The following is a 40,617-nucleotide window of genomic DNA, read 5'->3' on the forward strand; positions in this document are numbered from 1 at the left end:
AACAGTCCGAAGGACTCCCCGGCGGGGACGCTGAACGAAATGCCGTCCACGGCGGCAACGTCGCCGTAGGTCTTGGTCAGGTTTTCTGCCGTGATGACGGTCGGGTGGGCATCGGTGGAAGGCTCATTGGCTGGCTGGACGGCGCCGGTTGCGCCGCCGGAGGACATGGTGGCTTTGTTGTGCACCCTCCGCAGACTAGTAGAGCCGGCAGTCAGGTGGAAGGGGACTTCCACTTCTGCGCTCTAGCTCTGCGCTTAAAGTACGACGGCGGTACCGCACCTTTGTTCAACAAGGTGCGGTACCGCCGTCGGGCGATGAAAAGGGGCTACCTGGCGGTGGCCGGGCCGCTTGCCTGCGCCGCTTGGCGTTCGGCGGCTTCCACCACGTTGGTCATCAGCAGCGCCACGGTCATGGGACCGACGCCTCCGGGGTTTGGCGAAATCCAGCCGGCAACCTCGGCAGCGGCGGGATCGATGTCGCCAAAGACCCTGCTCTTGCCCGTCTCGGGGTCGGTTTCGCGGGTGACGCCGACGTCAAGCAGGGCCGCACCAGGTTTCACGTCCGCGGCCTTAACGATGTGCTTGACGCCCGCGGCGCCCACAATCACGTCAGCCTGCCGGAGCAGTTCCGAAAGGTTCCTGGTGCCGGTGTGGGTCAGGGTCACGGTGGCATTCACAGCCCGCCGGGTGAGCAGCAGTCCGATCGAGCGGCCGATCGTGACGCCGCGGCCCACCACCACCACGTGCTTGCCGTCGAGGCTGAAGCCGTTGCGCTCCAGGAGCTCGATGACGCCGCGGGGTGTGCACGGCAGCGGCGAGGTGATCTCCCCGTTGACGTTCAGCACCAGCCGGCCAAGGTTGGTGGGGTGCAGACCGTCCGCGTCCTTGGCGGGGTCGATGCGCTCAAGGATGGCGTCGGTGTCCAGGTGCTTCGGCAGCGGCAGCTGCACGATGTACCCGTGGCAGGCGGGGTCCGCATTGAGCTCGTCAATAAGGGCCTCAACCTGTGCCTGGGTGGCGTCCGCCGGCAGCTCCCGCTGGATCGAATTCATCCCGATCTGCTCGGACTGCTTGTGCTTCATGGACACGTACAGCTGCGAAGCGGGGTCTGCACCCACGAGCACGGTTGCAATGCCGGGAGTGACACCCTTGGCCTTGAGCGCGGCCACGCGTTCGGTCAGTTCGGACTTGATGGCTGCAGCTGCTGCCTTGCCGTCCAGGATCCGTGCGGTCTTGGTCATCTCAGTCATGGATCACCACTGCTCGTGCTGCGGGTACAGCGGGAAGTCGGCGGCGAGCTTGTCCACGCGGGCCTGCAGGGACTCCACGTCCGCGCTGTTGCCGGCCTTCAGCGCGGTGGCGATGATCTCCGCCACCTCGGTGAACTCGGCCGCGCCGAAGCCGCGGGTGGCCAGCGCCGGGGTGCCGATGCGCAGGCCGGAGGTGACCATCGGCGGGCGGGGGTCGAACGGAACGGCGTTGCGGTTCACGGTGATACCCACCGAGTGCAGGAGATCCTCGGCCTGCTGGCCGTCCAGCTGCGAGTTGCGCAGGTCAACGAGGACCAGGTGGACGTCCGTGCCGCCGGTGAGGACGGAGACGCCGGCTTCGGCAACATCGGCCTGGTTGAGGCGGTCGGCGATGATCTTCGCACCCTCCAGGACGCGCTCCTGGCGCTCCTTGAACTCTTCGGTGCCGGCGATCTTGAAGGCCACGGCCTTGGCGGCGATGACGTGCATGAGCGGGCCGCCCTGCTGGCCCGGGAAGACGTTGGAGTTCAGCTTCTTGGCCCACTCCTGCTTGGCCAGGATCACGCCGGAACGGGGGCCGGCGAGGGTCTTGTGCACGGTGGAGGTGACGACGTCGGAGTGCGGCACCGGGCTGGGGTGCAGGCCGGCGGCAACCAGGCCGGCGAAATGCGCCATGTCGGTCCAGAGCAGGGCGCCGACTTCGTCGGCGATCGAGCGGAAGGCAGCAAAGTCCAGGTGGCGCGGGTAGGCGGACCAGCCGGCGATGATGACCTGCGGCTTTTCGGCGATGGCCTGCTCACGGAGCTTGTCCATGTCCACGCGGAAGTTGTCTTCCTCCACCTGGTAGGCAGCCACGTTGTAGAGCTTGCCGGAGAAGTTCAGCTTCATGCCGTGGGTCAGGTGGCCGCCGTGGGCCAGGGACAGGCCCAGGATCTTGTCGCCGGGGGTGATCATGGCGGAGAGTGCAGCGGCGTTGGCCTGGGCACCGGAGTGCGGCTGGACGTTGGCGTACTCGGCGCCGAAGAGGGCCTTGACCCTGTCGATGGCCAGCTGCTCTGCCACGTCAACGTATTCGCAGCCGCCGTAGTAGCGGCGGCCCGGGTAGCCCTCGGCGTACTTGTTGGTGAGGACGGAGCCCTGTGCTTCCATAACGGCGCGGGGGGCGAAGTTCTCGGAGGCAATCATTTCCAGGGTGCCGCGCTGGCGGCCGAGCTCCTGGTCAAGGACTGCTGCGATTTCGGGGTCAAGCTCGGCCAGCGGCTGGTTGCTGACGGCGGTGGTGGAGGTGGCTGTAGTCACGAAAGAACTCCTGGCTAGGCGTACGGGCACTGCTAAGGTCAGGCTACCGGCTGGCGCACCTTCACGCCGCACTGATGACAGCGCGTGGAAGCTGCGGGCATGGCGCTGCAGTTCTGACGCAGGTGCAGCCCCAAATCCGGCAAGACATGACCCTCGGCCCAGGCGTACGATCCGTGGTCTTCGTGATTGCCGCTCCCTGGTGGTTAAGCCACCCAACGCCAGTTGCGACCCTTCCAGCGTACCAAAACCGGGGGCTGCTGCGCGGGTAGGCTATGAGGCGTGAGTGAAGAGCAGCTGAAGCAAGCGTACGTAGTAACCCTGTCCTGCCCGGACCGCCCGGGAATCGTCCATGCGGTGGCCGGCGCCCTGCTGGTGGCGGGATGCAATATTACGGATTCGCAGCAGTACGGCAGCCCCGCCACCGGCAACTTCTTTATGCGGGTGGAGGTGACGACGGCGGCCCCCGCGTCAGGGCTCCGGGCAGCTTTGGAGCCGGTCACCGAAGCCTTTGGCATGCAGTGGAGCCTGAACGCGGTGGGACAGAAAGTCCGCACCCTGGTGATGGCCAGCACCTCCGCCCACTGCCTGAACGACCTGCTCTTCCAGCAGCGGTCCGGGACGCTCCCCATCGAGATACCGGCCATCGTCTCCAACCACCAGGACCTGGCCGGGCTGGCCGAGTTTTACGGCATCCCGTTCCATCACATCCCGGTCACCAAGGACACGAAGGTCCAGGCTGAGGACAAGCTCCGCACCATCATCGCAGAGCACGACATCGAGCTGACCGTCCTGGCCCGCTACATGCAGATCCTTTCCGACGAGCTCTGCACCGAACTCACCGGCAAGGCCATCAACATCCACCACTCGTTCCTGCCGTCCTTCAAGGGCGCCAAGCCGTACCACCAGGCCCACGCGCGCGGCGTGAAGCTGATCGGTGCCACAGCGCACTACGTGACGGCGGCACTGGACGAAGGCCCCATCATCGAGCAGGAAGTCATCCGCGTGGACCACGCCCGCACCCCGGAGCAGTTCGTCCAGATGGGCCGGGACGTGGAAGGCCGCACCCTGGTCCAGGCCGTCCAGTGGCACGCGGAGCACCGGGTGCTGCTGGACGGCAACCGGACCGTGGTCTTTAACTGACGCCCAATTTAACTCACACCCAACTGAGTAGCGCTAAGTGTCGTTTTGCGGCCCCAAAACGACACTTAGCGCTACTTAGATGGGAAGGGGCGATGTCCTAGGCTTGGCCCATGGCTCCTCTGTACCCATTCGCCGGGACCACCCCGGCCGTCCACGAATCCGTTTTTGTTGCCCCGACGGCCTCGATCATCGGCAACGCAACCCTCGCCCGGGACTCGAGCGCCTTCTACGGCGTCTCCGTCCGGGCCGATACCGCTGCCATCACTGTGGGTGAAGGCAGCAACCTGCAGGACAACGTGGTGCTGCACGCGGATCCCGGCTTCCCCTGCACGGTGGGCGAACGCGTCAGCGTGGGGCATGCCGCCGTCGTGCATGGCTGCACTGTGGAGGACGACTGCCTGATCGGGATGGGCGCCACCGTCCTCAACGGGGCGGTGATCGGCGCCGGCTCGCTGGTTGCGGCCGGCGCCGTGGTCCTGGAAGGCACGGTGGTGCCGCCCCGCTCGCTGGTGGCCGGAGTTCCGGGCAAGGTCCGCCGGGAACTTACCGAGGAGGAGTACGACGGCGTCCGGGCCAACGCCGCCCGCTACCGCGAGCTGGCCGCCGCCCACCGGGAGCTGCACGCCCCGTAGGGACAGGCCAGTCCAGGCCCGCTCCTAGTCCAGGTTTATCGGCCCGATGGCGTCCAGCAGTTCGCCCGGACCGGGGTTGCCCGGAGCGGAGGAACCGCCCAGGTGGTTCACCACGCCCCACACCGCGTTCAGCCCGGTGGTCACGGCGCCCTCCGCCCAGCCGGCAGTGAAGGAGACGTCGTCGCCGGCCAGGAAGATGCCCCGCTGCGATTCGGGCAGGGCATCCTGCTTGAAGTGCGTGAACAGCCGCTGCTGGTAGCGGTAGTGCCCCGGCAGGTTCGCCTTGAAGGCGCCCATAAAGTTGGGATCGGCCTCCCAGGACACCGTGATGGGCTGGCCCACGATGTGGCTGGCAATGTCCACTCCCGGGTAGATCTGTTCCAGGGAATGCAGCATCAGTTCCACCCGTTCGTCGGCGTCCAGGGCCAGCCACTTGAGCGCGTCGTCGTTCCAGGTGTAGGAGAGCAGGATGACGGCGGGCTGGTCCGGCCCGTTGTCCAGCAGGTAGGTGGCACGGTTGAGCCGGTCCGTGAGCGTCATGGAGAGCACCTCGTTCCCGGTGTCAGGATCGATGTCCTTCCAGAACGGCCGGTCCACCATCACGAAGGTCTTGGACGACTGCATGTAGTGCGAGCGCTCGATGGCGGTCCACAGCTCCGCGGGGAACAGCGCCTCCTCCGTGTGGATCCGGGTGGAGAGCAGCCAGGACTGGCACGTTGTGACCACTGCCGGATAGCTGGCCTCGCGCCCCCAGCGTTCGCGGATGCGCAGGTTGCCGTCCGGGTCGCGGCTGATCTTTCCCACCGCACCGCGGGGCGAACCGGAGTGCAGTGACGCCAGGGACGTTCCGTCGGGCCAGTGCACCATGCCCGACGGCGCGTGCCGCCAGAGTGCCTCGGGCAGCCGCTGCGCTCCCCCACTGATGAGCCGGTGCTGGTCATCGGCGTCCGTGTACACCACGCGGAGGATCTCCAGGATCGAGTTCGGGAAGTCCGTATCCCAGCCGCCCGTGCCGAAGCCCACCTGGCCGAAGGCCTCGCGGTGCGCAAACCCGGCCTTCTTAAAGGAGTCGCTGGCCGCGATGAAGCCGTAGAAGGTCTGCTCGTCCATCAGGGGCAGCAGTTCGTTCCACAGTTCCTTGATCCGGGCGGTATCCCTGGACCGGATGGCGTCCTGCATCTCGACAAATTTTGCGCCGTCATTCACAGCGGCTTTCCAAGCGTCCGCCACTTCCCGGAAGAACGGCGGGAGATCCCCCGGCTCTTCCGCATAGTACTTCTTGCCCGCCAGTTCGATCACGGTGCTGGACGTGGCCGGGGACAGCGGGTTGGGAAACTCCTGGGTGTCCAGTCCCAGCAGGTCGATGTAGTGGTAGAACGCCTTGCCGGACACGGGGAACCTCATGCCGCCAAGGTCGGCCACCACTCCGGGCGCCGCGGGGAACGCCGCCGTGCGGAGGCGTCCGCCGATCTGGTCCGCCTCATAGACCACCGGCCGCAGGCCCAGCTTCATGAGTTCGTACGCCGTGACCAGGCCGGAGAGCCCTGCTCCGATGACCGCCACTTCCGTTCCCAGCAGTTCGGCCGGCACGGATCCCAGCCCGTCCGGGTGGGCCAGGTAATGGTCGTAGCTGAACGGAAAATCCGGGTTCAGCATGGTGATGGGACCGGCTGCGGCGCCGCCTGCGGTGGAAGGAACAGCCGGGCCTGCGGAGGTGCTGGACGGGTCGGATGCCGGCAGTTCGGTGGCGATGGTCATGAGATTTCTGCCTTCGTCGTTTCGGGGGCTTGTGTGGTTGGAAGTTGGGGACCGGACAGCTCACGGTATTCCTCATTGCTCATGGCAGCCACCCTGGAGTTCCGGCGTCCGTAGCCGAAGTAGGCGGCCATGCCCACCAGCATCCAGACGGCGAACACCACCCAGGTGTCAGCGCCGAGGTTGGCCATCAGGTAGGCGCACATCGCGGCCCCCAGAATGGGCGTGAGCGGGAAGAGCGGCACCCGGAAGGTCCGCTCCAGCTCCGGCCGGGTGCGGCGCAGGTAGATAACGGCCACGTTGACCAGGGCGAACGCGAACAGGGTGCCAATGCTGGTGGCATCGGCGAGGGCGCCGAGGGGCACCAGCCCGGCGGTGAGCGCGACGGCGGTTCCCACCAGGAGCGTGCCTGCCACCGGAGTGCCGGTGCGGCGGGAAACACGGCCGAAGATCTTGGGGATGAGGCCGTCGCGGGACATCGACATCAGGATACGCGTCTGCCCGTAGAGGACAATCAGCACGATGCTCGCAATCGCCAGCACTGCTGCGGCAGCGAAAACCAGCACAATCCACGGCTGGCCGGTGATTTCTTCGAGAATCCGGACCAGCGCGGCATCGGTTCCATCGAACCAGCCCCAAGGGCGGGCGCCGATCGCCGCTACTGCCACCAGGACGTAAATGGTGGTGACGATCAGCATGGACAGCATGATGGCACGCGGCAGGTCCCGCTTGGGATTGCGGGCTTCCTCGCCGGCCGTGGAGGCGGCGTCGAAGCCGATGTACGAAAAGAAGACGGTGGAGGCGGCTGCCGAGACGCCGGCGGCACCCATCGGCAGCAAGGGCTCGAAGTTGCCCGCGTTGAAGGCGGTGAACGCCACGGCGCAGAAGAAGAGGAGGATGCCCACCTTGATGACGACGATCGTGGTGTTGATCCAGGCGCTCTCCTTCGCTCCGCGGACCAGGAGGATGGTGGCCAGCACCACGATCACCATAGCCGGTATGTTGACCACGCCGCCGGCGCCGGGGGGCTGTGACACCGCGTCCGGGAGAACGGAACCGAACACCGCCAGGGTCTCATTGACATACTGTCCCGCGCCCACCGCGACGGCGGCCACAGAGACGGCGTACTCCAGCACCAAGCACCAGCCGCAGACCCAGGCCATGCCTTCGCCCATGGTGGCGTAGGTGTAGGAGTAGCTTGAGCCGGCCGCAGGGACCATGCCGGCCATCTCCGCATAGGAAACGGCGGACAGCAGGGCAGCAAGGCCGGCGATGGCGAAGGAGATCCAGATGGCCGGGCCGGCAAGTGGAACGGACTCCCCCAGGATCACCAGGATTCCAGTGCCCAGTGTGGCGCCCACGGAGATCATGGTCAGCTGAAGGACACCGAAACTCCGGACCAGGCGGGGGCCGCCGCCGTTGTTTTCGGCCTCGCTGACCATCTGGGCGATCGGCTTGCGGCGCAAAAGTTGCGTGCCCAGGGCGGGACGGGCCGGGATTCCGCCTGGGGCGCCCGTTGCCGGGCCGGTAAGTGTAGGCACAGTCATCGTTGACGTCCGTTCATGTCGTTGGCTGGTTGGTCTGGTTTTCCCCTCACCCAGCGTAGGTGTGTGAGCGGCATCTCACAGTGTGCAGAATGACCTATAGTGTTCATCCATGAGACGCAATGCACCAGTCAAGGATGGCGCCCAGGATCAGCTCGACGCCGTCACGCTGGGGCAGTTCCTCGGAGCGCTTCCTCCGGAAGTTTCGGTGGTGAACGACGCCGGCGCCGCCGAGGTCCCCCTGCGCTGGGTGGAGCCCAGCGAGCTGGAGGACCCCACCCCCTACCTGATGGACGGCGAATTCGTCCTGACGGCCGGCCTGCCCTTCCGCGGCGGCGGCAGCAGCGCGGCGAAGGCGGACGAGTACGTCCGGCGGCTCGTGGCGGCCGGGGTCGCGGCCCTGGGCTTCGGCCTGGAACCGTATTACAACGCCGTACCGGACCACCTGGCGGAGGCCTGCAGCCGGCACGGGCTCACGCTGGTGGAGGTTCCGGCCAGCGTTCCCTTCGCTGCGCTGGGGCTCGAGTTTTCCAAGCTTCTCGAATCCGGCAACGCACGGGTTTTCAGGCAACTGGCGGAGACCAACCGCCACCTGATGCGGGCGGTCCTCTCCGCCCGCCCGGAACATGAACTGCTGGCGGCGCTGATCCAGCGCGTTCCCGTGTGGGCTGTGCTGGTAGGCACGGACGGAAGGGTACGCGCGCGGGCGGGCGCCGCCGCCGGACTTTCCCAGCTCCAGCCGCTGCTGAAGAAGCTCCTCGGCGGCAGCGGCCCGCGCGTGGAAACGGAAACCCTGGAAGCAGCCGGAGGGCCGGTGCTGGTGTTCGGCCACCCGCTGCGAAGCACCCGGGACGCCACCCTTGGAAGCCTGGTGCTTGGGACGGAGAGGCCCCTCACCCCGGCCCAGAACAACGTGGTTTCGTCGGTGGTGGGACTGCTGGAGCTGCTGGTCCGGCAGCGGACCAGCGGCTCCCTGGCCCCCAGCCAGCTGGCCACGGCCGTGCTGCTGCACCCGGAGAGCCTGTCCGGGAGCAACAGCCGCGAGCTGAACAGCCTCCAGGACCTGCTGGCCCAGAGCGTTTCCGGAACCAGGCCAGGACCGGTCCGCGTGGTGCAGGGCGTGCGCGCGGAACCATCCACCGCCATGGCCGATGGCCCGGTCCGGGAGCTGCTCCAATGGCGCAGGCTCTTCGACACCAAGATGGTGGAGCTGACGGACTACGGTTTCGCGGCCGTGACCCGGCTCAAGGTGGATGAAACCCTTCTGGCAGAGGTGGAACAGCTGGGCTGGCGCCTGGTGGTGGGCGAACCCACCGAGCTGCCTGGGCTGGCCGCCGCCCACCGGCGCGCCAGCGCGCTGCGCCGACGCGTGGCCACCGCCCGCAAGAGCCTCCGGGAGGAGGAGCTGACGTGGTCGGTAACCGGCCTGCTGGGAAGTGATGCCGGCGCCCTGCTGGCCGCACGGCTCCTGGCGCCGGTGCTGGAGCTGGACGCCGAGCGAAGGGCGTCGCAACTCCGTGTGCTCCGGTCCTGGCTGGGCGCGCACGGGAGCTGGGATGCCACCGCCAAGGACCTGGGACTGCACCGGAACAGCGTCCGCCGCCAGATCAACGGCGTGGCAGAGCTGCTGGGCATGGATCTTGGGCAGGCCCAGGCCCGGGCCGAGCTGTGGATTGCGCTGCAGTACGTGGATGGCGCCGGGCCGGCGGACCCTGCCTAGAGGCCCCACAGTCGGTAGAGGTCCGGGCGGCGTTCTGCCAGGTACGGCACATTCTGCCGCTCACGGGCGGCGGCGCCCGGGTCCACCTCCGCGTAGAGAAGCTGCGGTTCCCCGCCCGCCCCGGCCAGCAATCCGCCGTCGGGCCCGGCAACAACGCTGCCGCCCAGGAACCTGCAGCCATCCTCTTCCCCGGAGTGGTTCGCGTAGGCAATAGTCACCTGGCTCTCCAGCGCCCGCGCCCGCAGCAGGACCTGGGGCACGTCGTCGAAGCCGTGCGCCAGGGCGGTGGGGACCAGCAGCAGCTCCGCGCCCGCGACGGCTGCGGCGCGGACGGACTCCGGAAACTCGACGTCGTAACAGATCACCAGGGAGGTGGGGATGCCGTTGAAGTCCACGACGGCGGGCGCCTCCCGGGCGGGGCTGAACGCCGCCCGCTCGTCATCGCCGAACAGGTGCACCTTGCCATAACTGAGCAGGGTGGCGCCGCTGGCGTCCAGGAGGGTTGCGCTGATCTGCCAGTCACCCTGCCCGGTAACCCGCGGGAGGCTGTAGACCAGCCCGATGCCATTACTGCGCGCAATGCCCGCCATCCGCTCCTGGAGTTCCGGCAGCAGGGAAGGATCCAGGCCGGAACGCACCCTGCGGGGAGCATAGCCCACGGGAAAAAGCTCGGGCGTCACCAGGACGGCCGCCCCGCGGGCTGCCGCGGTCCGGGCAGCAGCGTCGATTGCGCGGCAATTCGCCTCCACGTCAAGGACCACAGAGTTTTCCTGCAGGAGTGCCAGCAGCACTGCTACCACCTTCCTTCGTTGGAGCGGCCACGGAACAGGCCTTCCTCCAGCCTAGCGATGCCCTGGCGGCGCAATCGGGGCTGTTTGCACCCCTGCGGGCGGCAGCGGGGTCAGATTGTCCTGGTTCCCTCATTCCGGACCGAAACCGCCTCTTGCGTTAACTTCTTGACTACAAGAGCCGGGATAGGGCAATCTTCTTAGCATGTCCGCAACCCCGCGCTCAACGAGGAGCAAGCAACAAAATCCGGGATCGCAGTCCGCGCTGCGCCAGCTGAACCAGCAACGGATCATCGAAACCCTGATGGGCGGACCGGCCACGCAGGCTGAACTCGCCCGCCAGACCGGCCTCTCCACCGCAACGGTGTCCAACATCGTCAAAATCATGCTGGACTCCGGCCTTGCCTCGGCAGAACCAATCACCAGCTCCGGCCGCCGCGCATTGAACGTCAGGCTCAACAGCAACGGCGCCGTCGCTGTGGGAATCGACTTCGGGCGGCGCCACCTCCGGGTGGTGCTGGCCTCCCTCAGTTACCACGTCATCGCCGAGGAATCCGTGATGCTTCCGCTCGGCCACCAGGCTGAAGAAGGCATCCGGGCCGCCGTGGCCCTGCTGGACAAACTGCTGCGGGAGAGCGGCATCGAGCGCAGCGCCGTGGTGGGTGCCGGCGTCGGAATTCCCGGCCCTATAGACCGGCGCACCGGAACCGTGGCCCAAGGCGCCATCCTCCCGGAGTGGGTGGGGATCAACATCCTTCAGTATCTTGAGGAGACGCTGCAGATCCCCGTGTTCGTTGATAACGACGCGAACCTGGGCGCCTGGTCCGAGGTCACGTGGGGACAGCATTCAGGGGTCAGCAACCTCATGTTCCTGAAGATCGGATCGGGCATCGGCGCGGGCCTGATCCTCAACGGGGCCCCCTATTACGGAAACGTCGGCATCACAGGCGAAATAGGCCATGCCACCATCCACGAGCAGGGCCTCGTGTGCCGCTGCGGCAACCGTGGATGCCTGGAGACCATTGCCTCCACCACCACCATGATCGAACTCCTCAGCCGGGGCGAGGACAGGCCCCTGACGCCCGCGGATATCGTCAAGAAGGCCCTCAACCGGGACCCCGCGACGCTCCGGGTGGTGGACGATGCCGGGCTCTCAGTCGGCCGCGCACTGGGCAACGTCGCCAACCTGATCAACCCCGAAGTCATTGTGGTGGGAGGGCCGCTCGCGGGCCTTGGCGACATCCTGCTGGACCCCATCAGGCGCGGCCTGGTGAGGCACGCCGTCCCGGTGATCGGGGAAACCACCACCCTGGCCATGTCCTCCCTGGGCGACCGCGCCGAGGCCCTCGGGGCGGCTGCTTTGGTGTTCCAGCACGCCGGGATACGGAAAACCTAGACCGTTTCGTTACCCGCCGATTGCGTTAAAGACTTGACGACAATAGGCGTGATCCAGTTTACTTTTGGATCAGACGGCCCTGCGCTTTGCCGGCCGGACAAAGAAGTCATTGCATTGGAGGGTTAGGGTTCATGACGTCCCAGACCACGCAAACGGAACCGATCATCCTTGAGATGAGGTCCATCACCAAGGAATTCCCGGGCGTTAAAGCGTTGGATAACGTGAGCCTGCGGGTCAAAGCCGCGGAGATCCACGCAATCTGCGGCGAGAACGGTGCAGGCAAGTCCACCCTGATGAAGGTCCTCTCGGGCGTCTACCCGTACGGCAGCTACGACGGCGACATCGTCTACCAGGGCCAGGTGCAGCAGTTCAAGGACATCAGGGCCAGCGAACACGCCGGCATCGTGATCATCCACCAGGAACTGGCGCTCATCCCCGAGCTGTCCATCATGGAAAACATCTTCCTGGGCAACGAGCCCACCAAGCGCGGCGTCATCAACTGGGCTGAAGCCCGGCTGCGCTCCCTGGACCTGCTGGCCAGGGTGGGCCTGCGCGAGGACCCCGATACCCCCATCAAGGAAATCGGCGTCGGCAAGCAGCAGCTGGTGGAAATCGCCAAGGCGCTGAACAAGTCCGTGAAGATCCTCATCCTGGACGAGCCCACCGCGGCTCTGAACGAATCTGATTCCCAGCACCTGCTGGACCTGATGCTCGGCCTGAAGGCCAAGGGCATCACGTCCATCATCATTTCCCACAAGCTGAACGAGATCGAACAGATCGCCGATTCCATCACCATCATCCGCGACGGCAAGTCCATCGAAACGCTGAACGTCAAGGCTGACGGCGTGGACGAGGACCGGATCATCAAGGGCATGGTGGGGCGCACGCTGGAGTCCCGTTTTCCGGACCATACGCCCAACATCGGCGAGGTGTTCTTCGAAGTCAAGGACTGGACCGTGGGCCATCCCAACGTGGCGGACCGGCTGGTGTGCAAGGACTCGAGCTTCTTCGTCCGCCGCGGGGAGATCGTCGGCTTCGCCGGGCTCATGGGCGCGGGACGCACCGAGCTGGCACGATCAGTCTTCGGCCGGTCCTACGGCCGCTTCATCGACGGCCACATCTACAAGGACGGCAAGGAGATCACCCTCAAGTCAGTGCGCCAGGCCATCGACGCCGGTTTGGGCTACGTCACCGAGGACCGCAAGTCCCTGGGACTGAACCTGCTCGATGACATCAAGACCACCACGGTGGCAGCGAACCTGCGGAAGATCAGCCACAACTCGGTGGTGGACCTGAACCAGGAATTCACTGTGGCGGAGCAGTACCGCAAGTCACTGCGCACGAAAACCCCGTCCGTGGAGGAAGGCGTGGCCAAGCTCTCCGGCGGCAACCAGCAGAAGGTGGTCCTCGCCAAGTGGATGTTCACCGACCCCGACCTGCTGATCCTGGACGAACCGACCCGCGGCATTGATGTTGGCGCCAAGTACGAGATCTACGGCATCATCCAGCAGCTTGCCAACCAGGGCAAGGGAGTCATTGTCATTTCCTCGGAACTCCCCGAGCTCCTGGGCCTGTCCGACCGCATCTACACGATTTTCGAAGGCGCCATCACAGGTGTCCTGAACAAAGACGAGGCCAGCCAGGAAAGCCTGATGAAACTGATGACCTCCGCCCGCAAAGCCGACGCCGCCTGACCCTCTGGATCATCCCAGAACCTTCCGGACACAAGGACTGACACCATGAACGCCCTCAAAAAGCTGTTTGGCGGAAACACCCGCCAATTCGGCATGATCTTCGCCCTGGTTGCACTGATCGTCTTTTTCCAGATCGCCACCGACGGCCGGACCCTCACCCCCGGCAACGTCATCAACCTCTTCAACGGCAACTCCTACATCCTGATCCTCGCCATCGGCATGGTCCTGGTGATCATCGCGGGGCACATTGACCTGTCCGTGGGCTCCATTGCAGCCTTCGTGGGGGTCACGGTTGCCCTGGCCATCCGGGACTGGGGCATCCCCTGGTATGCCGGGGTACTTCTGGGCCTGGCTCTTGGAGCGCTGATCGGCGCCTGGCAGGGCTGGTGGGTGGCCTATGTGGGGATACCCGCCTTCATTGTGACCCTCGCCGGTATGCTGCTGTTCCGCGGCTTCAACCAGTTCGTCGGCAAGTCCAACACCATCCCCGTTCCGGCCGACTTCCAGTACCTCGGTTCCGGCTACCTCCCGGAAGTGGGACCCAATACAGGCTTCAACAACCTGACCCTGCTGCTGGGCATCGCTGCCGCGGCATTTGTGGTGGTTGGCGAACTGCGGTCCCGCGCCCGGGCCAAGGCATTGGGCGCCGAGGTTCCGGAAATGTGGGTCACCGCGCTGAAGCTGGTCCTGATCTGCGGTGCCATCCTCTACGCCACGTACCTGTTCGCCACCGGCCGGCCCGGCACGTCGTTCCCGATTCCCGGCCTGATCCTGGCCGTCCTGGTGCTGATCTACGGCTTCATTTCGTCACGCACCGTCCTGGGCCGCCACGTCTACGCCGTCGGCGGCAACCGCCACGCGGCCGAACTCTCCGGCGTCCAGTCCAAGAAGGTCAACTTCCTGGTCATGATGAACATGTCCATCCTGGCCGGCCTGGCCGGCATGATCTTCGTAGGACGCTCCACCGCATCGGGGCCCTTTGACGGGGTCGGCTGGGAACTGGACGCCATCGCGGCCGTCTTCATCGGCGGCGCAGCAGTGACCGGCGGCGTGGGAACCGTCGTCGGCTCCATCATCGGCGGCCTGGTCATGGCTGTGCTGAACAACGGCCTCCAGCTCCTCGGCGTCGGCGCCGACCTCACCCAGATCATCAAGGGCCTGGTGCTCCTGATCGCCGTCGCCTTCGACGTCTACAACAAGAGCCAGGGCAAGAAGTCGATCATCGGCCTGCTCACCCAGAACTTCAACCGCAGGCAGGGGCCCTCCAACCCCAACCAGCCGGACGAGACCACCTCCACGAAGGAAGCGATCGCCAGGGAAGCCTGAGCCTTGCGGCCTGAATAGCGTTACACCACCACAAAGAAAGAGAACCAACAATGCGAATGATTGGTAAAGCAGGAAAGGCAGCAGCGGTCGCTGCCATCGCAGCACTGGCGCTGACGGGCTGCGGACGGTCTGAGACCTCCACAGGCGGCGGCACCGAGGGCGCCGGCGGCTTCGAGCAGGACTCCGCCATCGGCGTCGCGCTTCCGCAGAAGACCAGTGAAAACTGGGTCCTTGCGGAGAGGCTGTTCAACGAAGGCCTCACCGAGGCCGGATTCAAGCCTGACGTACAGTTCGCCAACGGCGGCGTGTCCGAACAGCAGAACCAGATCAGCGCCATGGTCACCAAGGGCGCCAAGGTCATCATCGTGGGTGCCATCGACGGCTCCCAGCTGGGCACCCAGCTCAAGCAGGCCAAAGACTCCGGCGCCACGATCATCGCCTACGACCGCCTGCTGCTGAACACCGAAAACGTGGACTACTACGTGGCCTACGACAACTTCAAGGTGGGCGAGCTCCAGGGCCAGGCCCTGCTGGAAGGCCTCGAAGAGAAGAAGGGCGAAGGTCCCTACAACGTCGAACTCTTCGCAGGCTCCCCGGACGATGCCAACGCCAAGGTCTTCTTCGACGGCGCCATGAGCGTCCTGCAGCCGAAGATCGACGACGGCACGCTCAAGGTCCTCTCCGGCCAGACCAGCTTCGAGCAGGCTGTGACCCAGGGCTGGAAGGCTGAAAACGCCCAGCGCCGCGCAGACACCCTGCTCACCGGCAGTTACTCCAGCGAGTCCCTGGACGGTGTCCTGTCCCCGAACGACACCCTGGCCCGCGCAGTCCTGACCTCCGTCAAGGCAGCAGGCAAGGAGCTTCCCGTCGTCACCGGCCAGGACTCCGAGGTTGAGTCCGTCAAGTCCATCATTGCGGGCGAGCAGTACTCCACCATCAACAAGGACACCCGCAAGCTCGTTGAGCACGCCATCACCATGGTGAAGGATCTCCAGGCCGGCAACGAACTGGAAATCAACGACGAGAACTCCTACAACAACGGTGTGAAGACTGTTCCGGCCTACCTGCTGGAGCCGGTCATCGTCACCGCTGCGAACGTCAAGACCGCTTACGAAGGCGACCCGGTTCTCGAGCCGATCACCAAGTAGCCATCTGCAAGCAGAACGCCCGGTCCCCTGTTGGGGGCCGGGCGTTCCTTGTGCCTGGCCGTCCTTCGTTCTACTGCTTAACGGTGAGGACCCCCGGACCCGTGAAGTGCAGCGCGTGGTTCCGCACCGCCTGGGGCGTTGCGAATGCCTTGTAGTTGTATGCATCCGCAGGGTCCCAGCCGACGTCGGTGCTGAAGTCCCAGCCCGTCCAGTCCGGGGCAGGCTCTCCGTTGAACTCCGCCTCCGCCAGGGCCTCCGCGCGGTTCTGCTCGAAGGATGCCTGCGCCACGGCATTGAGGTCAGCCTCCTCACCGTTGAACCAGGACCCGATGTCCTTGAAACGGTGTCCGTTGTAGCTGCTCACCATGATTGATTCGTCAGCCCCGGGTCCGGTGTAGACGAAGGCGTTGCGCTCGGAGAAAATCCGCGACTCGTAGCCTGCACCCAGGAAGTAGCTGTTACCACCCTGGCCCTCGCTGATCATAGGGTACTGCGGGTGTTCTGTGCTGGCCACAAAGTAGTTGTTCAGCACATGGACTTTCCCGAACCGCACCCGCGGACCGCGTTGCTGGATATTTTCGAGGTGGTTGCCGATGTAGCTGACGCGGAGTTTCCCGCCGTCCTTGTCCACATGTTCGTCACCTGACCCGAGCAGCATGGTCTTGTCATGGTTGTACAGCTTGCTGTTGGAGACGGTCACGTAGTCGGTGCCGTCCTTGAGGTCCAAAAGGCCGTCGTGCCGGTTGGCCGGCTTCCCGTTAGGCCCGATCGGTGCCTCGCTGTCGGGGAACCTCCCATCGGTCAGCCGGACATGGTCTATCCATAGATGGTCGGAGGTAACGGAAGAGACTGCATCGAACCTCGCGTTCCAGGCGCCATCACCGTCGTCAGGGGACCAGGTGCTGAAGAAGTCCACGGGCGCTTCCACGCTGAGGTTGCGCATCACCACATTGGTGGCACTGAGGATTACGATGTTGGCGCCAACGAAACCTGAGTCGGCGCCGAGTCCAATCAGGGTGGTGTTGCTGGGCAGACTTACTTCGATCTGCCGCTTCATGTTGTTGCTGCCGGTCTGCCGGAGCTGCCTCTGCTTCTTGCAGTATTCATAGGTCTGGTCGCTCCAGACCTTTCCCTCCGGCCCAAAGCAGGAAATGTACTTGTTGATGTCATACCCCGGGGCGTAGTCCTGCTCCCCCAGGATTCGGCCATCGGGCGCCTGGTTGCCGTCGATGGTCCCGTTGACGTAGACGATCTTGGGAGCCTTGGGGTCGCCGTTGTTTGCCAGCGCAGCCTTAAGTCCGGCCAGGGTGTTGACTTCGTAGCGGCTTTCGGCGGGGGCGCCGGCGCCGCCGTTCGTACCACTTCCGACGGCGGCCCAGCCCGTGGGTGCCGCGTCATCGGCCCGGATAATGCCTCCTCCGGTCCGTGCCGGGCTTGCGGGCGCCATACCGGCGGCTGCCGGTGCGGCCACTGCCAGCCCCGCTGCCAGCGCAAGAGCTGATCCGGAAGCGGCTACTCCGGCTCCGAGGCGGAACCTGGTCCGGACCTGTGGACTTCTGTTGTGTGTTGTGGACGTCATTGGCCTTTTTTCCGGCATGCCAAACAGACCACATGCCTAGGTGGGTGCGGATCGTGGGAAGGTAGTTACCGCGTAAGAAAGCGGTTTCTAGCGGCGGTTCTCTATTCTTACGTGCCCCGCGACAATGCTGTCAAGGGTTTGTCACAACCAGCTGCCATGCATTTCCAAGAGTTAACCGACGCTCTTGCACTTACTGCAGGTCATAACTGAACCCTCGCTCACCTCAATGAGAGGATGGTCACCATGAGTGCCCCCATCGCCAAGCCGTGGCTGTCCAGCCAGTCCGACCAGGACCCCCGTTCCGCTACCGGTTCTCCCCTGCGCTGGGGGATCATCGCCACGGGCGGTATCGCCCGCTCGGTGTCGCAGGACCTGGCCCTGCTGGCGGACGCCGAGCTGTCTGCCGTCAGTTCACGCGGCCAGGACACGGCGGATGCCTTTGCGGTGGCCTACGACTTCGCGAAGGCTTACGGTGACGACGGCGGCGTGCCCGGCTACCAGCGGCTGCTCGCGGACGAGCACGTGGACGTCGTCTACGTGGCGACGCCCCATGCCCAGCACCACGAAATCGTCCTCGCCGCGCTCAACGCCGGCAAGCACGTCCTGTGCGAAAAGGCCTTCACCATTAACGCCCGGGAAGCGTCCGAGCTCATCGACGTTGCCAGGAGCCGCAACCTGTTCCTCATGGAAGCGGTGTGGAGCCGTTTCCTGCCGAGCATGCAGCGGGCGTTCGAGATTGCCGCGTCCGGCGAGCTCGGCGACATTTATTGGGTCACGGCAGACCTTGGTTTCCCGGCCCCCTACTCCCCTACCGCCAGGCTGTGGGCCAGAAAGGACGGCGGCGGCGCGCTGCTGGATCTTTCGGTTTACCCACTCCTGTGGGCGCTGGGCACTCTCGGCTTTCCGCAGACCGTGAGTGCCACCGGGTTCATCAATGACGACGGTGTGGACGCCCAGAACGCGCTGACGTTGGGATACAACCACGGGGCGCAGGTGCAGCTTACGTCCTCGCTGCTGGCGCATGGTCCCCGGACCGCCACAGTGGCCGGAAGCCTTGGCTTCCTTCAAAGCGTGGGCTCCATTAATAATCCCGGTGAACTGACGGTATCAACAGGCTGGGACTCCCGCAGGACCGAAGCCTTTGAATCGGTGGGCCGAGGATACGTGTACGAGCTGCGCGAAGTAACCCGCTGCATCCAGCAGGGCCTAACGGAAAGCCCGGTGATGCCGCTGGAGGACACCCTGAATACAATGCGGCTCTTTGATGGCGTCCGTGCGCAGCTCGGTGTCAGCTATCCGAACGACCGGCACTGAGCCTCGCACCGGGAAGCTTCGCTCCAACGTCACGTATGACCAGTTCCGGCGGCTCTGTTATTCCTGAGATGTGAAGTTTTCAGTTTTGTCGAGTTGTTTGAGCAGGCCCTAGACTTCCTGCAACATTCGGTCTTAGGCTGTAGCCATCGTCGAATGCATCAGTACTGGGGGTGGTACGCATGGCTGGTAGTCGCTCGCCGTGGCGTGCCCTTCGTCCTGTGTTCCTTGCAGGCGCCGCCACCCTCACCTGGCTGACCTTTTCGGCGTCAGCTGCTTCGGCAGACACGCTGCAGGATGCAACTTCCCTGTTGGGGGGCGTCACCGGTTCAGTATCTTCGGTGGCGGAAGAGCTGCCCCTTTCCGTAGCCAGTCTTGCTGATCCCGCACCCGCCGCCTCAGCACCGGCGCCGGACTCGTCGACTGGGCTGCTGCAGCCCCTGGCGGGAGAGGTTTCCGGGCTTGCGGACCAGATTGTTTCGTCGGTACCTTTCGTAAACAACGTCATCCCTGCGGGAACGGTGTCCGTCGTAGCTGTTCCAGTCGCCGAATCCGTAGACATGGCGGTGACGGAAGCAGTGGAAGCTGTTATTCAACCTGTGACCGAAATACTTCCGGTCCTCGAGCCGGCCCTGCAGCCCGTTGAAGACCTGGTATCCGCCGGGCCAGGACTTCCTGAGCCCCCCGTGGCAGTTCCTGATGATATGGCGCCGTCTGCAGCCGTGCCCGGCGCGATACAGGCCCTTGCTCCAACCAGCGTGGCTGTGGCGACGGCACCTGCGGCATCGGCTGAACCAGCCTCCACCGGCATTTTTGAGGTCCCAGGAACCGGCACCCCCGCAGCGGGTCCGGTGGACGTAGCCACCACTTACGTGGCACTTCAAACTGCGGTTTTGGTACCCAATGTCAGCGAGGGGCAGCCGGGGGCGGCAGACCCATCGACCGCCCCTGCCCAGGCTCCTCCCGCCCCTGGCTCCGCCACGGGAAGCAGCACAACTTCTGCCGCTTCCTCCGGGGCGGCGGCATGGCTAAGCCCCTTTGACCTCAACCTTCCTACCACCGGTGGTGTCCTTGCCGGCGAGTTCTCCGAGCATGCCCCCGCACCGGTGTCTTTCGACCCCGGTTCATCTCCTGACTAGTTGACGCCCGCCTGCCCTTGCGGCAGAAAACGGCCATCCGGGTTGCTGCTGAGCAGCCTGTACTCAACTTTTCAGGAGACATCACCATGAACTCGAACCTCCGCCGGGGAATGCTCGGCACCCTCTTTGCAGGCGGGCTCCTAGCCCTCAGTTGCACTGCGGCAAATGCCGCGGACACCACCAGTGGATCGGACCTTTCCGCATCCGCCCTCATCTCGGCGGCGGCGTCCGTTGACTCGACGTCGTTGGGCCAGCTGGGTGACCCAACGCCGTCCGTTTCAGCTGACGCTGCCGTCGCAGCCGACGTTGCGCTTGGAGGTGCCACCGGCGCGACAACGGACGCCACCGGCCTCGCCGCGGCGGTCGTCGTCGCCGCCGATGCCACCATTGGCGGCACCGGCACCACCGGCGAACTCGTAGATGCCAACATCGACGCCACCATTGGCGGCACCGGCACCAGCGGCGACCTCGTCGACACCAACGTCAACCTCACCATCGGCGGCAACAACACCGGCACAACCGGCGAACTCGTGGACGCCAATATCGATGCCATCGTCGGCGGCACCGGCACCGGCACCACCGGGGAACTCGTGGATGCCAACGCCGACCTCACCATCGGCGGCATTGGCACCACCGGCAACGGTGAACTTATCGACGCCAACGTCGATGCCACGATCGGCGGAAACACCGGCACCACCGGTGAACTCGCCGACGCCAACATCGACCTCACCATCGGCGGCAACAGCACTACCGGCGGCAACGGTGAACTCGCCGACGCCAACGTTGACCTCACGATTGGCGGTAACAGCACCACCGGCGGCAGCGGCGCGATTATCGATTCCAACGTTGACCTCATCATCGGTGGAACCCGCACTACCGACGCCGAAAACCCGGGAACGGGAACACCGGGAACCGACAACCCCGGCACCACCGACCCGGGTAACGGCACCACGGACGGTGTCGGCACTGTTGACCCAGGGGCCACGGATCCCGGCGCTGACAACGGAACCACGGGGACTACGGGCACCCCGGGCAACGGAAGTGGCACTGGCGCCCTGACCGACGGAGTCTCCACAGCACCTGCCGCAGGATCCACCGCAGTTGGCGGTGCCATTGCTGTGGACACCCGTGCAAGCAGCGGCACCGGCAGCACCCCGGCCCAAGGGGCCACTGCTTTGGCAAACACGGGTGTGGATGCCTCCCTGGCGCCCCTCGCCCTCCTGCTTCTGGTGGCAGGACTCCTGATGCTTCGTAAGCGGAAGCTGTCGTAGCGCCGGCCACCTGCTGACAGTGCCTGCACCACGCGCCTGAAGCGGCTGCAACGGAGCGGGCTGAAGGAAAGGAGGTCCGCAAAACACCACACCAAGACCACGTACAACATGTATTCAGCACACATGTCCTTGTGAACGGTGGTCCGGCGGCGAAAGCACACCTTTGCCGCCGGACCACCGGTGTGCGGCAGCTCGGCGGCCCCGGGTGAATCGTCCCTTTACTCCACCGCCCGTATAATTTGAGGTACGACAGTGCCGCAGCGCACCGGGAGGAACGGGTCATGGTGGCGGAATCGCCTAGCTCCATCAAGAATGAAGTGGTCGGCGGACGTTACCGGTTGGGTGAGGTGATTGGCCGCGGCGGTATGTCGTCGGTCTACTGTGCCCGGGACGAAAATCTGGGCCGCGACGTGGCACTCAAGCTCTTCGCTCCCCAAGCCCCGGACGCCGATGAACTCAAGCGCCAGGAAGCGGAGATCCAGCTTCTGGCAACCCTGAACCACCCCGGCCTGGTGACGCTGTTCGACGCCGGGATCGATACCCGCATCCCTGACGAGCCAAGGCCCTTCCTGACCATGGAACTCGTGGAGGGACAGGACCTGCGTGCCCGGATCCGGCACAGCACCGTACCGCTGGAGGAACTGGCGGTCATCGGTGCCGGCATCGCCGACGCCCTGGCGTACGTCCACGGCCTCGGCGTTATCCACCGTGACATCAAGCCCGGCAATATCCTGCTGGTCCAGATCCGCCCCGGTGAACCGCTGCGGCCCAAGCTCACGGACTTTGGCATCGCCCGGATCGTGGACGCAACCCGGTTGACCGCAACGGGAACCATGGTGGGCACAGCTGCCTATCTCAGTCCCGAGCAGGCGCTCGGCAAGCCACTCGGCCCCTCCACGGACATCTACTCCCTCGGCCTGGTGCTGCTCGAATGCATCAAAGGCACCGTGGAATACCCTGGCAGCGCGGTGGAATCTGCGGTGGCGCGCCTGCACCGCGCACCGGAAATCCCCGAGGACCTGCCCGCCGAATGGGCTGACCTCATCCGGTCCATGACCGCCATCGAACCACTCGAACGGCCCGCCGCCGCGGACATCGAAACGGCCTTGCGGCAGGCGTTGGTTTCACCCGCATCCACGCCGGGTGAACTTGCCCCGGAGACCACCAGGGTGCTGCCCGCGATGCCCTTCCACCCGCCGTCCATCACCGCCGAGGAATCCGTAGATGAGCTGCGGGAAGCGGCAGGCCCGAATGCTTCCCTCGCTGTTGGGCAAGTTCCGGGAACCGCGCACGAAGCCCTCAACCAGGACCGGGCGAAGGACAGCAAGAAGCGGACAAAGCGGTTCTGGCTCGCGGCGGTCCTGGCCCTCGTGGTGGTGGCGGCCGCGGTGGCTGCAGCGCTGATGACCCTGTCAGCCCAGTCGCCGCCCGACGTCGTGCCTTACCCCACGGTGACGGGTGTCCTGGGCGAGCACCTTGAGGAACTTCAGAAGAGCGTGGAACCGTGAGGCTGAGCTTTGCCGGTGGACGCGCGTCCGTGCTCGCATGCTCCGGTGCCTTCGTGGCGGCCGCGCTGCTGAGCGGCTGCGGCACAACGGAGGCCGGCCTCGAGCGCGAGGCGGCACGGCAGCTTCAGGCACGCGTCCTCGAGGTGACCCAGGCGTCGTCGGAGAACGACCCCGCCGCCGCCTTGCGGGCGTTGGAGGGGCTTGAAGCCGAACTGGAAGCGGCGCAGTCTGCAGGCCAGATTTCGGAGGAACGACGCCGGAGCATCACCACGATCGCTACGGCCGTCCGTGCAGACCTTAACGAAGCGATCGCAGCGGCGGAGAAGGCGGCGGCGAACAAGGCAGCCGAAGAGGCACGGATCGCTGAGGAACAGGCCGCAGCGGCCACTCCCCCGCCAGCCGTCGAGGTCCCGGTCCCCGCGCCAGCCCCTGCGCCAGCGCCGGAAGGCGAGAAGGACAACGACAAGAAGGACAACGAGGGCAAGCGCAAAGGCAACGACTGACGCCACATGCGGAAGGGAGCACCCCGTCATGACGACGGCGGCGCTCCCCTCCGGAAAATGGCCTTACCGGGCGGTGCCCGTGTCAGCCAATGAGGCGTCAGCCGGCTGCTGCGTCAGCGGCCACGCCCGTTCAGGATTGGGCCGGTGATGCCGGGAACCGCTCCCACACCCTGTGGGCTGCCAGCAGGGCCGTCAGCTTAGAGACCAGTGACTCGGCGTCGCTCGCGGACACGATGCCCGGGGTGTCCTGCGGAATGCCCGCTGCGGCCAGGGCTTCGGCGCCGGAATCCCAGGTACCGATTGCCTTAGCGTGCCGGTACGCTTCCGTGAGCAGCAGCGCTGCCCGCGGGTCGGAGGCGCCGCCGGGAGCGCCGGCCTTGGCATCCAGTCCGGGCGCGGCATCGGGAGCCGGCGCGGCGGCCGCCGCAACGATGACGGCGTCGAACTCGGTGGAACGTGCGGTAAGGTAGGTCCGCTGGACGGGGACCCCGCCGTCGTTCTCGGGTCCAAGGAAGCCACCCGCCGGGGCGATGACCAGCGGGACGATGCCTTCCGCATCCAGCGCCTTCCGTGCCGCATTCACGGCTGCCAGGTCGCTGTCCGCGTCGGCAAGGATGCCCACAACCCTGCCGGCGACCGGCCAGGTCCCGCCTATCTGGGACAGCGCGGGGCTGGGGTCTGAGTCCGCTACCTGTTCTGTTGCCTCCGGTGCGGGAAGGCCCAGACCCTTGGCGACGGCGGCACACAGCTCCGCGTCCACGTTGGCCAGGGCCGCGAGCTGGCGTTCGCGGATGGACTTCTCGTAGCACTTGCCCAGTTCGAACGTGTAGGCCTGGATGACGTGGTCCCGCTCCACCGGGCTGAGGCTGCGGAAGAAGAGCCGTGCCTGGCTGAAGTGGTCGTCAAAGGACGCCGGGTTCTTCCGCTCCTTGATGGATGCGGCCAGTTCCTCCGGCACGTCGATAAAAGCCCCCACGTCCTGGCCAGCCAGGAACGGGCAGCCGCCGTCAAGCGAGTTGGGGCGGTAAGGGGCCGCTCCGCCATGGACCGCCTGCTGGTGCATGCCGTCGCGCAGCATGTCGTTCACCGGGGCCTGCGGCCGGTTGATGGGGATCTGGGCGAAGTTCGGCCCGCCCAGCCTGGAGATCTGGGTGTCCAGGTAGGAGAACAGCCGCACCTGCAGCAGCGGATCATTCGTGACGTCGATGCCGGGCACCAGATGGCCGGGGTGGAAGGCCACCTGCTCGGTTTCAGCGAAGTAGTTGGTCGGGTTGGCGTTGAGAGTCATGATGCCGATGGGCTGGACGGGGGCCAGTTCCTCGGGGACGAACTTGGTGGGATCCAGCAGGTCGATGCCTTCGAACATCTGGTCTTCAGTGTCGGGGAAGGTCTGGACGCCGAGTTCCCACTCAGGGAAGGCGCCTGCCTCGATCGCGTCCGCCAGGTCCCGGCGGTGGAAGTCAGGATCCATGCCATTGATGATCTGGGCTTCTTCCCACACCAGCGAGTGGACACCCTGCTTCGGCTTCCAGTGGAACTTCACCAGGGTGGTCCTGCCCTCGGCGTTCACAAACCTGAACGTGTGCACGCCGAAGCCTTCCATGGTCCGGAACGAACGCGGGATGCCGCGATCGGACATGTTCCACATGGTGTGGGCCTGCGCCTCGGTGTGCAGGGAAACGAAGTCCCAGAAGGTGTCATGGGCGCTCTGGGCCTGCGGGATCTCCCGGTCCGGGTGCGGCTTCGCGGCATGGACGATGTCCGGGAACTTGATGCCGTCCTGGATGAAGAAGACCGGGATGTTGTTGCCGACGAGGTCATACGTGCCCTCGTCCGTGTAGAACTTGGTGGAGAAGCCGCGGGTGTCGCGGACCGTGTCCGCGGAGCCGCGGGAGCCGAGCACGGTTGAGAAACGGACAAAGACGGGCGTCTCCACGTCCTTGGCCAGGAAGCCCGCACGGGTGATGTTGGACGCGGTCCCGTAGGAGCGGAACACACCGTGGGCTCCCGCCCCGCGGGCGTGAACCACACGCTCGGGAATGCGCTCATGGTCAAAGTGGGTGATCTTTTCGCGCAGGTGATGGTCCTGCAGCAGGATGGGTCCGCGGGAACCTGCCTTCAGCGAGTGGTCCGTATCGCCAAGGCGAAGCCCCTGCGCGGTGGTCAGGTACTGGCCGGACTGGGCACGGGCAGTAGCCGGCGCGCCGGTGGGGCTTCCCGTCGGCGACACAGCCTCAGGGGCCTGCTGGTCCGGCTTCGGAGGCAGCGGCTCGCGTGGGGTGGTAGGTTCCTGGAGGCTGGCAGGTTCGCTGGCGGGGACGCCGGGAATCTGGATGTTGCTGTCTTCTGGCACGATTTTTTCTCCTCAGGATCGGCAACGTCAGCAGTCATCGGCGCAAACCGATATACTAAGCGTACTTAGTACCCTAGCAACGATTCCTGCGGCCACAAGCTCTGCGCCTACCCTGAAAACACAAAGCGGCGTTCCGGACATCCGGAACGCCGCTTTGCTGCAGTCCTAGCTCAGGGTTGCAATGACCTTGTTAAGTGTTGCCGAAGGACGCATCACCGCAGTTGCCTTGGCATCGTCCGGGCGGTAGTAGCCGCCGATGTCCACCGGCGAGCCCTGGACCTCAGCCAGCTCGCCGACGATCGCCTCTTCCTTGGCGGAAAGCTCTCCGGCGATGGAGCTGAAGGAGGCCGCCAGGTCGGCGTCGTCCGTCTGCTTGGCCAGTTCCTCAGCCCAGTAGCGGGCCAGGAAGTAGTGGCTGCCGCGGTTGTCCAGCTCGCCGGCACGGCGGCTTGGCGACTTGTTCTCCAGCAGGAACGTCCCGGTGGCGCGGTCCAGGGTGTCGGCCAAGACCTGCGCGCGGGCGTTGTTGGTGGTGGTGGCCAGGTGCTCGAAGCTGACAGCCAGGGCCAGGAACTCGCCCAGGCTGTCCCAGCGCAGGTGGTTTTCCTTGAGCAGCTGCTGGACGTGCTTGGGGGCAGACCCGCCGGCGCCGGTTTCGAACAGGCCGCCGCCGTTCATCAGCGGAACAACGGAGAGCATCTTGGCGCTGGTGCCCAGCTCGAGGATGGGGAACAGGTCCGTGAGGTAGTCGCGGAGCACGTTGCCGGACACCGAGATGGTGTCCTCCCCCTTGCGGATGCGGTCCAGGGTGAAAGCGATCGCCTTGACCGGGGACATGATCTGGATGTCCAGGCCCTCGGTGTCGTGCTCTTTCAGGTACTCGTTGACCTTGGCGATGAGGTTGGCGTCGTGGGCGCGTTCCTCATCCAGCCAGAACACGGCCGGAGTCTTTGAGGCGCGGGCGCGGGTCACGGCCAGCTTGACCCAGTCGCGGATGGGCAGGTCCTTGGTCTGGCAGGCGCGCCAGATGTCGCCCTCGGAAACCTGGTGTTCAACCAGGACGTTCCCGGAGCCGTCAACGATCTGGACCGTTCCGGCTTCCTGGATTTCGAACGTCTTGTCGTGGCTGCCGTATTCTTCGGCGGCCTGCGCCATGAGGCCCACGTTCGGCACGGTGCCCATGGTGGTGGGATCGTAGGCGCCGTTGGCACGGCAGTCATCGATGACCACCTGGTAGATGCCGGCGTAGGAGCTGTCCGGCAGGACGGCCAGGGTGTCGGCTTCCTTGCCGTCCGGGCCCCACATGTGGCCGGAGCTGCGGATCATGGCGGGCATGGAGGCGTCCACGATCACGTCGCTGGGGACGTTCAGGGTGGTGATGCCCTTGTCCGAGTCCACCATGGCCAGCGAGGGACCATCTTCGAGGCCCTTCTTGATCAGGTTCTGCACGCCTTCGCGCACGTCCTCGGGCAGGTCCTCGAGGCTGCTCAGGATGGCGGCCAGGCCGTTGTTGGGGCTGATGCCGGCGGCGGAGAGCTGCTTGCCGTAGGTCTCGAACAGTTCGGAGAAGTAGGCCTTGACCACGTGGCCGAAGATGATGGGGTCCGAGACCTTCATCATGGTGGCCTTGAGGTGGGCGGAGAACAGCACGCCCTCTTCCTTGGCGCGGGCAACCTGCGCCTTCAGGAATTCGTCCAGGGCGGCGGCGCGCATCACGGTGCCGTCGATGACCTCACCGGCCAGGACAGGGAAGGCCTTCTTCAGGACCTTGACCGAGCCGTCCTCGCGGACCAGCTGGATGGCGATGGTGCCCTCGGACTCCACAACCACGGACTTCTCGTTGGAACGGAAGTCGTCCTGGCCCATGGTGGCCACGTTGGTCTTCGAGTCGGCAGTCCAGGCGCCCATGGAGTGCGGGTTCTGGCGTGCGTAGTTCTTGACGGACAGCGGTGCGCGGCGGTCCGAGTTGCCTTCACGCAGGACCGGGTTCACGGCGGAGCCCTTGATCTTGTCGTAGCGCGAGCGGATGGCCGTCTCCTCGTCCGAGGAGGGGTTGTCCGGGTAGTCCGGGAGGGCGTAGCCCTGTTCCTGCAGCTCGGCAATGGCGGCCTTCAGCTGCGGGATGGAAGCGCTGATGTTGGGCAGCTTGATGATGTTCGCTTCCGGCGTCTTTGCCAGCTCACCGAGTTCAGCAAGGGCGTCACCGATCTGCTGCTCGGGGGTCAGGTAGTCACCGAAGACGGCGATGATGCGGCCGGCGAGCGAAATGTCGCGGGTCTCCACCTCCACACCTGCTGTCGAGGCGAACGCCTCGATGATGGGCAGGAACGAATAGGTAGCCAGCATCGGCGCTTCGTCGGTGTGGGTGTAGATAATCTTGGACATGCGCGGGCGTCTCCCTGTGGGTCGGCTTGGTTGTGAAAATTCGGTCTATTTCACCATGTACAACTTACCCGAGCACAGGGATTTCACCCCTACCGGGACTGCCGCGTTACCCCGGCCCGGGCAGGATTACAGCGATGGAGAACGGACGACGCCGGCACGCACCTGGGGCGCCCATCCGCCGTCGCGCTTTCCTCACCTTGGCATCCCGGCAGGCCGCTGACGGCCATACATGATACGTCACTACTATTTACAAACTTGTCATATGGCGATAAATTCGCAGGGTCACTTCGCCCCTACCGGGGCCATCTCCCCGTTACGACAGGACAATAATGACTCGCACCAGGTCTCTGGCTACCGGCTTCCTGAGCCTCTCAGCCGCTGCCGTTCTGGCACTCACCTCCGCCGGCGGAGCCACCGCTGCTCCGGCGAAGGACAAGGCAAACCCCTCCGTCACCAGCACTGTCGTGGATGCCGCGGGCGTGGCCGACTACTGGACGGCCGACCGGATGCAGACCGCCATCCCCGGTGACGTCCTGGCGGGCAAAGCCCTGGAACGGGGCAACCGCTCAAGCGCAGGGCTGGTGGAAAAGGGCAAGAAGTCTGAGGTCAAGGCCACCAAGGGCAAGCCCACCATCGCGCAGAGCGAGGCGCCGGTAAAGCACATCGGCAAGGTCTTCTTCACCCTGGCTGGCTCGAACTACGTCTGCTCGGGCAACGCCGTGACCTCCGCCAATGAAAGCACCGTCTCCACGGCGGGCCACTGCCTCAACGAGGGGCCGGGAGCTTTCGCCACCAACTTCGCCTTTGTGCCGGCCTACGAGAACGGCGCCGAGCCCTACGGCAAGTGGACCGCCAAATCCCTCCACGCCCCCACCCAATGGAGCGCCAACGGGGACATGGCCTACGACACCGGCTTTGCCGTCATGAACACGCTGAACGGCCAGACCCTCACGGACGTCGTGGGCGGATCCGGCGTGGCGTTCAACGAGGCGCGCGGCCTCACCTACAAGTCCTTCGGCTACCCCGCAGCATCGCCCTTCAACGGCCAAACCCTCAAGAGCTGCACCGGAACGGCCACGAACGATCCCAACAACCCGAAGTTTGAAACCCAGGGCATCCCCTGCGACATGACTGGCGGTTCCTCCGGCGGCCCGTGGTTCATCGGCACCAGCTCCGCGGGCGTCCAGAACTCCGTCAACAGCTACGGCTACAACCGCTCCGCTGTGATGTACGGCCCGTACTGGGGATCCGTCATTCAGCAGACCTACGCCAGTGCAGCAGCCTCCTAAGGAGATCCCGTCCGGCCAGGACCCCGTCAGCCACGCCGAACTGGGCCAGACGCACGAGGAGATCCTCGAGTACTGGACGACGGAACGGATGGCGGAGGCCAAGCCCCGGGAGCTGCGGCTTCCGGAGGAGGGTCCGCGCCTCAAGCAGAGGGGCGCGGACGCTGGTGAAACGGCGTCCGGATCTTCTGAATAGACAAAGCCTGGAAACAACAACGGCGCCCGTCCCCTTCGCAGGGGGCGGGCGCCGTCGTCGTTAACTCATCGATTGCTCCGTAACTGCCGTTATCGGATGCGAAAACGGCAGGTACGGAGCAATCGGTGCCGGTGGGGATTAGTGGAAGAAGTGGCGTGCCCCGGTGAAGTACATGGTGACGCCGGCGGCGTTGGCCGCGGCGATGACTTCCTCATCCCGCACGGAACCGCCGGGCTGGACCACGGCGCGGACCCCGGCGTCGATCAGGATCTGCAGGCCGTCAGCGAACGGGAAGAACGCGTCGGAGGCTGCAACGGCGCCGCGGGCGCGGGCAGGTGCGCCGCTCGCGCTGGTGTTGGAGGCACCGCCGGGGGCATCGCCCCCACTGGCACTGTCGGACTCCACCGTCACGCCGAGGGTGTTGGCCCGCTCCACGGCCAGCCGGCAGGAGTCCAGGCGGTTGACCTGGCCCATGCCAATGCCCACGGCGGCGCCGTTCGAGGCGAGGAGGATAGCGTTGGACTTTGCGGCGCGGCAGGCGGTCCAGGCGAAGGCGAGGTCCGCGAGCGTCTTCTCGTCCGCGGCTTCACCCGCAGCCAGGGTCCAGTTGGCGGGGTTGTCGCCGTCGGCGTCCACCTTGTCGCTGACCTGGACCAGCATGCCGCCGGAGACCTGGCGGAACTCCGTGGGGTAGCGGCCGTAGCCTTCCGGCAGGGCGAGCAGGCGGATGTTCTTCTTCTTGGACAGGATCTCCACGGCCTCAGGCTCGAACCCCGGGGCGATGACAACCTCGGTGAAGATGTCCTTGACCGTGTTGGCCATGCCCGCCGTCACGGTGCGGTTGGCTGCGATGACGCCGCCGAATGCCGAGACGGGATCGCAGGAGTGGGCCTTGGCGTGGGCGTCGGCGATGGGATCCGCAGCATCTGCGGAACCCACAGCGACGCCGCAGGGGTTGGCGTGCTTGATGATGGCCACCGCCGGCTCGCTGAAATCGTAGGCGGCGCGCAGGGCAGCGTCCGCGTCGACAAAGTTGTTGTAGCTCATGGCCTTGCCGTGCAGCTGGTCAGCCTGGGCGATGCCCACCGGGGCCGCCTTGTCCGCGTACAGGGCAGCCTGCTGGTGCGGGTTCTCGCCGTAGCGCAGCACCTCGGAGCGCTCCAGGGACAGGCCGGCGTAGGCGGGCCAGTCGATGACGCCGTCGCCGTCCTCGTCGAGGAACTGGCTCGCGGTCCAGGTGGCCACGGCGTTGTCGTAGGAGGCCGTGTGGGCGAACGCCTTGGCGGCCAGCCGGCGTCGTGTCTTCAAATCAAAGCCGCCCTCAGCGGCCGCGGTGACCACCTGGCCGTAGAAGGCGGGGTCCACCACAATGGCGACGGCGGCGTGGTTCTTCGCTGCGGAGCGCACCATGGCGGGGCCTCCGATGTCGATCTGCTCGACGACGTCGTCCTGGCCAGCGCCGGACTTGACGGTTTCCACGAACGGGTAGAGGTTCACCACCACGAGGTCGAAGGGTTCGATCTCCATCTGGGTGAGTGTGTCCATGTGGGCTGCCACGCGGCGGTCCGCCAGTATGCCGCCGTGCACGCGCGGGTGCAGGGTCTTGACCCGGCCGTCCAGCATCTCCGGGGAACCTGTGACTTCCTCGACTTCCTGGACAGGGATGCCTGCGGCGGCAATCTTCTTGGCCGTGGAACCGGTGGACACGAGCTTCACTCCGGCTGCATGCAGGCCCTGCGCGAGCTCCTCCAGACCGGTCTTGTCGTAAACCGAGATCAGTGCCCGGCGGATGGGAACACGGTCGATGGATACGCGCTCATGCTGCGTGAAGCTCACAAATGTCTCCGTCTTATGTCGCGGAACAGTGCCGCGGTTGGTGGGGATACGGCCCAGTTTATCCCGAAGCGGTGGTTGCCCCGCGAGTCGGCCGGAGTGTGAACCCCCGTGGGCCCGGCTAAAGTTTTCCCAGGAGGCTGCGATGAATACTTACACCACTGTGCCGAGCGGCGAACAGGTGGTCCAGGAACTGCCCTGGCGATGGAAAGTCCAGGGCAAGATCTTTTTGATCGGCGGCCTCGGCTTCATGTTCGATGCCTGGGATGTGACCCTCAACGGCATCCTCATCCCTTTGCTCTCAACCCACTGGGCACTCTCCCCGGGCGAGGTGGCCTGGGTGGGCACCTCGAACCTGATCGGCATGGCCGTGGGCGCGTTCGTGTGGGGCACCATCGCCGACACCATCGGGCGCAAGAAGGCCTTCACGGCCACGCTGCTGATCTTTTCGCTCTTCACCGTGCTGGGCGCCTTCTCCCCCGACTTCATCTGGTTCTGCGTGTTCCGCTTCATGGCCGGGTTCGGCCTGGGCGGCTGCATCCCGGTGGACTACGCGCTGGTGGGTGAGTTCACCCCCCGCAAGCAGCGCGGCAAGGTCCTCACGGCGATGGACGGCTGGTGGCCGGTGGGGGCAGCCCTGGCAGGCTTTGTGTCCGCCGGGCTTGTGGCCCTGTACGGCGACTGGCGGCTGACCATGCTGGTGATGGTCCTGCCTGCCCTGCTGGTGTTCTGGGTCCGGCGCAGCGTTCCGGAGTCCCCGTTGTTCCTGATCCGCAAGGGCCGGCGCGAGGAGGCGGCCAAGGTGATCGACGGGCTGGTGGCCGCCACCGGAGCGGAACCCCGCGCCTACAGCCTGCCCGATGCCAAGGAAGTGCCGCGGCTCTCGGCCGGCAGCGCCTGGCACCAGTTGCGGCTGGTCTGGCAGTTCAACTGGAAAATTACTGCCACCGCCTGGGCCCTGTTTTTCAGCATCCTGCTGGTCTACTACCTGTCACTGACCTGGATGCCCAGGATCCTGATCGGCGCCGGGTTCGCGGAGTACAAGGCATTCGTCACCACGGCGTCCATGGCGGCCGTTGGGCTTTTGGGTGTGGTTGTGGCCGCCCTGCTGGTGGAACGGGTTGGGCGCAAATGGATCCTGGCCATTACCGGCCCGTTGTCCGCGCTGACCCTGGTGATCGTGGCTTTCGTGGTGGACATTCCCACGGCGGCGGTGTTCTGGCTGCTGGTGTTCGGGTTCGTGGTGCAGGTGGCCATCCCGGTGCTGTACGCCTACGTGTCCGAGCTCTACCCCACCGAACTGCGCGGCACCGGCTTCGGCTGGGCGTCCACGTTCTCCCGCCTGGGCGCCGGCTTCGGGCCGCTGATTTTCGCCAACTACTTCTGGCCCGAGCTGGGGCTGGCCACGTCCTTCGCCCTCGCCGGCGGGCTGGTGCTGATTGCGGTGCTGTGGATGGCGTTCTTCTCCCCGGAGACCAAACAGCGCCGCCTCGAGTAGCCACCCCTCCCCCACCCAACTAGGTAGCGCTAAGTGTCGTTTTGACGCCTCGGAACGACACTTAGCGCTACCTAGTTTTGCTCGCTGGGAGACCAGCCCCGGCTCAGGAGCGATGAGCGGACTTTGGCCACCGCTGGCCGGGCGTCCCTCTCCATGTGCCGCTTTGAAATCCTCACGAGCAGCCAACCGGCACGGACAAAGTCCTCTTCGCGGGTAATATCGCGGACGATCTGAGCAGCTTCGGAATGCCCCTCGAAGTCGTACTCCACCGCCACCTTCTGTTCCGGATAGCCCAGGTCAGGGTGGCGTACGACGGCGGCATACAGTTCCGTGGGCATGTTCAGCAGAGGTTCGGGCAGGCCTGCGTCCTCCAACGCCAGCCGCAGGCGGGTTTCAGGGGCGGAATCCGATCCGACCCGCGCACGATCAAGGGCAACCCGAGCCTTCCTGATTCCGGGCGTCCCCTTGTGCCTGTCGAGCATTTCCTCGAGATCTTCCCGGGTTGCATACGGCTCCGACCTGCCCTCGAGGTCCGGCCGCGGGACCCGCAGCAGATGATCAGCAACAACGGTTAACTCTTCGATGCTCATCTTGCGTGAACAGTCCAACCAGGTCCTTACCGGCGACGTGACCAGCAATCCCGAAAGATTCACGATCTCGTCCGCGAAAAACTGCCCGCGATGTCCCTTCACGCCGGGCCGGCGCATGATGGCAACTGTGTCGGGCCGCGAAATGTGCAGCAGGGGCTCATCACTGCCCGGAAGGAACCTGGGAACCCCCACAGGAGAAAGGCCGAGGCATGCGAAGCAGCAGCACAGTCCGTCACCAATGTGTAGGGACGGATGCGCGGGGCAAGGTGGTGTTCGTTGGCGGCATCCGGCACCCGGACTCCACGGCTTGGCCAGAGCAAGCCCTGGTGACGTAGACGCCGCCGGCTGATTCCGGCGTCGACCGCTTCTTGGAAAGTGAAAGGGCATGACGAAAGCTGCTCGGGCAGTTGACTCGGTACCTTCATCCGCCCATCGTGGCAGCCAAGACGGGATGCCGCAGAGGTTATCCACAGGCTTGCGCTCCGATGCCCAACTAGGTAGCGCTAAGTGTCGTTATGAGGGCTGAAAACGACACTTGGCGCTACCTAGTTGGGTGGGGCGGAGGGGTTAGGCGGGAAGGTTCGAGGCGCCGGCGCGGTGGTCGGCGGCGAGGGAGGCCAGGGTGGACACCAGCAGGCGGCGCTCCACCACTTTGATGCGCTCATGAAGGGTTTCCTCGGTGTCGGAATCCTCGATGGCCACGGCCTCCTGGGCGATGATGGGGCCGGTGTCCACGCCGGCGTCAGCCCAGTGCACGGTGCAGCCGGTGACCTTAACGCCGTAAGCCATCGCATCCCGCACCCCGTGGGCGCCCGGGAACGCCGGAAGCAGTGCCGGGTGGGTGTTCAGGTACTTGCCGTTGAAGGCATCGATGAACTCCGGGCTGACGATGCGCATGAACCCGGAGGAGACCACCACATCGGGCTGGAACCGGGCCACGGCGCCGGTCAGTGCGGCATTCCAGGCAGCGCGGTCCGGGTACGCCTTGAAGTCAACCACGAACGTCGGGATGCCTGCGGCCGCGGACCGTTCCACCCCGAAGGTGCCCTGACGGTCCGCACCCACAGCCGCGATTTCCACGTCCAGTTCCCCCGCCCTGACGGCATCGATGACAGCCTGGAGGTTGGACCCGGTACCGGAAACGAGGACTACGATGCGCATGGCTCTAGCTTATGGGCAGGCTCGCGTAGGCTGGAAAACATGAACACCTCCCCCGAACCGGCTGGGCAGCAGCGGACCAGGCCGCCGCTCAGCGAGGCAGCCAAAGCCTCGCTGTCCAAGACCCATACCCTGTTCCGGATGTTCGTCATCTCCGTGATCGGCTCCTTCTTTGTCTACCAGCTGGACGTCAACTACCTCTGGCTGACCGGGATCCTCACGGCGGCCAGTGTGGCCCTGGGCATTGTCCTCCTGGTGCGGGCCGCGAAGCTGAAGGAATCCAGGCTGGTCCTGATCGGCACCATCTCCGGCCTGGTGGTGTCTGCCATCATGGTGCTGCTGATCCTGGTGAGCGCAGTGTTCTTCGACGAAGTGCGCCAGTACCAGGCATGCATGGGCCGGGCGCTCACGGATCAGGCACAGTCGGCGTGCCGGGTCCAGCTGGAAAGCTCGCTGCCCCGGCAGCTCCCCTAGCCAGCGCCACCCTCAGGCAGCGCAGCGGCGCTGTTGCTAAGCCCGGGAAACCAGTTCCGCGTCCTCGTCCGACGCCGCCTGCTCACGTTCCAGCCACGGCCCGGCCGCGTAACCAATCACGACGCCGACAGCCACTTCCGCAGCCAGCCACACCGCAGTCCAGAGCGGGTCCGGGCCGATGTCCGTCAGGCGGCCGATTCCCGCCGAGCCGCGGGCCAGCCAGGCAAGGCCAAAGGACAGGACCCCGGCTGCCAGACCGGCCAGGATCCCCAGCACCAGGGTGGAGACTGTTGCCGTGAACCAGCGGGCCCGGACCTTGATGGAAAGCCACTCATCGAAGTGGTTTTCACCTTCGCGCAGGAACCACCACCCGGCGAGCACGCCCGCCAGCACCGGGACGATCAGGGCCACAAAGGCGTAGTCCAGCGGCCCGGAAGGGATGGCGGCCAGCACTGGGATGGAGGGCAGCGGTCCGACGGCGGTTCCCAGGGGACCCACCTGCGAACCGACCCCCATGGCAAAGCCGGCCCCCGACGTCCAGGCCAAGGCGAAGACCGCAAGGTTGGGAAGGAAGCCGAGCTGTGCGGTGGTCAGGGCGGCACCCCCTACGGCGCCGGCGTCGAGCGCCTCATAGACGGCAACCACCAGGTTCCAGTGGATGAACAGGTCCACCGCCAGCAGCACGCCAGCCAGGGCCAGCGCGGAAACGGTGGCCACAAAACCGGCCTTGCCGGCGGATGCAAGGTAGGAGCCCGCCCACCGCGAATGCTGGCTGGTGCGGGAAATCCAGTCCACGGCGTCGACGCCGATGAGCCGGCTCCAGGAACCGGCCTCCCGCCGCGCGCCGATCACCATGCCAAGCGCGTAGGGAATGAGCGGAATCAGCATGGCGAACCAGGGATTGATGCCCACATCCGGGGTACGGCAGACGAAACCGGTGGCCGTCCCGAAGGCGGCGTAGACAACCCATGAGCCGAGCAATGCCTGCCACAGCTGGTCTGTGTAGGAAGCGCGGGCAAGGCGCCGTCCGGCCCGCCAGGCAAGGAGGAAAGGCAGCAGGGTAAGGCCCAGCGGAATCAGCGACAGAACGCCGGATTCCCCGTTGCCGGCGGCGTCGGAACCCGCGGCGCTGAGTTCCAGCGGAACTCCATGGACCAGCAGCCAGGACTGACCCGCCAGCCGGGCCAGGACGTCGAAGGAGCTGTCCTGGAAGCCGGCAGTGGCCCACACGGCGATGATCGGGGCAATCACCACCAGCGCGGAAATGATGGCTGCCTGCGCCGTTTCGAGGGCACCCTGCAGCCACAAGGGCATGGGAAGGCCACGGTCTCCGGTCTGGTCAGCACGCATTTTCATCGTGCCCCATGGTGTCACGGCAGGGGCGTCCGGGCCGGGAACGACAGGCTCATCCGCCGGATCGGCGGAAAGTCCGGCGCACACTGTTCCGGCGCTTTTCGTAGTGGTCCGCCGTAAAATTTAACTGTCCACAACGAGTGGATTGGAGGGAAGAAATGACTACCGCATCCCCACATGCACACGGCGTTCATTTTGGCCGGGCAGACGTCCAAAACGCTGGCATGGGAGTGGGAATTATTTTGATGCTGGTCGGCGTCCTGGGCTTCATCCCGGGTGTCACCACGCAATACAGCGAACTGATGTTCCTCGGACCGGCGTCGCACGCCATGTTCCTGGGGCTGTTCCAGGTGTCCATGCTGCTCAACATCGTGCAGCTGGCCATCGGTGCCACCGGCTGGGCCATGTCCCGGACAGAACACGGAGCACGGAACTTCCTCCTGGGGGCCGGCGCACTGTACATCGTCCTGGCCATCTTCGGGCTCATTGTCGGAGTAGATTCAGCGGCGAACTTCCTGGCCCTGAACATGATGGACAATTGGGCACATCTGGTGCTGGGCGTCGTAATGATTGTTGCCGGCTGGCTGTTCTCCAGGACGGCGGCCCGCAGGCTATAGCCCGGAATCCGTAAACCGGGAAACAGGAGCCGCGAATGAAGAAGAACCCTAAGTTCTGAAGATATTCGTCCTACTGGCTGGTGCAGTTGCCGCCGTACGCGGGGACTGCACCAGCGTTCAAGAAAGTTCCGCATGCATAACGACGCCGGGAGCCCGTCTGTGGACTCCCGGCGTCGTGTGCTGTGCGCTTGCCTCCGCGGCCGTCCGTTCGAGGGCGCCTCAGCGGTGCTCTCAAACGTTAGCGGTAAAGCTTAGCGGCGCGCGTCGCGGTCCACGCCGTCCGCGTCAATGTGCTCCTTGCGGACTTCCTCGCTGACCGTGACGTCGTCCTGGACAACGTCCTTGTCCAGGCGGACCCGCTCCACCGGAACGGTTTCCTTGTCCACGACGGGGCGCTCCTCGTGCAGGATCACCTCGTGCTCCTCTTCACTGATGTCCGGGCCGCCCAAGGCTTCGCCGCGGTTGGCGTCCGTAATGGGCTCGCGCTCCAGGCGGACCTCTTCACGCTGCACGGGCACAGTCTTGGTGACATTTTCCGTGGTGACGTACTTCCGCAGCCGGGCACGGCTGGTCTCCTGGCGCTCGGTGCCAACATGGAGCTTTTCCTCGGAGCGAGTCATAGCGTCGTCCGTGGTGGGGCCGGAGGTGTCATGGCCAACGGTGTGGCGGTCGGTGGCGTCCCGGTCCAAGTCGCGGTCCCGGTCGCCGCTCACACCGGCGGTGGGGGTGCCGGCGTTCAGGTCTGCATCGCCCTGGAAGTCGACATCCGTCCGGGTGTCCACGTCGTCGTTACGGGTGTCCGAGTAGGTGCGGGCACCACGCTCGTAGTAGGTGTACAGGCGGTCCTCCTCCTCGGGGGTGAGGTGGCCGTCCACATCGACGCGCGGCGCGTCCTTGACGTGCTCCTTCGTGTAAGGAACCACCAGGTCGTCGCCCTGGCTGTGTGCTCCCTCAACGGGAATGAAGGACTGCGAGGTGCCAAAGAGGCCCGTCTTGACGGTGACCCAGGTGGGCTCGCCGGTGTCGTCGTCCGCGTACAGCTGGCCGATGGAACCGATCTTCTCGCCATCTGAACCGATGACGTTGCCACCCTTGGTGAGCAGGTTTTCGATGTTTTCCCTGTTGAGCATGACGTCTCCTTGGATGTGTCGTTGCGCTGGGCTTTGCCAACAATGTGGATGTCCCGGCACCGGGTGTTCCCGGCACTGGCCTCCGCCCCGTTGCTTGAGGCTCTGCGTTAGCTGCACTCCTACACTAAGCATGCTTAGCATCAAATGCAAAGCCTACTTAGTAATTTTTTCAGTGATGCGTCCTGCTGTTCATGCAGCTTTTCCCCCACAGTCACATCCAATCCCCCGCACGGCAACGCCGCCCGCACACCGTGGAGGGGTGAGGATCGCAATTGTTGCTGAATCATTCCTGCCGCTGATGAACGGCGTGACGCACTCCATCCTGCGCGTGCTGGAACACCTCGAGAACCGGGGCGACGACGTCCTGGTGATCGCGCCTTCCACGCTGGACGGGGAAGCGCCGGAACGTGTCCGGGGCGCGGAGATCCTCCGGCTGCCGGCTGTGCCGCTGGCCGGCTATGCAAACGTCAGGGTGGCCATGGGCGGTGTGTACCGGGTCAAGCGAATCCTTGCCGACTACGCACCGGACGTTGTCCACCTCGCCTCGCCTTTCGTCCTTGGCTGGCGGGCGGCACAGGCGGCGCACCAGCTGGGCATTCCCAGCGTGGCCATTTACCAGACCGAAGTCCCCAGCTATGCGGCGAGATACGGTGTGCCGTTCCTGGAGAACTGGGCCTGGAACCGGGTTGAAAACATCCATCTGCTCGCCACCCGGACCCTGGTGCCGTCCACGTTCGCGCTGAACCAGTTGCGCGGCCGCGGCATCCCACGGGTGCAGATGTGGCGCCGGGGAGTGGACACGGCAAGGTTCTCGCCGGAAAAGCGCGACGACGGATGGCGGGCTTCCGTGGCTCCCGGCGGGCAGCGGATCATCGGCTACGTGGGACGGCTGGCCGTGGAGAAGCAGGTGGAGGACCTGGCTGCCCTGGCCGGGATTCCCAACACCAGGCTTGTGATTGTTGGCGACGGACCTCAGCGGGCTGCCCTCCAAGACGCCTTGCCAGAGGCCCTTTTTACCGGCTTCCTGGGCGGCGAGGAACTGGCCCGGGCCGTCGCATCCTTCGACCTCTTTGTGCACCCGGGTGAGTTCGAGACCTTCTGCCAGACCATCCAGGAGGCCATGGCATCGGGTGTGCCGGTGGTGGCCACCGGCCGGGGCGGGCCGCTCGATCTGGTGGAAAACTCACGGACAGGCTGGCTCTACGAACCTGGCGACCTGACCGGCCTGCGCGGCCACGTGCTCGACCTGATGGGCGACGACGCCAAACGCCGGGCGTTCGCTGCTGCAGCCCATGCTTCCGTGCAGGACAGGACGTGGCCAGCGCTGTGCGGGGAGCTGGTCCGGCACTACGAACAAGTCATTGCAGCCGAACCGGCAAAGGCATCAACGGGCTTTCGTGCGGGGGCAGCGCAGTGAAGGTCTCGGTGATCGGCTGCGGCTACCTCGGTGCCGTCCATGCGGCCACGCTCGCCTCCATGGGCCATACCGTGGTGGGGATCGACGTCGACCCCGGCAAAGTGGACCAGCTGGCACGCGGTGCCGCCCCGTTCCACGAACCCGGACTGGACGAACTCCTGCGGGACGGGCGGATCACCGGCCGGCTCACCTTCTCCACCGACGCCTCCAGCGCGAAGGACGCGCAGGTCCACTTCCTGTGCGTGGGCACCCCGCAGGACAAAACGTCCGACGCCGCCGACCTCACCTTCCTGGTCTCCGCCATCGAAACGCTGCTTCCGCACCTGGCCGCGGGCGCCGTCGTCGTGGGTAAATCCACGGTGCCCGTGGGCACGGTGGAGATGCTGCGCGGCGTCCTGGCCCGGCGGCCGGACGTGCTGCTGGCGTGGAACCCGGAGTTCCTCCGCCAGGGGACCGCGGTGAAGGACTCGCTGGTGCCGGACAGGCTGGTGTACGGCGTGGACGGCGGGCGCGGAGGCGCGTTCCATCCCCGCAGCGGCGCCCCGCTCGGCGTCACGGCGGCGCTGGACGCCGTCTACGAACCGCTTCTCCGGGCCGGCATTCCCCGCCTGGTCTGCAACTTCGCCACGGCGGAGCTCATCAAGTCGGCGGCGAACGCCTACCTTGCCACCAAAGTGAGTTTCATCAACGCGGTGGCCGGGCTGTGCGACGCGTCGGGAGCGGACGTGGCGGAGCTGGCCGAGGCCATGGGCATGGACCCGCGCATCGGCGGGCGGTACCTGCACGCCGGCCTGGGTTTCGGCGGCGGCTGCCTCCCCAAGGACATCCGCAGCTTCCGGACACAGGCCGTCCATGCAGGGGTCACAGCCCTGGACGACTGGATGCGGCTGGTGGATTCGGTCAACCTTGGCCAGCGTGAACGCACCGTTGCCCTGGCTGCGGACCTTTCCGGCGGCAGCGTTGCCGGCCGCTCCATCACTGTCCTGGGTGCATCCTTCAAACCGGACACCGACGACATCCGGGACTCCCCCGCCCTGGACGTCGCCGACCGGCTCGCGGCGGCCGGGGCGCACGTGACCGTCACGGATCCCAAGGCAGTAAACAACGCCTGGCGGCGTTACCCGCGCCTGCGGTTCGAAGCGTCAACGGAACGGGCGCTCGAGGGTGCCGAGCTGGTGCTGCTGCTTACCGAATGGGATGAATACCGCCGCCTCTGCCCCGCCGCTGCCGGAGCACGGGTACGACGGCGGGTGGTGCTGGACGCGCGCAACGTACTGGACGCCGCGGCCTGGCAGGCCAACGGCTGGTCGGTGCGGGGCCTGGGC

Annotated in this window: 33 protein-coding genes (1 of these 33 cut by a window edge); 19 read left to right on the forward strand and 14 right to left on the reverse strand. The window is 65.6% G+C overall.

Annotation, left to right across the window (positions count from 1 at the left end):
- From ACKAE7_RS02020 to glyA, 3 genes are all read right to left on the reverse strand, one after another.
- Nucleotides 1–185, reverse strand: partial view of an ABC transporter ATP-binding protein gene (locus tag ACKAE7_RS02020; RefSeq protein WP_408978383.1) — the 5' portion only. Its footprint begins 817 nt before the window's first position; the window shows 185 of its 1,002 coding nt (coding positions 1–185); it begins with the start codon at nt 183–185; its stop codon lies off the left edge, out of view.
- Nucleotides 186–325: 140 nt separating this feature from the next.
- Complete coding sequence (locus tag ACKAE7_RS02025; protein ID WP_191034301.1) at nt 326–1,249, reverse strand: bifunctional methylenetetrahydrofolate dehydrogenase/methenyltetrahydrofolate cyclohydrolase; 924 nt, start codon at nt 1,247–1,249, stop codon at nt 326–328.
- Between the two features lie 3 nt (nt 1,250–1,252).
- Nucleotides 1,253–2,548: a serine hydroxymethyltransferase gene (gene glyA, locus ACKAE7_RS02030; RefSeq protein ID WP_104185421.1), complete on the reverse strand. Its 1,296-nt coding sequence runs from the start codon at nt 2,546–2,548 to the stop codon at nt 1,253–1,255.
- Nucleotides 2,549–2,827: 279 nt separating this feature from the next.
- On the opposite strand from glyA, the gene purU reads away from it, so the two are divergent.
- Both purU and ACKAE7_RS02040 read left to right on the forward strand, forming a co-directional pair.
- The gene (gene purU, locus ACKAE7_RS02035; protein ID WP_191034302.1) at nt 2,828–3,688 is read left to right on the forward strand and encodes a formyltetrahydrofolate deformylase; all 861 of its coding nucleotides are present in this window, start codon (nt 2,828–2,830) and stop codon (nt 3,686–3,688) included.
- Between the two features lie 110 nt (nt 3,689–3,798).
- Nucleotides 3,799–4,320, forward strand: a complete 522-nt coding sequence (locus ACKAE7_RS02040; RefSeq protein ID WP_191034303.1) for a gamma carbonic anhydrase family protein — start codon at nt 3,799–3,801, stop codon at nt 4,318–4,320.
- A gap of 24 nt (nt 4,321–4,344) precedes the next feature.
- Here ACKAE7_RS02040 and ACKAE7_RS02045 read toward each other — a convergent pair whose 3' ends face one another.
- Together ACKAE7_RS02045 and ACKAE7_RS02050 are read right to left on the reverse strand one after the other, a co-directional pair.
- Nucleotides 4,345–6,078, reverse strand: a complete 1,734-nt coding sequence (locus ACKAE7_RS02045; RefSeq protein ID WP_408978384.1) for a flavin monoamine oxidase family protein — start codon at nt 6,076–6,078, stop codon at nt 4,345–4,347.
- Nucleotides 6,075–7,622: an APC family permease gene (locus ACKAE7_RS02050; protein WP_408978385.1), complete on the reverse strand. Its 1,548-nt coding sequence runs from the start codon at nt 7,620–7,622 to the stop codon at nt 6,075–6,077. The genes ACKAE7_RS02045 and ACKAE7_RS02050 overlap by 4 nt, the downstream gene beginning before the upstream one ends.
- A 109-nt stretch (nt 7,623–7,731) precedes the next feature.
- Here ACKAE7_RS02050 and ACKAE7_RS02055 point away from each other — a divergent pair, with 109 nt between their 5' ends.
- A complete protein-coding gene (locus ACKAE7_RS02055) occupies nt 7,732–9,339 on the forward strand; it encodes a PucR family transcriptional regulator (RefSeq protein WP_408978386.1) in 1,608 nt (535 codons plus the stop codon).
- On the opposite strand, the gene ACKAE7_RS02060 is transcribed toward ACKAE7_RS02055, so the two are convergent.
- Nucleotides 9,336–10,130, reverse strand: a complete 795-nt coding sequence (locus tag ACKAE7_RS02060; protein WP_408978387.1) for a nitrilase-related carbon-nitrogen hydrolase — start codon at nt 10,128–10,130, stop codon at nt 9,336–9,338. The genes ACKAE7_RS02055 and ACKAE7_RS02060 overlap by 4 nt on opposite strands.
- 202 nt (nt 10,131–10,332) lie before the next feature.
- Between ACKAE7_RS02060 and ACKAE7_RS02065 the strand changes: the two genes are divergently transcribed.
- From ACKAE7_RS02065 to ACKAE7_RS02080, 4 genes are all read left to right on the forward strand, one after another.
- The gene (locus ACKAE7_RS02065) at nt 10,333–11,523 is read left to right on the forward strand and encodes an ROK family transcriptional regulator (RefSeq protein ID WP_190610849.1); all 1,191 of its coding nucleotides are present in this window, start codon (nt 10,333–10,335) and stop codon (nt 11,521–11,523) included.
- A gap of 131 nt (nt 11,524–11,654) precedes the next feature.
- Nucleotides 11,655–13,217, forward strand: a complete 1,563-nt coding sequence (gene mmsA, locus ACKAE7_RS02070; RefSeq protein ID WP_188809155.1) for a multiple monosaccharide ABC transporter ATP-binding protein — start codon at nt 11,655–11,657, stop codon at nt 13,215–13,217.
- Nucleotides 13,218–13,262: 45 nt separating this feature from the next.
- Nucleotides 13,263–14,543, forward strand: coding sequence for a multiple monosaccharide ABC transporter permease (mmsB, locus tag ACKAE7_RS02075; RefSeq protein WP_104185429.1), 1,281 nt, complete (start codon nt 13,263–13,265; stop codon nt 14,541–14,543).
- Nucleotides 14,544–14,593: 50 nt separating this feature from the next.
- Nucleotides 14,594–15,691 (forward strand): substrate-binding domain-containing protein, encoded by a 1,098-nt coding sequence (locus ACKAE7_RS02080; RefSeq protein WP_408978388.1) that lies wholly within the window; start codon nt 14,594–14,596, stop codon nt 15,689–15,691.
- Nucleotides 15,692–15,761: 70 nt separating this feature from the next.
- Here the strand turns inward: ACKAE7_RS02080 and ACKAE7_RS02085 are convergent, their stop codons facing one another.
- Nucleotides 15,762–17,270 carry a polysaccharide lyase family 1 protein gene (locus ACKAE7_RS02085; protein ID WP_408978389.1) on the reverse strand — a complete coding sequence of 503 codons (1,509 nt, stop codon included), beginning with the start codon at nt 17,268–17,270 and terminating at the stop codon, nt 15,762–15,764.
- A gap of 243 nt (nt 17,271–17,513) precedes the next feature.
- On the opposite strand from ACKAE7_RS02085, the gene ACKAE7_RS02090 reads away from it, so the two are divergent.
- From ACKAE7_RS02090 to ACKAE7_RS02110, 5 genes are all read left to right on the forward strand, one after another.
- Nucleotides 17,514–18,584, forward strand: coding sequence for a Gfo/Idh/MocA family protein (locus ACKAE7_RS02090; RefSeq protein ID WP_408978390.1), 1,071 nt, complete (start codon nt 17,514–17,516; stop codon nt 18,582–18,584).
- Nucleotides 18,585–18,763: 179 nt separating this feature from the next.
- Nucleotides 18,764–19,720: a hypothetical protein gene (locus ACKAE7_RS02095; RefSeq protein ID WP_408978391.1), complete on the forward strand. Its 957-nt coding sequence runs from the start codon at nt 18,764–18,766 to the stop codon at nt 19,718–19,720.
- 86 nt (nt 19,721–19,806) lie between these two features.
- The gene (locus ACKAE7_RS02100) at nt 19,807–20,991 is read left to right on the forward strand and encodes a hypothetical protein (protein WP_408978392.1); all 1,185 of its coding nucleotides are present in this window, start codon (nt 19,807–19,809) and stop codon (nt 20,989–20,991) included.
- Between the two features lie 281 nt (nt 20,992–21,272).
- Entirely contained in the window at nt 21,273–22,499 is a 1,227-nt protein-coding gene (locus tag ACKAE7_RS02105; RefSeq protein WP_188730445.1) for a serine/threonine-protein kinase, read from the forward strand.
- Nucleotides 22,496–23,002, forward strand: coding sequence for a hypothetical protein (locus ACKAE7_RS02110; protein WP_408978393.1), 507 nt, complete (start codon nt 22,496–22,498; stop codon nt 23,000–23,002). Before ACKAE7_RS02105 ends, ACKAE7_RS02110 begins: the two co-directional genes overlap by 4 nt.
- A gap of 130 nt (nt 23,003–23,132) precedes the next feature.
- Here the strand turns inward: ACKAE7_RS02110 and ACKAE7_RS02115 are convergent, their stop codons facing one another.
- Nucleotides 23,133–25,355, reverse strand: a complete 2,223-nt coding sequence (locus tag ACKAE7_RS02115) for a catalase (RefSeq protein WP_408978394.1) — start codon at nt 25,353–25,355, stop codon at nt 23,133–23,135.
- A gap of 165 nt (nt 25,356–25,520) precedes the next feature.
- Complete coding sequence (locus tag ACKAE7_RS02120) at nt 25,521–27,740, reverse strand: NADP-dependent isocitrate dehydrogenase (RefSeq protein WP_188809148.1); 2,220 nt, start codon at nt 27,738–27,740, stop codon at nt 25,521–25,523.
- Between the two features lie 329 nt (nt 27,741–28,069).
- On the opposite strand from ACKAE7_RS02120, the gene ACKAE7_RS02125 reads away from it, so the two are divergent.
- Nucleotides 28,070–29,029 (forward strand): hypothetical protein, encoded by a 960-nt coding sequence (locus tag ACKAE7_RS02125; RefSeq protein ID WP_191034311.1) that lies wholly within the window; start codon nt 28,070–28,072, stop codon nt 29,027–29,029.
- On the forward strand, nt 29,013–29,222 hold the full coding sequence (locus ACKAE7_RS02130) for a hypothetical protein (protein ID WP_191034312.1): 210 nt from the start codon (nt 29,013–29,015) through the stop codon (nt 29,220–29,222). The genes ACKAE7_RS02125 and ACKAE7_RS02130 overlap by 17 nt, the downstream gene beginning before the upstream one ends.
- A gap of 138 nt (nt 29,223–29,360) precedes the next feature.
- Here ACKAE7_RS02130 and purH read toward each other — a convergent pair whose 3' ends face one another.
- Entirely contained in the window at nt 29,361–31,058 is a 1,698-nt protein-coding gene (purH, locus tag ACKAE7_RS02135) for a bifunctional phosphoribosylaminoimidazolecarboxamide formyltransferase/IMP cyclohydrolase (protein WP_191034313.1), read from the reverse strand.
- A 142-nt stretch (nt 31,059–31,200) separates the two neighbouring features.
- On the opposite strand from purH, the gene ACKAE7_RS02140 reads away from it, so the two are divergent.
- Complete coding sequence (locus tag ACKAE7_RS02140; RefSeq protein WP_104185440.1) at nt 31,201–32,553, forward strand: MFS transporter; 1,353 nt, start codon at nt 31,201–31,203, stop codon at nt 32,551–32,553.
- Between the two features lie 71 nt (nt 32,554–32,624).
- Here ACKAE7_RS02140 and ACKAE7_RS02145 read toward each other — a convergent pair whose 3' ends face one another.
- Nucleotides 32,625–33,143, reverse strand: coding sequence for a hypothetical protein (locus ACKAE7_RS02145; RefSeq protein WP_408978395.1), 519 nt, complete (start codon nt 33,141–33,143; stop codon nt 32,625–32,627).
- 567 nt (nt 33,144–33,710) lie between these two features.
- On the reverse strand, nt 33,711–34,304 hold the full coding sequence (purN, locus tag ACKAE7_RS02150; protein ID WP_190610876.1) for a phosphoribosylglycinamide formyltransferase: 594 nt from the start codon (nt 34,302–34,304) through the stop codon (nt 33,711–33,713).
- A gap of 39 nt (nt 34,305–34,343) precedes the next feature.
- On the opposite strand from purN, the gene ACKAE7_RS02155 reads away from it, so the two are divergent.
- Nucleotides 34,344–34,775 carry a hypothetical protein gene (locus tag ACKAE7_RS02155; RefSeq protein WP_188809142.1) on the forward strand — a complete coding sequence of 144 codons (432 nt, stop codon included), beginning with the start codon at nt 34,344–34,346 and terminating at the stop codon, nt 34,773–34,775.
- Nucleotides 34,776–34,811: 36 nt separating this feature from the next.
- On the opposite strand, the gene ACKAE7_RS02160 is transcribed toward ACKAE7_RS02155, so the two are convergent.
- The gene (locus tag ACKAE7_RS02160) at nt 34,812–36,131 is read right to left on the reverse strand and encodes a DUF6350 family protein (protein ID WP_408978396.1); all 1,320 of its coding nucleotides are present in this window, start codon (nt 36,129–36,131) and stop codon (nt 34,812–34,814) included.
- A 155-nt stretch (nt 36,132–36,286) separates the two neighbouring features.
- Here ACKAE7_RS02160 and ACKAE7_RS02165 point away from each other — a divergent pair, with 155 nt between their 5' ends.
- A complete protein-coding gene (locus tag ACKAE7_RS02165; RefSeq protein ID WP_188809140.1) occupies nt 36,287–36,745 on the forward strand; it encodes a DUF4383 domain-containing protein in 459 nt (152 codons plus the stop codon).
- A 251-nt stretch (nt 36,746–36,996) separates the two neighbouring features.
- On the opposite strand, the gene ACKAE7_RS02170 is transcribed toward ACKAE7_RS02165, so the two are convergent.
- On the reverse strand, nt 36,997–37,875 hold the full coding sequence (locus tag ACKAE7_RS02170; RefSeq protein ID WP_188809139.1) for a DUF2382 domain-containing protein: 879 nt from the start codon (nt 37,873–37,875) through the stop codon (nt 36,997–36,999).
- A gap of 259 nt (nt 37,876–38,134) precedes the next feature.
- On the opposite strand from ACKAE7_RS02170, the gene ACKAE7_RS02175 reads away from it, so the two are divergent.
- Together ACKAE7_RS02175 and ACKAE7_RS02180 are read left to right on the forward strand one after the other, a co-directional pair.
- The gene (locus ACKAE7_RS02175; RefSeq protein ID WP_408978397.1) at nt 38,135–39,292 is read left to right on the forward strand and encodes a glycosyltransferase family 4 protein; all 1,158 of its coding nucleotides are present in this window, start codon (nt 38,135–38,137) and stop codon (nt 39,290–39,292) included.
- Nucleotides 39,289–40,617: UDP-glucose dehydrogenase family protein (locus ACKAE7_RS02180; RefSeq protein WP_408978398.1), on the forward strand; the 1,329-nt coding region annotated here is incomplete at its 3' end. The genes ACKAE7_RS02175 and ACKAE7_RS02180, both read left to right, overlap by 4 nt.

The organism is Pseudarthrobacter sp. NKDBFgelt, assembly GCF_046097905.1.
Classification (GTDB): Bacteria; Actinomycetota; Actinomycetes; order Actinomycetales; family Micrococcaceae; genus Arthrobacter; species Arthrobacter polychromogenes.

Coding starts and splice junctions, on each gene's coding strand:
- ACKAE7_RS02025 (WP_191034301.1), bottom strand. CDS start 1,249: ATGACTGAGATGACCAAGACCGCACGGATCCTGGACGGCAAGGCAGCA.
- ACKAE7_RS02040 (WP_191034303.1), top strand. CDS start 3,799: ATGGCTCCTCTGTACCCATTCGCCGGGACCACCCCGGCCGTCCACGAA.
- ACKAE7_RS02045 (WP_408978384.1), bottom strand. CDS start 6,078: ATGACCATCGCCACCGAACTGCCGGCATCCGACCCGTCCAGCACCTCC.
- ACKAE7_RS02050 (WP_408978385.1), bottom strand. CDS start 7,622: ATGACTGTGCCTACACTTACCGGCCCGGCAACGGGCGCCCCAGGCGGA.
- ACKAE7_RS02055 (WP_408978386.1), top strand. CDS start 7,732: ATGAGACGCAATGCACCAGTCAAGGATGGCGCCCAGGATCAGCTCGAC.
- ACKAE7_RS02065 (WP_190610849.1), top strand. CDS start 10,333: ATGTCCGCAACCCCGCGCTCAACGAGGAGCAAGCAACAAAATCCGGGA.
- mmsA (WP_188809155.1), top strand. CDS start 11,655: ATGACGTCCCAGACCACGCAAACGGAACCGATCATCCTTGAGATGAGG.
- mmsB (WP_104185429.1), top strand. CDS start 13,263: ATGAACGCCCTCAAAAAGCTGTTTGGCGGAAACACCCGCCAATTCGGC.
- ACKAE7_RS02080 (WP_408978388.1), top strand. CDS start 14,594: ATGCGAATGATTGGTAAAGCAGGAAAGGCAGCAGCGGTCGCTGCCATC.
- ACKAE7_RS02085 (WP_408978389.1), bottom strand. CDS start 17,270: ATGACGTCCACAACACACAACAGAAGTCCACAGGTCCGGACCAGGTTC.
- ACKAE7_RS02090 (WP_408978390.1), top strand. CDS start 17,514: ATGAGTGCCCCCATCGCCAAGCCGTGGCTGTCCAGCCAGTCCGACCAG.
- ACKAE7_RS02095 (WP_408978391.1), top strand. CDS start 18,764: ATGGCTGGTAGTCGCTCGCCGTGGCGTGCCCTTCGTCCTGTGTTCCTT.
- ACKAE7_RS02100 (WP_408978392.1), top strand. CDS start 19,807: ATGAACTCGAACCTCCGCCGGGGAATGCTCGGCACCCTCTTTGCAGGC.
- ACKAE7_RS02105 (WP_188730445.1), top strand. CDS start 21,273: ATGGTGGCGGAATCGCCTAGCTCCATCAAGAATGAAGTGGTCGGCGGA.
- ACKAE7_RS02120 (WP_188809148.1), bottom strand. CDS start 27,740: ATGTCCAAGATTATCTACACCCACACCGACGAAGCGCCGATGCTGGCT.
- ACKAE7_RS02125 (WP_191034311.1), top strand. CDS start 28,070: ATGACTCGCACCAGGTCTCTGGCTACCGGCTTCCTGAGCCTCTCAGCC.
- ACKAE7_RS02140 (WP_104185440.1), top strand. CDS start 31,201: ATGAATACTTACACCACTGTGCCGAGCGGCGAACAGGTGGTCCAGGAA.
- ACKAE7_RS02145 (WP_408978395.1), bottom strand. CDS start 33,143: ATGAGCATCGAAGAGTTAACCGTTGTTGCTGATCATCTGCTGCGGGTC.
- purN (WP_190610876.1), bottom strand. CDS start 34,304: ATGCGCATCGTAGTCCTCGTTTCCGGTACCGGGTCCAACCTCCAGGCT.
- ACKAE7_RS02155 (WP_188809142.1), top strand. CDS start 34,344: ATGAACACCTCCCCCGAACCGGCTGGGCAGCAGCGGACCAGGCCGCCG.
- ACKAE7_RS02160 (WP_408978396.1), bottom strand. CDS start 36,131: ATGAAAATGCGTGCTGACCAGACCGGAGACCGTGGCCTTCCCATGCCC.
- ACKAE7_RS02165 (WP_188809140.1), top strand. CDS start 36,287: ATGACTACCGCATCCCCACATGCACACGGCGTTCATTTTGGCCGGGCA.
- ACKAE7_RS02170 (WP_188809139.1), bottom strand. CDS start 37,875: ATGCTCAACAGGGAAAACATCGAAAACCTGCTCACCAAGGGTGGCAAC.